Source organism: Aestuariivivens sediminis (assembly GCF_022662105.1).
Taxonomy (GTDB): domain Bacteria; phylum Bacteroidota; class Bacteroidia; order Flavobacteriales; family Flavobacteriaceae; genus Aestuariivivens; species Aestuariivivens sediminis.
This window is the reverse complement of sequence record NZ_JAKMCP010000004.1, coordinates 115,343-173,013: the sequence shown is the minus strand read 5'-3', so window position 1 is coordinate 173,013 and position 57,671 is coordinate 115,343. Positions and strand designations below refer to the sequence as shown.

The window sequence follows — 57,671 nt, the reverse complement described above, 5'->3', positions numbered from 1 at the left end:
TGCCATTTTTCAAATTATGAATTATGAATTACGAATTATGAGTTCCTAATAATTGAAACTAAAAGCTTAATCAAAACCTCACATTCTTCTCTTAATTTAGAAGGAACTTCATATATATTCGTTTCTTCAATGACGTCCAACCAAAAGGATGTTTCATCAGCTTCTTTAAGAGCAATTCCCAATTTATTTTTAAAATCTTTTGTACTAACACCTCGTTGTGATTCTCTCACATTGGCACCTATACTTGTACCTGATTTTAGTAACTGATTTGCTATTTCAAAAAAACGTTTTTCTTTGAGTTCTTCAGCATAAGTTACAATATCGCAAGCAAAATAAAAGCTTTTATCGACAATTGCATTTCCACTCGCTTTATAACCCATAATCCTGAATTCTTAATTCAGAATTAATATTTCCCTGCTAAATCTTTACAAACACTGGTTAACGTATCCGTAACCTCATCTGTCAGTTTTCCTGCTTTAAGGGTGTCCAAAACATCTCTATGCTTGGCATTTAAAAACTCAATAAAATCTCTTTCAAATTCCTTTATTTTTTCAACAGGAACATTTCTTAATAAGTTCTTCGACCCCGCATAAATAATTGCAATTTGATCTTCGACCTTATACGGATCATTTTGTGCCTGCTTTAAGATTTCCACGTTACGCTTACCTTTCTCAATTACATTGAGTGTAGAGGCATCCAAATCCGAACCGAACTTGGCAAAAGCTTCCAATTCACGGTATTGTGCTTGATCCAGTTTTAAGGTCCCTGCCACTTTTTTCATGGATTTAATCTGGGCATTACCCCCAACACGGGATACGGAAATACCCACATTAATTGCCGGACGTACTCCAGAGTTGAATAAATCGCCATCCAAGAATATCTGTCCGTCCGTAATCGATATCACGTTGGTCGGAATATAGGCCGATACGTCTCCCGCCTGTGTTTCAATAATAGGTAAAGCGGTTAATGACCCTCCTCCTTTAACCATTGGTTTTAAGGAATCGGGAAGATCGTTCATGTTCTTCGCAATGGCATCATCATTGATCACTTTAGCCGAACGCTCCAACAAACGTGAGTGTAAGTAAAATACATCTCCAGGGTACGCCTCACGTCCCGGAGGGCGACGTAATAATAACGATACCTCACGATAGGCCACCGCTTGTTTGGACAAATCGTCATAGATAATCAATGCCGGACGTCCTGTGTCTCTAAAATACTCTCCAATAGCAGCACCGGCCATAGGCGCATAAACCTGCATGGGTGCCGGGTCTGATGCATTGGCCGCGACAATAGTCGTGTAAGCTAAAGCCCCTCTATCCTCTAAGATTTTAGCAATGTTGGCTACGGTCGATGCCTTTTGACCTACGGCAACATAAATACAATATACCGGTTTACCGGCATCATAAAATTCCTTTTGGTTCAGGATGGTATCGATACAAACGGTAGTCTTACCAGTTTGACGGTCCCCAATAACCAACTCACGCTGGCCACGGCCTACAGGTATCATCGCATCGATAGATTTAATTCCTGTTTGTAAGGGCTCGGTTACGGGCTCACGGAAAATTACCCCCGGGGCCTTACGCTCTAAGGGCATTTGATAGGTATCGCCAGCTATGGGTCCTTTCCCGTCAATGGGGGTCCCTAAGGTATCAACCACGCGACCTACTATACCTTCGCCGACATTTATAGAGGCAATTTTATTCGTACGTTTTACGGTAGAGCCTTCCTTAATATCTTTTGAATGTCCTAATAATACAATCCCAACGTTGTCTTCTTCAAGGTTAAGTACAATCCCTTCCAGGCCGCCTTCAAACTCTACTAACTCCCCGTATTGCGCATTGGATAATCCATATGCACGCACAATACCATCACCTACAGTAAGTACTGTCCCTACTTCATTTAACGAAGCCGATGCCTCAAATCCCGCAAGTTGTTGTTTTAAGATTGCTGATACTTCAGCTGGTTTTACTTCTGCCATCTTATTTTAATTTAATGTAAATTCTCTTTTTAATTTGTTAAGCTTGTTAGAAACACTGGCATCGTATTGTTGGTCTCCTATTCTTAAAATAAACCCTCCTAAAATGCTTTCATCTACTATATTTTCTAACGCTACTGCCTTATTTGTTAATTCTTTAATTTTCGCCAATACTTTTATCTCTAAATCACTGGTCATAGGAAAGGCTGTGGTCACCCTGGCAATTTCCTTACCCATTAACTGGTCATACAATGCACTGTATTTTTGGGCTATGTTACCCAGAATTTCCATTCTTTTATTCGAAATTAATACCTCGAACAATCCTGTGGTAATGGAGTTAAGCTTTGGAAAAACAGCTAATAGGGCTGCCTTTTTGGTTTCGGACTTAGCCACCGGATTTTTTAATAAATCGCTAAGTTCGGCACTTTGGCTTAGCGTATTCGCAATCAATTTCATATCGCCATTGACCACATCGGCTTTCTTTTGTTCTGTTGCCAATGCCAAAACTGCTTTTGCGTAACGTATTGCTGCTCTGCTTCCTGCCATAGTTTTACCCGCAAATGGGTGCGTTTAATTTTACGTTATATTCCAATCGTTTAAGAGGGGGGCCCGACAAACCTTGCCTTTCACCTCAACGACCGTATTCCATTTAATTCAAGGTTGCTTCACCCAACATGGATTCTACCAATTTAACCTGCTTGTCCTTGTTGGATAATTCGTCACGAACCACCTTTTCTGCAATCTCTATAGATAAGCTGGCCACCTGTGCTTTTAAATCGGCAATAGCCGCTTTCTTTTCGGTTTCAATAGTGGCCTGGGCCTGAGCGATCAATTTGGCAGAAGCTTCTTTAGCCTCTTCCTTAGCATCTTCAATCATCTTGTTCTTCATGTCCCGAGCGTCCTTCAACATAGCTTCACGCTCCGCTCTCGCCTCTTTTAACAACTTTTGGTTATCTGCCTGAAGATTTTCCATCTCCAGTTTCGCATTTTCAGCCGCATCCAGGGCCTCTTTTATCCCTTCCTCTCTACTATTCACTGAATCCAATATCGGTTTCCAGGCAAACTTCTTAAGCAGTAATACCAAAGCAATAAATAATACAGCCTGCCATACAAACAACCCTAACGAAAAGTGTTCAAATAATTTTTCCATAATACTTTATATTTCTAAACAACGCTTAATTTTAAAAATAACAGCTATAACCAACCGTTATAGCTGTTATTTATTTACATTTAAACTGCGAATAACGCAGCAAATCCAATACCTTCAATTAACGCTGCTGCAATAAGCATAGCGGTTTGAATTTTTCCTGTAGCTTCAGGTTGACGAGCGATTGCTTCCATAGCAGAACCACCGATTCTACCAATACCAATACCTGCTCCTATAACTACTAAACCTGCACCTACGATAGCTGGAATCTCCATAAAATATATATAATTAAAAATTAAACATTCAATTTAATGATGGTCGTGTTCTTCAACGGCCATGCCAAAATACAGGGCTGAAAGCACTGTAAAAATATAGGCCTGTAACGCCGCTACCAACAACTCCAATATGGCCAGTACAAAGGCCAACAAAAACGATAGCGAACTGCCTAACCAATTTTCTAACAAAAATACCATTCCTATAATGCTCATCAGTACGACGTGACCCGCCGTAATGTTGGCATAGAGACGAATCATTAAGGCAAATGGCTTAATGAAAGTTCCCAGTAATTCAATGGGCGCCAAAATTATCTTCATTGGAACGGGTACGCCCGGCATCCAAAAAATATGCTTCCAATAGTTTTTGTTTCCGGAAAAGGTGGTTATTACATAGGTAATAAGCGCCAAACATAAGGTAACTGCAATATTATTGGTCAGGTTCATACCTATGGGGGTTAACCCAAACAAATTTACAATCCACACAAAGAAAAATACGGTCAGTAAATAACTCATATATCTCTTATAGTGCTTTTCACCAATATTGGGAATTGCAATCTCATCGCGAATATACAATACAATAGGCTCAAGAAAACGTCCCATGCCCCTGGGCATTCTTCCATTTAGTTTATAGCCCATGGCCATTCTTCTAAACATAAATAACATCAGTGCAAACATCATAAAAATCATAACCACATTTTTCGTGATCGAAAAATCCAGCGGTCTTTCATTTATGGGATGCTGATGCTCGTCTTCAATAATTTCGCCTTCGGGAGATTCAACCCTGTAAATTTTGGAGTGATGCAATTTATAAAAGTTGCCATCCACCTCAGCCACCGCTTCTCCATGATGGAATCTTGAAGATGAAAACACCTTAAGCCCATTATCCCAAAGGATTACAGGCAGGGGAAACCCGATGTGCTTTTCTTCGCCCGCATCGGTTTTATATGAAAATAAATTAAAATCGTAAGAATCTTTTAAGTGGTGCTGGATATATTCCTTGACCTCAGCTTCAGTGGTTTTTCCGGTATTTGGTTCCTCATGACCGTGTTGATCTTTTCCGTAAGAAACCATGGATAGTAAAAACAATACTAAGGCTATTGGTTTTAAAGCTATTTTTCTGTGCATATCACTTTCTCTAATAGTGGCTTAAAAATCGCTGCAAAGGTAGTTTTTTATCTCAAAAACAAAAACAATTTTTTCTTTTATTTCTTATCTCAAAATCTCATAGGATGTTTAATGAAAAGTACCGCTAAAGCAAATTATTTTTTGAAGTTAGAAATCTAATTATCAATGGAATTAAAATCAATAAGGATCCTATTCCTCATCTATTCTATTCAGCCATTTCCCCAGACTGAAGGTCTCTAAAACCAGGCCGACCAGATAGGGCACAAAAAATGAGGCAAATTCCAGTTCCGAAATGACCTGATCTTGTTTATAAAAGGGATAAAATAGGATAAAAAAGACTGCAAATTTTAACACACTTCCCGCCAAAAACAAAAACCCAAGCTGACTTTTGTATTTTTTTCTAAGGACATAAAGAAATCCAAAAACACCAATGACCAAAAGGAGATTAACGCTGTAGGACAGGACAATTCTGTCTGCAAATAGCGGATAGCCCAAATAATTTAAAAGTGCCAAATGGATGCCAAAGACGATAGCCAGAAGAAGAGTCGTTTTTATAACGAAGCTATAAAACGGATGCTGCATTACTTATTGATTCTGTTAACCTGCTGAAGAACAACGTACAGCGAAATCCCGACACCCAGTAGGGTCATGATGATGACGAACAGCTTATCGCCATCGTTATATTTGGTGTCCAGCCATTTTCCCAAAAGCACAAAGACATAAATGGTAACACCCATTTGAATGGCAATGCCAGATAGCTGGGCAACATTTTTAAGCTGTTTTTTCGGATCCTGATTCTTGTGTTCGTTGCGATTTGCCATTATTCATCTCTTTTACGGCGCCCTTCATCATACAGGTTACATTAAACGTAGCACCAGGCTCTACAGCCAATTTGCCCACAACAACTTCACCTTGAATGTATGCAGAGGCCTTAAGGGTTAAGGTTCCGGAAAGGGCCAGTTTGCCATCAAACTTACCCTCAAAATGGGCATCAGTGCCTTGCAGGGTTCCTTTTATGGTTCCGTTTTTTCCTACTACTACTTTGCCCGTAGTTTTAATATTACCTTCAATAAAGCCATCTATTCGTAAATCGCCTTCACTATTTAAATCCCCGACAATCTTGGTTCCCTGGGCAATAATGTTTTGATTGGATGTTCCTTCTGCCATGTTTTTATCTTTTTTGTTATCAGAAAACATAATACTATTAACTTAGTTATTATTTATATTTAGGTAGCTGTTTAAATTTTTATGGATTTGGACAATTTGGTAATTATCCGATGAAATAATAAAATAGGGTTTCGATAGTTTTCGCTTGTCCTCTTTACTCAATAATTGATCGAATGTTTGTGCGACTTGCCTGTTCTTTAACCCATGGACCAACACCAATGTTGTTGTGGGATTATACACATCTACGGAGGATTTTAAATCGTAGTACTTTATGGTATGAAGTACGGTATCCAGTTCTTGTTTAAAGCCTTGTATGGTTTCTTTATCGGCCTTATTAAATTGGAAAACCACCTTATAATGGTTGGAAATACTGTCATTGGTTTCGATAAAATCGGTTCCCGATATCTGGGGGATCACATTGGACTGTATCTCCTGGGCCTTAATCCCCTCAGGGGTATTGGCATAGGTTACGGCTACATAATTAATGGCTTCCTTATAGGCTTCATATCCGTATAAACGTCCTGTCGCAGACGCTTTTAATAATTCCAATTTAGAAACAATGGGGTCCCCATCAAAGGCGTTTATGTAATCTTCACATTGGGTTATCACAGATTCATATTCTTGATTTTGGTAGCGCTTATACAGGTTCTCGTATAAACTTTCCGGACTGTTATCATCTGCAAAACTCGCCAGCTCCGGATGGGTTAAAATCGTCGCATATCGCGAATCCGGATACTGGGTAATAATATCGTTCTTAGCAATTTCGGCTTCACTCTGTGCCCCTAAAAGTTCATAGAGCTTATACAAATTGTATTTAGAAGGTAATATGAATCGCTCCTCCGGGTTGCTTTTCAAAAGCTCCTGAAATTTATGTTTTGCCAGTTCAAATTCCTTGAATTTTTCCTTATAAATAAGCCCCAATTGGTAATATGCATAATTTCGTTCTTTCCATATACTGTCTATGTCCTTTTCTTCAGCAGGAATTTTGGAGATATAGAATTGGGGGTCATAACGCTCTTCTTCGTTGGCCGAGGCCAGCAGTTGATCCGTCGATAGGGTTCCGGTATTTTTAGCCCCCGATTGACTCGACCAACGCCAATTATCCTCAAGGGTTCTATTGCCCCAAATTTTAGCAAATTCGTTTTTGCCATAAGCTACCGTGGTAGGGTTGTAAAAGTAAAAGGTTGTTCCCTGTCCCGGTAAACCACTTATGCCGGTATTTGTGCGTTGCCCGGGAAGATTATTATTAACCGTAATAATACCCGCTTTATTACGTTCAGCCGCCTCACGACGTTCTTTGTCTTTTTTTGCCTTTTGTTCGAGGCTATCCGTAAAGGCCTCAAAAAACGCCAATCGTTCAGCTTCAGGCATATGGATTAACAGCAACAGACTGTCATTGACCTGAGCCACCGCTTCGTAATATATCACATCGTCTAAATTATCTCTTTTCTTTTTAATAATGCGGTAGGGTTTGGAATCAACGACCAGATTAAACATGGTGCTGTCGTAATACTGACCGGCTTCAACATACCTGGAGGCATCAAAACTCATGTCTCCCAGAATTTGATAATTTTTAGCCTTTAAAACCTGATCTGATGAATTGGTCCGCAACGATTTATTGTAATACGCCTTGGCTAAGGAATCCGATCCATTGGTAGCATGATATACCGCTATTTGATGATATATTTTATCCAGATAGGGTCTGTTTTCTCTGTTTTCCTCCAATTCCGTAAGCAATTCTCTTAGTGCGACTTTATCGCCGCTGGAATAATCAAAATTTTTAATTTTTTCAATGAACGCGCTAATCATATAGATTCTGGGCGTTTTTCTATGGAGCTCAATGACCCGGTCGAAGGCAATATTGGCACTGTCCTTATATCCCAAGGTATTGTAGAGTTGCCCTTGGATAAAGCGATAACGCCCGCGTTCGTCATTGCTTTTTGTAGCCATCGAAGCCGTCTCCAGATGTATTATGGCACTGTCCAGAATCTTTAGGTTAAAATAAGCCTGAGCCATGGTCGCGGTCGCATCAGCCAAATCCTGACCTTCCAGATCTTCCTGTCTTAACAGGCGTTTTAGATTTTTTAGGGCCAACTCGTCATTCTCTAAGCGTAAATTGGTTTTTTCCCTCCAAATTTTGGCCTGATTGATTTTATCGCTGGCCGGATATTTGTATAAGATATAATTGAACGCCTCAATGGCCGGAACAAAACGCTGATCGAAATACCGCGCCTTTCCGAGAAGCAGATAGGCTTCATCCATTTGCGGATTTTTTTCCTTTCCATCGATGTTCATACTGTGCTTCTGAATGGCCTTCACCGCCTTTTCTTCGGCTCTGGAAAAATTCTCACTTTTAGATTGCCCGGGAAGCATCACCTCATCTACCACTTCCATACGCTCAATGGGGAGGATCTCCCAGTAGTTGTCCTGATAACTCTCATTAAGGCTATTCCGCCCCTGGTCCAAAGCTAAATGCCCATTATAAAGGGTGTTAAATTCAGTGGTGACCGCGTGGTAGTTTTTACTAATAAAGTTGTCCTTCTTTCTTGAACAACTCCCCAGAACAATCATAGAGACCACTAGTGTGAGTATACCGATGAAAAATGCTTTCAATACCTTGATTATTTCGTATTATAGTTAACTGTAATCTCCTGCATATAGTATACAGGTAGGTAAAAATAAGCATCTTTTTTGATTAACCTAAACATTTAAAAGCCTTTTAGCCCTAACCCCAATTTGCCGCCTTCACGTTAAAGCCCCTTATACGGCTGCATTGACAGAAAAGGCATTACTAATTCCCCGCCTGGCCCGGACAGGCTATTAGCTTCAGGAATGGATGGCGCGAACAACTTCCATCTTGGACCACAGAGGCATTGAACTCCTCTTTTCAGCAGGATTGATTCGTAAGAATGCAAGCCTCCAGGAAGGTTTCATGCCATAATCAAGACAGCCTTAAGGGGGTCATTATTTAAGGGCTATACATTTTCTAATGAAAAAATTCCTGTACTTTTGTCAAAAAAAATTCGGATGTCATCATTTTATACGCTTTCCATTAAATCCATACAAAGAGAAACCCATAAATCCGTGAGCATTGCTTTTAATGTTCCGCAAAACCTCAAGGAGGTGTTTACTTTTAAAGCGGGACAGTACATCACACTTAAAGCGACCATCGACGGTAAAGAGGTACGGCGTGATTATTCCTTATGTGTTTCTCCGAAGAGTGGTGAGCTTAAGGTAGCGGTTAAAGAGGTTAAAGATGGTACATTTTCGGCCTATGCCAACAGGGAATTAAAAGTGGGAGACACCCTGGAGGTCGCGCCCCCAAAAGGACGATTTACGTTCGAACCGAACGATTCCAAAACCAAAAATATTGCCGCCTTTGCTGCCGGTAGTGGCATTACACCCATTTTAAGTATTATAAAATGTGCCTTGGAAGAGGAAGTTTACAGTAAGGTTATTTTGGTCTATGGGAACAAGACCACCGAGGATACCATGTTTTTAAATGAGCTTTTAGCGCTTCAGCATGCTTACAAAAATCGCTTTGCCATCCAATTTGTATTTAGCCAACAGGATCACGAGGACTCCATTTTTGGGCGCATAGAAAAAAGCACGGTAAATTATGTCATGAAAAACAAGCATAAGCACATTGAGGTGGATGCCTATTACCTCTGTGGTCCTGAATTGATGATTCATGCCGTTAAAGATGTGTTGACGGGACACGGCATTGACAGCAACCGTATTCATTTTGAATTGTTCAAGGCTGCAAAATCGGATGAGATTGAAACTCAGGAGGAGGCGTCTTCCGGGAAAACTCAAATTACGGTTATTGTCGACGATGAAGAGACGACCTTCGAAATGTCCCCCAGTCAAACCATTCTCGAGGCTGCGCTGGATGAGGATTTAGATGCCCCCTATTCTTGTCAGGGTGGTATTTGCAGCAGCTGTTTGGCCCGAATTAAAGCGGGCGAGGCCACCATGAGGCAGAACAACATCCTGAATGAAAGTGAAGTTGCAGAAGGCTTGATACTAACCTGTCAGGCACAACCCACCACCCCTACCATTGTTGTGGATTACGATGATGTCTAAGCGCCAAACATGAGCTTAAACCATCTGTATTATAATTAGCACTCCCTAGCCATGGACCGTCTAAATCACGGATCTGATTTTCTTAACGATCGTTTCCGGTGGAATGCTTCCGGCGGCCAGTTCGTATCCTTCGGGATAGGTATTTCCGTAAACCGATGTCGGGATTCGGGGATATTGGTCTCTATCCGGAAGTAAGGCATGATGCTCGGGCTGATGAAATGGTGCAAACCCGGCATACGGATGGGTAACGCCCCAAACCGTCAAGGTTTTTATGCCTAACATGGCCGCAATATGGCCGTTCCCGGAGTCCATCGACACCATAAGTTCCAGATTAGAAATGACATCCATCTCCTCCTCCAGGGTGAGTTTACCGGCTACAGACACCACATTTTGGTGCCTGGACTCCATCCTGTTCAGCGCGGCAATTTCTTCCTTTCCACCTCCGAATAGAAGGATCTTGTACTCTTTAGCAAGGGCATCAATCACCACTTCCATGGATTCCAATGGATACTGTTTCCCCTTATGGGCGGCAAATGGTGCAATGCCAATTCGTTTTTGTGGCCCCTCACCAATGACCCCTAGGATCTGATCGCTTAATTCCGCTTTGGGAGGAAAGTTAGGATGTGATAAGTCCACCGGGCACCCCAGGGCTTTAAAAACATCGGCATAACGCTGGTGGGTGGTGGCCAGCGGTTTAAAAACCTCCCCTTTCACTAAGGCTCTTTTTTCGCGTCGTCCCTTATTGATGGTAACAAAACGTCTACACTTTAAGAAGGGTTTTAAAATTTGGCTTCTTAACACATTGTGCAAATCGGCTACTGCATGAAACCGATTCGCTTTATTAAGCTGTTGTGCCAATAGGTACAATCCGAAGAGGCCCTTATGCTTTCCTTTCAGGTCTGCAGGAAAAACAGTGAGGTTATTCATGTTTCTGAAAAACGGGGTGAACAATGCTTTGGTCAATACCGTTATGTTAAGTTCGGGATATTGGGTGGTTAAGGCACGCAAAACAGGAACGGTCATAGCCACATCACCCATGGCCGACAGACGAATAACAAGAATATGTTTTGTTTTTTGAGACATCGGTAATCGATACTAATTAGGTCCTGTGGCACATGGATTGAAACGACCACCCTGGTTCTTTGAAAGCCTCTTGCTAAGCAAGTCGAAGCCTCATCCATTCCAGATGCTCCTCCCTCCCCCCTGTATTCGGGATGGGCTTGAGCACGGCAAAACGCCCTTATTTCTGAGAACGCAAAACCGGGTTCAGTTCGTCATCGTTATACATCTTCATCTGTTTGTATACTTTCATGTACTTATCCCCATTCTCGATATCCTTTAAAAGGGTGTCTATGGCCGTTGAAAGGTCTACCCGCTGTTCCAGCAACACACTCAATTTTTTCTGACAGGCCGCCCGATGTTCTGCAGAAGCATCTTCACGTGTGGCTTCTTCGTTCATATGGTAGATCTTCAAAGCTAATATGGACAACCGGTCTATACCCCAGGCCGGACTTTCCGTATTTATGGTGGCATTTGCCTTAGAGGTAACGTCCTTATATTTCTCTAAAAAATAGCTGTCGATATATTCCACCATATCCGTTCTGTCCTGATTGGAGGCATCGATCTGGCGCTTTAATTTTAAGGCGGCTACAGGATCTATTTTCGGGTCCCGAATAATATCCTCGAAATGCCATTGGACGGTATCGATCCAACATTTTCTGTATAACAAATGTTCAATTAACGCATCCTTGGGATAGGCATTTTCAAAGGGTTGATCAACAGTGTTTAAAATATGGTATTTTTCAATAACCTCTTGAAAAATCCTGTTCGCTTTATTGGTAAACATGGTCTATTATTATTTTGTAGGGCAAAAGTACATGAATTTTTTCATTTAAAAATTCACAACAGCCAAATGAAAAGATGAGCCGCCTTATTTATAGGATTACTGAAAGACCCCTCTGTTTTGAATCTTTACAGTACAAAATTTGAGGTTGTCAGGAGACACCTATCCTATAATTAATTACATTTACCTGTCATAATTCCTTTTTAAGCCATGCATATCCATAACCTCTCTCAAGAAAACTCGATTTTAAACACCTATATTTCTGAAATCAGGGCCCTGGATATTCAATCGGACCGCATGCGCTTCAGAATGAATATTGAACGCATTGGCGGGATCTTAGGATATGAACTGAGTAAAGTGTTAAACTATACCTCCTCCACCTTTAAAACCCCCCTGGGGACTTCACAAATATCTATCCCTGATAACGATTTGGTCTTGTGCTCGGTTTTAAGGGCGGGTATTCCATTACATCAGGGGCTTTTAAATTGTTTTGATATGGCCGATAGTGCTTTTATTTCGGCCTACAGGCATCATAAAAAGGACTCCGACGACTTTACCATTAAAGTGGAATATTTGGCGTCTCCTTCCATTGAAGGTAAAACACTGGTGCTGGCAGATCCCATGCTCGCTACCGGAAAATCACTTCAGGCCACTTTTGACGCGCTTAAGCGCTATGGCTCGCCCAAAACCATTCATTTGGTCTGTGTGATAGGAGCTCGGGACGGTGTGAATTATATTAATGACACCTTCCCCAAGGACACGCATTTATGGATTGCTACCATTGATGAAACCTTAAATGCCAAGGGATATATCGTGCCGGGCTTAGGAGATGCCGGTGATCTGATTTTTGGAGAAAAATTACAACAGTAACAGCAAAAAGGGAACGACGAAAAAGACCATCAGAAATAGTTCCTTGAACCATTTTTCCTCAATAACTTCTATATAATTGGTCATGATAATCGCCAGGGGGGCAAACATGAACAAAAATTCGGCACTGTTTTTTTTCGGAGCTAAAACAACGATAAGGAAACTTATTAAAAAAGTGATTAGAATGAGATGAAAGGAGGGCCTTAAGGCCTTTTTTTTCATTTTAATGCTCTTGATATAAAATAGGGTAGACCAAATACCAAAGGAAAACAACAGGGTTATGGCCACCCACAGCTCGGGCAAATTATAATGGTCGAACGCGTAGCTTATGGAGGGGGTATTTATAAAGGCTTCAAAATAATTCCCAAAACAAATAATAGAATAGCAAACCGTAAAAATAAATACGGTCAAAACCCCCGAAAACGGGATAAGCCAATGATTTAACTTGTTATCGGTATACAGCACTAAGGCCAATATAATGAGCACAAAAAACAGAATGGCCCAAAAATAGAACAATGAGGCTATGGCAATCCAAAATGCCGCATCAAACAGTTTTTTATTCAGTTTTAACTGGGTGCGAATACTCAAAATACGCCTTAGGCCAAGCAGCACAAAAAAATTGGCGATTACAATATTGGTGTCCTGTGTGGTCTCCAGCAGGGCCAAAAGAAATAAGCTATAAAGCAATATTTCATAATTGTTGTTTTTGGTTAATCCGTTTTTACTAACCATAAAATTGAGCAATAAAATGGAACTATAGCATACAAAAAATAAAACGAGTTGTTTTAAGAGCAGGGCAATGGTAAAGGGTTCTTTTACAAGCTTTAGGGCAGCCATGACAAAAGCTATGGCCGTAATAAAAAATACCAGAATGAAATTAATTGGTTTAGATTTGCTAAAAATGCTTGTTATCATTAACGGTTTTTGTATTTTTGCCTTGTAAATATACTAACTATAACCGGTTGGAAAATAATAAAATTTCAAGATGAAAGATTTCTTTTACGCCATTGAAGATTTGTTCGTAAATGTCCTTTTTGCACCCTATGATGCTTTGAGAGCTTTGGAACTTGAAAATTGGTTTGCGGCAAATACGGTATCCTGGCTGTTTCTAATAACTGGATTTGCGGCTATGCTGTATTGGTTAAATCAACTTAAAATGTTCAATGATAATAATGAGGAAGATAAAAGTGTGTCTTCCCATTCATTCCTATAAATCGAAACCAATATCCTTACGATAGTACATCTTATCAAAATGTAATTTCTCTATACTTTGGTAAGATTTTTTTATGGCCTCCCGGTAGGTGTTCCCATAGGAGGTAATGGCCATAACCCGCCCTCCGGAGGTTACTATTTTTCCATGGTTTAGTTGTGCCCCGGCATGAAAGGGAATAGAATCCTGTATCGTCTCCACACCGGTTATCACCTTGCCTTTTTCATAGGCTTCCGGATAGCCTCCGGACACCACCATGACGGTGGTTGCCGCTCGTTCATCGATTTCCAGTTGAATCTTATCCAGGGTTCCGTTGGCCATAGCCAAAAGAATATCGACCAAATCGTTCTTGAGTCTCGGAAACACCACTTCAGTCTCAGGATCCCCCATACGCACATTGTACTCAATGACCTTTGGGTCGTCCCCTACTTTGATGAGTCCTATAAAAACAAACCCGACATAGGGTAAATTATCCTTTTTTAAGCCTTCAATAGTAGGTTTTACGATGCGTTCTTCAATTTTGTTCAAAAAGGAATCCGTAGCAAAAGGGACCGGAGAGATGGCTCCCATGCCACCGGTATTCAAGCCTGTATCCCCCTCGCCAATGCGCTTGTAGTCCTTGGCCGTAGGTAAAATTTTATAGCTCTGCCCATCGGTCAGTACGAAACAGCTCAGTTCGATACCATCCAAAAATTCTTCAATGACAACTTTGGTGCTGGCTTCTCCAAATTTGGCATCGACGAGCATGGTTTTTAATTCGGCTTTGGCCTGATTTAGATCTTTCACAATAACAACGCCCTTGCCTGCAGCCAATCCGTCCGCTTTTAATACGTAAGGCGGATTTAAGGTTTCTAAAAAAGCGTAGCCTTGTGCAACGGTATCTTTGGTAAAGCTCTCATAAGCTGCCGTTGGAATATGGTGCCTGTATAAAAATTCCTTGGCGAATTCCTTGCTGCCTTCCAATAAGGCCGCTTCTTGTCGTGGCCCAATAACCTTGACGTCCTTGAGGGCCTCCTCCTTTAAAAAATAATCGTGTATTCCATTCACCAGGGGATCTTCCGGTCCCACTACTACCATATCAATGGCTTTATCCAAAACCAGCGTTTTAATGGCTTCAAAATCATTAACCCCAATAGGGACATTCGTTGCTATTTGTGCGGTGCCCGAATTCCCGGGGGCAACAAATACCTTTTTGCACTTTGGACTTTGGGCTATTTTCCATGCAAAGGTGTGTTCTCTTCCGCCGGATCCTAAAATTAAGATGTTCATAGTAACAGGTGTTAAACCTCCTGTTGATCATAAGCACTGATGCCCTGCCCTGTAGCGGGACGATCCATGACCAACACGAATTACAGATTGCTGTTTTTATCGTATTATTTACGTTTTCCTTGGGTGCAAAAATAAAATTAATACTAGCATTTCACGACTATTTTTTGTTTACTTTACAAAAATTTTTGTCATGTTGAACCTGTTCAACCTTGCTTTAAAACTCAATGGCTATCCAATAGGAAAAGCAAGGCAGGTGCTGAAAAACATTCAAAATAAGAATGAATCCGATTTCAAGGCCTATGTTGAAGCCAAAAAACAGGATATTGTAGCCTTTCACTTAACCCGTAATGCCTTTTATAAATCCTTTGCCAAAAATGCCAATCCCTTGGCTTGGGATACGGTTCCTGTGATGACCAAATCGGATTTACAACACCCCCCGGACACCCTTTGGTCTGATGGTTTCTCGAAACACAAGGTCTATATCGATAAAACTTCAGGGGCTTCTGGACATCCCTTTACCTTTTCAAAAGACAAATTTTGTCATGCCATGACCTGGGCGGTCATCCAGGACCGGTTTGGTTGGTATGATATTGATTTTAATGCCTCCAGACAGGCCCGCCTCTATGGCATTCCCCTGGATGCCCAGGGGTATTTTAAAGAAAAATTCAAAGATATGATGAGCCACAGAACCCGGTTTAATGTTTTCGATTTAAGGGATGCGGCCTTTGAAGATTGGTTAAGGGTTTTCCGGAACAAACAACCGGATTACATCAATGGTTATACGAGTCCCATGGTCCTGTTTGCAAAATATTTACAGCAAAAGAACATCGTACTTAAAACGGAATGCCCCCCCTTAAAGGTGTGCATCCCAACTTCCGAAATGCTCTTCAAAGAAGACCGCACCCTTATGGAAAAGCAGTTTGGGGTCCCGGTGATTAATGAGTACGGGGCATCCGAACTGGATTTGATTGCGTTTGAAAACCCTGAAGGCCAGTGGCAGGTAACCAGTGAGACCCTATATGTTGAAATTCTGGATGAACACGACCAGATGGTCCCTTACGGGGAAGCGGGCCGATTGGTTATAACCGCACTCTATAACAAGGCGCAGCCTTTCATCAGGTACGATATTGGCGATGAAGGCATCCTTTCCCGGCAAAGTACCCTCAAAATCCCTATCCTTGAAAAACTGACGGGACGGACTAACGATATTGCCGTGCTCCCCAGTGGCAAAAAAGCGGCCGGTTTAACCTTTTACTACATCACCAAACGCATTATTGACAAGGACTGTACCGTCAAAGAATTTGTTGTCGAACAACTGACACCGGATACGTTCAAGATCATTTATGTGAGTTCGGAAGCACTTTCCAAAAACGACAGAACCAGGATAACTGCCGAAATGGAAACCTATCTTGAGAAAGGGCTCCGGATCAATTTTGAACGACAGGATCAATTGGTTCGATTAAAAAGTGGTAAATTAAAACAGTTTAGATCCTATTTAAATACAAACCCATGAACATCACCCTTGTTGCCGGTGCCAGACCGAATTTTATAAAAGTGGCCCCTATTATTGAGGCCATTACACGGCAAAAGGCCCGGGGTATGGCCATAAATTACAGGTTGATACATACCGGACAACATTATGATACGAACTTGAGTGCCCGATTTTTTGAAGAGCTGAACATTCCCACTCCGGATCTGAATTTGGAGGTGGGCAGTGGTACTCAGGCCGAACAGACCGCAGCCATAATGATTGGTTTTGAAAGAGAATTACACCAAAACCCGTGTGATCTGGTGATCGTGGTTGGCGATGTGACCTCTACCATGGCCTGTGCCATTGTCGCCAAAAAAGCCCATATACAGGTGGCCCATGTTGAAGCCGGTATCCGTTCCGGAGACCTGAACATGCCTGAAGAAATCAATCGTATGGTAACCGACAGCATCACCGATTATTTCTTTACCACGTCCACTTATGCCAATGCTCATTTAAAACGTCTGGGTGTCCCCGAATCCAAGATCTTTTTTGTGGGCAATGTTATGATTGACACCCTAATGAAGCATGCCCCTCGGTTTAAAAGGCCACCCTTGTGGGAAGCTTTGGGGCTATCGGCAAAACAGTATTTCGTGTTAACCCTTCACCGACCGCATAATGTGGATCATCCGCAGGAGCTCGACCAATTGATCGCTCGAATCGTATCCCACAGTCAGGGCCTTCCCCTTATTTTCCCGGTACACCCCAGAACCCAAACCCTTTTAGGGGGTTTGCAGGTGTCTTATGACAACCTCCATCTCATAGCGCCCCTGGGGTATTTGGAGTTCAACTATTTGGTTAAACATGCCTTGGCCGTTATCACCGATTCGGGAGGCATTACCGAGGAAGCCACGGTGATGCATGTGCCCTGCATAACTTTAAGGGATACTACGGAACGCCCGGAAACCTGCGCCATGGGAACCAATATCCTGGTAGGTAATGATCCAAAACTCATGGAAACCGCCTTCAACCGGTTATATTCGGGCCAATGGCAAGAAGGCGTCATCCCTGAATTGTGGGATGGCCAAACCGCAACAAGAATCGTTGATCATCTCATAGCCCTATTTAAGTCATCATGAAAGAACTCCTCATCATAACCCACTATTTCCCCCCGGAAATAGGCGCCGCTTCCAACCGCATTTTCCAATTGGCCAGAGGTTTGCACAACCGGGGGTTTAAGGTTTCGGTCCTCACCCCTTTACCCAATTACCCCAATGGAAAGGTGTTTAAGGCGTATCAGGGCCGATACCGTAATACCTCCTGGGAAGAGGGTCTCCTGGTCCATCGGTTATGGTTGTATGCCAGTAATTCCAAAAACACGCTATTGCGATTAGGGTCCATGCTGTCTTACAGTATCAGTTTGATCTGGTATGTTCTTTGGCATCGCCTCCCCGACACCGTTATTATCCAGTCGCCCCCCTTAGTGGTGGCCTTTACCTCGGTAGTGTTTTTAAGGTCAAAAAAGCGAAGGCTCATCCTGAATGTAAGCGATCTGTGGCCGCTGGCCGGCCTGGAACTAGGCGCGTTTAAAAAAGGTCTATCGTATCGCCTTTTAAAAACTCTGGAACGCTATAACTACAAGCAGGCGGATCTCATATTGGGGCAAAGTCAGGAAATCCTGAGCCATATCCATTCCATTTTTCCGGAGAAGGCCACGATCCTGTATCGGAATTTTCCGGATTTCCAGCCCCCTAAGCCCGTGGTCCGCCCCATGGACAACGCCAAAATAAAACTGGTTTATGCCGGACTTCTGGGTGTGGCCCAGGGGATTTATACCCTGTGCCAGGCATTGGATTATACCAAAATTGAATTTCACATTTACGGGGCCGGCAGTGAGCAGGCCAGGATAATATCCTTTATTGAAAACCACCCGGATAAGGATCTTGTCTATCACGGTGAGCTTACGCGCGTTGAATTGCATAAGGTCCTCGGGAGCTATGACTTGGGGATCATCCCATTACGCCATAGGATTTACGGTTCGGTACCCTCCAAACTCTTTGAATATGCGCGTCTGGGGTTACCTGTGCTCTATTTTGGCGGGGGTGAAGGGGAGACCCTGGTGCATCGCCATAAATTGGGTTGGGTGGCCAAAGCAGGAGACTATGCCCATTTGAACCGGGTCATTGCCAATATAGACCCTGCCGAACTCGATATACGCCATAAAAGGACTCTGCAGGGTCGGGCGTTGGACCATTTTGATTTTACCCAACAATTACAAGGACTGCTCACAGCACTTTAGTAGGCCTTATCCTCGCCTTTAATGGCATTGGTAAAAGTTTGAAAAATAATTTTCAGATCTAACAGCAAGGACCAGTTTTCGATATAGAAGATATCGTATTTCACGCGATTGATGATGTCTTTTTCCTTTTCAATCTCACCCCGAAAGCCACTCACCTGGGCCAACCCGGTAATACCCGGTTTCACAAAGTGTCTCACCATAAACTTGTCAATGCGCTGGGCATACATATCGGTATGACTCACCATATGGGGCCGAGGTCCCACCACAGACATCTCCCCAAACAACACATTAAAAAACTGAGGCAATTCATCAATACTCGTTTTTCGGATAAACCCGCCAACTTTAGTGACGCGTTGATCCCCTCGCGTGGCCTGGTACAGATGCGCGTCTTCATTAGGCGTCATGGATCTAAACTTATAACAATCAAATTCCTCATAATTAAATCCGTTTCTGGATTGTTTAAAGAATACAGGGCCTTTAGATTCCAATTTAATGATTATCGCTAAAATTGGAGTTAACCAGGATAAAATGAAAAGGATAATGAATAGGGAGAACCCAATGTCAAACAGGCGTTTTAAAAACTTGTTGATAGGCTCTTGTAATGGAATGGCCCTAATGGACAATACCGGAATATAATCGTAATATTCATATTTCAATCGCTTGGAAAATATGTCCTTATTATCGGGGATGAACTTTAATTCCCTGAGGTTATTATCGGCAAAATCTACTAAGCTATTTATTTGCTTATTCGACAATTCGGCCACCGAAAAATAAATTTCATCTATATTATTTTCAATAACATAATTAAAGCATTCCTTTAAAGACGTATTGTCCTCAATAGTAAACTGGTGTTTGAAGTTATACCCATAATCCAATCGCGTTCTAATGGTCTTTATGAGTTGCCGGGTTTTTTCATTATTCCCTATTACAATAACGTTTCTCGAATTTCCTTTCAGTACAGCTCTATATTTTCGCATTAATAAAAACACAACCATTTTGAAGGTAAAAATCAATACAAAGACCAGTATGAGGTATTTGGCCAAGGCCAAGCGACTTATGTTTGGCTGCCTAAAAACCCCGATATAGGCATACAGGATAATCCCAAAAACCAAAAACTGACGAAATAATAAGGGAATGACCTGGATGATTCGCGTATGCCGTTGAATTTCGTAAAAATTGTTTTTTATTGCAATTATGAACCATCCAATGGCTAAATAAGTAATGAATACATAAGGGGAGGTTAAATTGATTTCAAAAAGAAATACACTGGCAATGAGAATGCAAAAATCCACCAATCCCGTTAAGGGTTTGATTAAACTCGAATATCTGCTTTTTTTATAACTCACCTTACAGCTTTATATGCCTTTTAAAATCTTTGTGCTCTGTTTTGTATAATTCTTCTTTGGGGAGATTTCTGAAATAATTAAACGTTATTTTCAAGCCTTTGGCTCTATCTGTAACCGGTTCCCAGTTTAAAAGGCGTTTGGCTAAAGTAATATCCGGTTGTCTTTGCATCGGATCATTAACCGGTAAGTCCTTATAGATCACCTTTTGTTTGGTTCCCGTTAATTTGATTATTTCGTCGGCAAAAGACCGAATCGATATCTCATTGGGGTTGCCTATATTCACCGGTTCAGAATAATTACTAAACAGGAGGCGATAAATGCCCTCAACCTGGTCATCGACATAGCAGAACGAACGGGTTTGGGACCCATCTCCAAAAACGGTTAAATCCTCGCCTCGCAAAGCTTGTCCCATAAACGCCGGGATGACGCGTCCGTCATTCAGGCGCATCCGGGGGCCATAGGTGTTAAAAATACGGACAATGCGTGTTTCCAGTCCGTGCACGCGATGATAGGCCATCGTAATCGCTTCCTGGAAACGTTTCGCCTCATCGTAAACACCCCGTGGGCCAATGCAATTCACGTTTCCGTAATAGGCTTCCGTTTGGGGATGTACCAATGGATCGCCGTATACCTCCGAAGTGGACGCGATGAGTATCCGCGCCTTTTTGGCCTTGGCTAATCCCAGGAGATTATGGGTCCCTAAGGACCCTACTTTTAAGGTTTGAATGGGAATCTTTAAATAGTCTATGGGACTGGCCGGAGAGGCAAAATGTAAAATATAATCCAGAGGCCCTTCAACGGACACAAACTCCGTCACATCATGCCGGATGCATTCAAAATGGGGATGATTTTCGAGATGTTGCAGGTTTTTTTGATCTCCCGTAATGAAATTATCCATACCAATGACGTCATAACCCTCATGTACAAATCGATCGCAAAGGTGGGATCCTAAGAATCCGGCCGCTCCTGTTATAAGAATCCGTTTCAATATACTTGGTTCTTTTGGGATTTCTTTAAAAAACAAATGTAAAGGATTAACTTAAAATATTATACGAATAATGTATAATTTCCAAGTTCATCTTTGGTGGCGAAGTCCATTTAAATGGCCTACAAGGCCTTACTACAGCACGTCTAATGACGTGTAAAATGACGGTCATACGATTAACGGAAGCTTCCAATCCCAGGGTAAATCCCTTGAAACTGGTCATAAACTTTCCCGTTTACTGCGAAAACAAAAATTAGGATCCCTTACCTATGGTGTAACAGACAAATCCAATTGCCCTTAAGGCCGTTGTATCCAGTATGCCACGACCGTCGAACACAAAAGCGGGTTTTGGCATGCTCTCATAAATACGTTGCCAATCGTAGGATTTAAACTCTTCCCATTCGGTTAATACAGCTATGGCATGGGCCCCATGGCAGGCGTCATAAGGGGACGTATATACCTGTACGGCGGCTCTGTTCTCCTGTTCACTTCTTGTATTTAAATGATCCAAATCGGTATACATGCGTTCTGGAGAAACTTTAGGGTCATAGACCCCCAATTTGGCCTGTTCACTAATCAGGTTATCAGCCACCTGGATGGCTGGGGATTCCCGGGTATCGTTAGTATCCCTTTTAAAGGCCCATCCTAAAAAGGTGATTTTCTTTCCGGAAACCGTATTGTATAAGGTATTGACGATCTTTTCCGAAAATCGATTTTTTTGATAATCGTTTATTTTGATGACCTGTTCCCAATATTGGGCCACTTCATGGAGGCCATAGGTTTTGGCAATATACACTAGGTTTAAGATGTCCTTTTGAAAACAGGAGCCTCCAAATCCTACTGAGGCTTTCAAGAATTTAGGTCCAATACGACTATCCATCCCAATAGCTTGTGCCACCTCATCAATATCAGCGCCTGTTTTTTCGCAAATTTCAGACATGGCATTGATAGAGGAGACGCGTTGTGCCAAAAAGGCATTAGCGGTGAGTTTTGATAGCTCCGAGGACCACACGTTCGTGGTTAATATGCGCTCCCGGGGTACCCAATGGGCATAGATGGCGACCAAGGCCTGAATGGCTTGCTTTCCTTCTTCGGAAGATTCCCCGCCAATGAGTACCCGATCCGGGAATAATAAGTCCTGGACTGCCGTCCCCTCGGCCAAAAACTCCGGATTGGATAGGATTTGAAACTGAGGGCCATTGCCGGTGTTATCGAGAATACTTTTTATGGCCTCTGCGGTTCGTACCGGTAAGGTGGATTTCTCCACAATAATTTTATCCTGTTTAGCCACCCTGGCAATTTGGCGTGCACAGCGTTCAATGTATTTTAGATCCGCTGCCATGCCTTTACCCTTACCATACGTTTTTGTAGGCGTATTGACGGAAATAAAGATCATGTCCGCCTCATGGATGGCTTCATCGATGTCGGTTGAGAAAAAAAGATTCCTACCCCTGGCCTCAGCCACAACCTTGTCCAAACCGGGTTCAAAAACGGGTAACTTACTCAAGTCGGCCGCATTCCAGGCGTCTATTCTCGAAGCATTCACATCGACCACGGTGACCTTTATCTGTGGGCATTTTTGGGCAATGACCGCCATGGTTGGCCCGCCTACATAACCGGCACCGATACAACATATGGATGAGATTTTCATTTTTGTTCTATTTTCCATCTTTTTATGGTTCTGTCTGAACTACTGGTGTAAAAATAATCATCATTTACCACAATTTTTACAATTCTTTGTTTGTTGTGCCACTGCTTAACCGGGGACAACGTTTGCAAATCAATAAGTTTTATGATTCCCTTCCAATCTCCTGTCAAGATATACTTATCCTTATACATAGCTATAGCCTCTACAATATCCTTTCCTATACCTATGGTCTGAGCTGGAAAATCTCCATCAATATTAACCTTTATTAATTTACCATCAAATGTGGTTACATATATATTTTTATATTTGTTGTCCGATGTAAAGTTAACTAATAGGGACTCGCCTTTGTATATTCTTTTATTTCTACGCGTCTTCAAATTATAATTACATACTTCTCCATAATCGGTTATATAATACAAATTCCCCTTGCTATAATTTATCTTTCTGGAATAACGGTTCAACTTTAACGAATCAATCTTATGGTATCTGGGGACACCTCCATATTTAAACATATCTATCTGTTTGTCTTTTTTGCTTAAAAAAAAGAGACTGTCCTGAGGGTCTAAAAAAAAATCCATTAATTCGGTCGTGTAATAGACATGGTATAGATTTATTTCCTTTTTTGGAACATCATAAAACCGAATAGAACCGATATCCCTAATCAGTTCATTGGATGCCGTTATGATGTTTTGATTTTTATAGTCACAAAATAATTTCAGACCGTATCCTCCAATAAAATACCCATTGGTATCGATAAGGGTGTCATGGGTTTTTGTGATTAGATTATAATTTTTAATGTCCCTTTTTTCAATATACAATAACGTGTTATCAATAATGTCAAAATCTCTGACGGTAAAACCGGTATTTAAGATGACCTCCTGACAGGCGACTTTCGTAAAGACCAAAATGATGGATATGTATAGGGCGACTTTCATTAATTTTTTTGTGCCTTCATGGACAAATTATGGTAATAATATAATGTTAAACAAATAAACACGATGCCATGGTGTCTATTATACAAGCTCTCAATAAAGGACATACAAAACAATAGTATTAAAAATCCAAGATACTCTTGCCTTAATGGTTTATTGACTTTCATTACTATGTAAACAAATGGAGATAGCACTAAAACAAATCCAACAAGGCCAAACTTTAATAAAAAGGTTAAGAATTGGTTGTGGGTATTTAAATTAGAATCTAAAAAATCATAATTCCCAATTAAAAAATGGCCTCGATTCAAAATAGCATGCTCATTATTACTACCATACCCAAATATGGGATTATGTAAGATGTATTCTATAGCGACAGCCCAAATTCTAGATCTAAAATCGAGAGCGTCTGTGAATAGCTTATGGAAATACGTATTAAAGATTACAATTAATATTACAGCTGCAACCCCTAAACCAACCCATTTCGTCTTGTTTAGCTTAAGTCGTATTGCAGCATGATATAACAGTAGGATAACAGTGGCGACAATTGCTGCCTTACTTTTAAAAAAAATCAAAAAGCAAACCAATATGAAAATCAAAATAACTTTACTTTTCACCTTAAATTGTGTCTCTGTACTTAAGAGAAAATTTATTAAAAATAATATGTATAAGGAAATGTATAAATGATGCATGTCAAAAACTTCCAAAACCATTTCTCTTGTATAGAACGCTCCGTCAAGGAAAGAATTAACTAATATCAAAAAGCATAACGTACATACTCCAATCAATAAAGCCAGTGGAACATGTTTCGTGATTTGGCATTTATTATAAAAGATAGGCATGAGCAAGAATACGAGATACGGCGCATAAGCCCTATCAAAGGTCTTAAAAAAATCTGTAGGGCCGTCCAATATCAACCCCTGAATGATGATATAGATTACGAATAATGCATTTAAGACAATGACCGGTTTTTGATATAGAAACCAGCTAAATGCTCTGGTGTATATCGATTGTATCACTCCTAATAAAATAGCGATGAATAGCAGCTTAGAGCTTAGTTTTATAGAAAGCGGTAAAAGAATTATCGAGAGTATAAAACAAATGTAATCGGCTTGCTTCAGATAGTGTTTTACTAATCCCATATAATGCTTAAAATTTATTCCCCTTTAATTTGAGCTTAAAAACTTCCAATAGAAATAAAGGTGTCGAATACATATAACGTTTAGTTAATCGCCAAGCCGTAAAGCTTCTGTACAACCACTCCATTTTACATACAATGGTCCAACTGGGTGCCCTTTTTTTAGTTTCAGCCACAAAATCGAAAACCGCTCCTATAGAACAAATAATCTTAGCATCTATGTTTTCTTTATTTTGGTGTACCCACTTTTCCTGTTTAGGAGCCGTCATCCCTACAAATAATATATCAGGCATAAAAGAATTAATCCTAGCCAGCATTTTTTTATTATCCCCTCCATTAAATTCCTCTTTAAATGGAGGTGAAAAAAAACCAAATGTAATATTGGGATATTTAACTTCCTGTTTTATTTTTATACTATCTAAGGTGGTTTGACTTGCCCCCAGGTAAAAGCATTTTAAACTTTTGGAATTTGCAAGATCAAGTAAATGCGAATGGATATCTGCTCCGGCTATTTTTTTTATTTTCATGTTATATATCCATTTTGCTAATAAAACAATCCCTTCGCCATCAGGCAGTAAGATATTACTTTCCTCTAGAGCTTTTCTAAACGTCTTATCTGATTTGGCAACAATGTAGGAATGAGCATTAATTGTATTGATAATGGTCTTATTCTTTATATTTCCAATTAATTTAATATGGTCTCCATAAATCCGATAATTATTATGGGCAAACGTTTTCATAAGGAATCCTCATTTAATATTTTTACCAAATTTTTTTCAAAGCTCTCAACTGTATATTTACTTAAAAACAAATTCCTGCACTGGTAATAAGAACTTTCATTTAAGAATTTTTCCATTATACATTTGAAATCCTTAAATACATTGTCTTCATTGGAAATAATACCTACAGTAGGGTTAACAATATCTGCAACTGCTCCAGCATTAAACGCTAAAACGGGTAGCCCATATGACAAAGCCTCCAATACCGATAGAGGAAAGACCTCTTTTTTATATCGAGAAGGAAAAACAAAGACATTTGCTTGCCTAAATAGTTTCATTTTTTTACTTCCATCTACCAACCCATGGTATTCAACTCTACCCCACAAATCATGTTTGGCTCGAAAACTATTAAAAAATTCCATGTCCTTTTTTGAATGCCAGCTCCCTGCAAAGTGGAATTTAATGTTAGTTATATTCTGTTCATTTACCCATTTGGCTAAATTTAAGACTATGTCATATCCTTTGGATTTCATCATATTAGAAAGATATAACACATGAATTTGATCTGTTTGGCTTCTTTTTTTAACCAGTTCTTTAAAACTTTCTTCCTTTAAAGGATCTGGAACACCATTATTTAAAATAAAAATCTTTTTATAGCTATTTAACTTTTTTACTTCATTAAGCATTTTTTCATTAATAAAAATAAGACATGTGTTATTTATAAAAAAGTTAGTTAAATTTTTAGAGATTAAAGATTTAGATACAAATTCATCTATCCCCTTGGCATGATAATGATAAAAAACAGTACAACTCTTAAATATGCAAAAAACCTTGATTGGTATAGAAACTATAAGATCCCTATAAAAGGCAAAGCCCTGTGGTGATGCCGTCAAATAGATGCTCTGAGGCCTAAAAACGAACAATTGATAAACTACTTTAAATAACAAGGCTATTGTATACCAAAGCTTTTTGACTTTTAATGTCCCTATTTCCTGCAGATTATCCGATGACTTTATTTTTACAAATTTTGAGTTAAGGTTATTCTTGATTAATTGACTATTAACAATTGTATCTCCAACCTTGGAAGCACCATGAACCGGAGGTGAAAAATGTAAAACAAATAGGATTCTTTTTGATTTCAACATCAACTAAACATTTAATCTCTTTATAAGTCTAGCCGGGTTTCCAGCCACAACTGTATTAGGCTCTACATCTTTTACTACAACCGCTCCCGCACCGACTATAGCATTTTTTCCAACTACAATTGGTCCTATAATAATACTATGGGGTTCTATGATTACATTATCGTGAATGACCGGACAACCCAAATCCACACCACTCAGTGTTATTTTATTCCCAATAGTAGTATTATGTTTTAAGGTTACATTATTTCCAATAATAACATTCTTGTTTAAAACAGTACCTCTTCCATGATGTATAATCAATCCTCTCCCAATCTTTGTTGAAGCAGGGATTTCACATCCAAGTAAAATATCCGTTATAAGTTTGTAAAGTATTATAATAGGAGCACAAAGAAATAATGTAAATTTATTCTTTGCCTTTTCTCTGAAAAAACTGGTAAACGTAAAAAAGACAACAATAATTCTTCCTTTAAAATTATGATTCCGCTTTATGTCGTTCACAACGTCTTTAAATAAACCCATTTTTTAATTTATTTTTAATAAAGACCATGGGACTTAATACAACCTTTAGACAAAGGGCAAAAACAGATTCAATTAGAGACATTCCCGCTAATCTCCTTGCTAGAAATGCTTCTTTTATTTCTTCATAAAAACCCATTTGTGCACTTATGCCTCCCAATCTAAAATTAACTATTGGTGCAGGAATGTGTACTATTTTATTTTTCCTTCCTAAATATAATTTTAATATAAACTCATAATCGGAATATGATTTTAAATGGGTATTATAGACGTATTCTTGGTATATTTCACGTTTAATAAACATTGAAGGATGTGAAAATGTCATACTGAAATATTTAAATTTAAAAGATGATGATTTAAATCTATACTCTTTTTTATAATTGTTTGAATTTACGTCATACCGATTGGCATGAAATACTTTTGCTTCTTTGTTCTTCTGATAAGATTTTATAACAAGTTCAACTGCGTTCAATTCATACCAATCATCACTATTAATGGTTCCTATAAGTTCTCCATTTGCCATTCTAATCCCTTTATTCATAGCATCGTATAAACCATTATCAGGTTCACTAATCCATTTCGTGATTTTGGACTCGTTTCGTTTTATAATGTCTAAAGTCCCATCCGTTGACTTTCCATCAATAATAATATATTCAATGTTTTTATAGGTCTGTTGATTAACGCTATCTATAGTTTGTTGTAAATACTTTTCGCCATTATAAACAACCGTTATAATACTTACCAATGGATTATACTTCATCTTAATTGTTTTACTACTGAATATATTTCATCATCTTTCATTAACCTATACTTTTTTGGTAAAACGGTACCGATGGCCATCCATAAAAAAATAAAGGTTGGAGCAAATGTTGGTCTTAATGACACCAGACTTAGTAACGTTATAACTAAAATATAATACCCCAATCGTTTCACGAATTTATTGCTAGATTTAAAAAGCGCCAAATATATAGCATTGATGTATATCAATGTATTCAATAAAAATAGCAACATACCTCCTTTCAATATCATTTGTAGGTAACCAACTTCAATGGTGATTCGAACAGAAGAATCACCCCACCAGGGTTTTTTTAATATATTAATAGTATACCATTTAGTATGCTCAAAAAAATGACTGTAATAAGTGCCTAATGAACCCCTGCCAATCCATTTTTCGATTAGGTTTAACTCATTAAATAACTCATAAAAAAGGAATGTTCTAGAGTCCTGAAAATCTATAATACTGGAGATGGTATTTGAAACAAATTCATAGCCCACAGTAAACACAAGAATTAAAACCAAAATAAAAAAACTAATAATATACTTTAAAAAAACACGGCGTATTTTTATTCCAATTAATTTATCCATAATCAGAAAACCCATGGTTAATGACAAAAACAGTAGGTCCATTCGTTGTTTTACAGATATTGCTACCAGTATATATATACCAATAATTACTAAAACAATGCCCTTTTTTATCAATGAAATACGGCTAAGCCCTAGCAATAAAATTAGGTTAACCGACCGAAGTAACCAGGCCCATTGCAAATAACTAGTATTAAAAAGTAAGGAAATTCCAAAAACAGGAATCATTAGCTTAAAAACAAAGAAGATGACCTTGAAAACTATATTCCAATTTTCTAATTTGAGGCCCAAAACCATTGCCAATGGCGCTATCCAAGCTAAACCCATATACACATTTCCAAAATTTGTGACCCAATCTTGAATAGAGAAGGAAAAACTTCTAACTATAGTTATACCCCCCCAAATCAATAACATATAGAACAAAAATCTTGAAAATTGAGGAATTTCTTTGAGTCGATATATGTTTTTAATGGATAAGGAACAAATAATAAGTACAGAGAATAATAATAATGTGGTGATGGATATTTTTACAATATTTATACCATCAGGTCTTATTAAAAAGAATAATAAAACATAGATGGCATTCAATACCAATCCCCATTTTAATAATTTTTGCTCAGCTATAACCATGTGTTAAATGAGGTTTCTTGCATAATTTACAGGTGAAAAACGTTATTCTCATAAATTTGTTATTGTACAAATTTACTATTTAATTTAGGCTGGTTTTTCTTAAGAAACTTTTCAATTTACTTAAAACTAAAAACAAAAAAGGAAGTTTTTCCCTTATGGTTTCCCTAAATATAATGTAGGTGTTAAAATCTAGCGCTGCCACATCCCTTACAGGAATCTTCCAGTCTTTTCCATACAACTCCTTTAGAAATTTTTCGGCTTCAACAGGAATTTGAAAATCCTCTCCTAAGAACTTATAGCTTTTGGTGTTTTCTAAATAGGTGGATTTTGCCTTGAGCCCTAAGTCACATTTTCTGTAAGATGAGTGAGTCTTTCTAAAAAAATAAAAGTCAATATATTCATCGTTTCTTTCAATACTTAACAATTTGTCATTGTATCGAATGATTCTAAAGCCAATATCTATAATTTCTGGCAAAACGTCCAAAAGATCTTCTTTATGCTCATCTAACATGGATAAATCGATATCCTCATCATGCTTGATAAAGTTTCCTTCTCTAATGGCCCCTAACAACGTACCATAAATAAGTCCAAATTTTATCTTATGCTTATCTAGGAGGGCCTTTAACTCCAATAAATTTTGTTTTGCCACCTCTAAATTTAATCGCTTTGTTCCGGAAATTGGTGTAGCCTCAGTGTATGTTATAACTCCTTTTTTTGTAATTATCTCTTTTAGCATACCTCCTTTTAATTCATTAATTTCGTTTTAAACACATAATATATTCTAAATCCTAAACCCGTTACCATATATACTGGAATAGCAAAGACAACAATATAAATATCTTTCGTTACAAACACTGCAATCACAGTATATAACATATAAATAATGGAAGCGTAAATAAGGCTATTGTTTGCATACTTAATATGTCCATATGCTGCCAATAATGGATATCCTAAAATTGTACTTATCACGGCAAAAATAGCTCCGCTAAAAACAATTACAAAAAATAAGGATAACATCTCATTATATTCATCAAAAACAATTTGTAGTAATTCCTGATTAAAATAGAGTAAAGGAATTATAAGTATTAATGATATTCCAGTTATTGTAACCAACACCTTTTTTAAAAATGTAATGTTTCGGGTCCTAGACATATAAGGATAAATCGTTTGTGAAACCACAGAACCAAGGCTCATAAAGGCGTAAAATAGTTTTTCAACCATGGTATAGTAACCAACGATCAAATTTCCAAAATATAAGCCAATTATTGTTGTTGCGAAATATCTGCTACCATTATTGGCGACTCTTGACAAAAAAAATTGAAAACTATCTTTAAGTTCATAAGAGATGGTTGATGTTTTAGGGATGACCAACCTTAATGAAAATAACTTAAATGACAGCCAAAATGCATAACTCGCCCCTATAATAATTCCCAGGGCGTTTAAAACTGGTACATAAATGTAATCTGACGGGTTTTTTATAACAGCAAATATCAAAATGGTAAAAAAGATTTTTGAGAACACATTGACATAAGTAATATACTTCATCTTTTCCATGCCTTGGAATAACCATGTCGGGAAAATATAGTTACCTATAACCACACCAAAAGTCGCATAATATAACAAGGCATTACTTTGAAGAGTATCTATTGTCAAAATGAGAAAAGAGAGCGTTAAAAAAGACAAAAAAAGCAAACACAGTTTAATAAACATTACCGATGAAAAGATCTCAGAAATCTTCTTTGGGTCCTCTCTATGGATAGAAACTTCTCTTGTAGCAGATAATTCAAAACCAAAACTCACTATAATATTAAAATACATAATAATGGACAGCGCAAAATTCACCAGCCCAAATATTTCAACACCCAACACACGGACCAAATAGGGTAAGGTTACAAGTGGCAAAAGCATATTCATCCCCTGTAAAATGGATAATGAAAAAAAATTAGATAAAAGTGCTTTTTTATCTTTTGAAACTTTAGGCCTTTTTATTCCATATTTTGGCATAGATGAACAAATGGATAATTGAAAAAAAACTGGTTTGTATTATGGTGCAATTCTACCGAATTTGGATTTTGCCTTGATATAATCTTCCTCAAAGTCTACTTCGACAAAATTAGAATCTACAATATCCAACGCACAGATAGTATATTTATCTGTTTTGATAGCCTCAGAAATTACGGATTCCATGTAATGATTTAAATCACCCTTTTTAAACAACCTTTCTGCAGTGTATTTGAAAAATGGAATAGTTGATTTTTTGAATTTTGCAATCCCCAAGAACTCTCCATCTGCATGTTCTGATTTCATTTCCTTCGTAATTTGGATCACCTTTTTCTCTCTTAACTTTATTTTCATCTCCTCTTCGCCACATTGTTTACGTTCAAACGGAAGTACCATGTCTCCTTTAGATTTGACCAATTTTTCCCATATCGATTTTTCAGCCAAAGTATCTGCATGTAAAAATAAAAAATCATCATCTATTTTATTTAATGCCATATATAAGGACCCGAGTACATTACAATGGTTCCAAAAGGGATTATACACCAGCTCAATATTGTTGTAATTTGAAATATGATTCTCAATTTTATAACTTTTAAAACCCGTAACTACAATTATTTTTTTTAAATGTAATTGATTTAAGATATCAATGTTATAATCCAATAACGTGTACCCATCATCATCCAAGGGCAATAAACTTTTAGGGAGGTTGGTGGTATAATTTCCTAATCGACTTCCTTTTCCTGCGGCTAAAACAACTCCAATCATATTATAATGAATTAGTTAAAATCTTTTTAATAGTTCCGACATCTCGATAGGATGGATCTGCGCTGACATTACCAGTCACATTTTTTGAAATCTCATCAATTTGATTTTGATGGATACCCAAATCAGTAATTGTGTAGTTTATATCCAGACTGTCCTTTAGGGATTGAATCTTTTTTAGAAACTGGTTAATATTCATTCCTAGATCATTAACCAAGTCCTTTAACTCTGTTAATCTTGAGTCTGCCAAATGTTTTAGCCAACCTTTGTATAAGGCAATTAATCCTTGGGCATGACTTGTTCCTGTTAAAGGACCAATAACATATTGGATTCTATGTGGCAAACAAGTAGAGCTATAGGCTAAATTTATTCCCATTAAAGCAGATGAAATTGCTATTTTTTCCATGGCACATTCATCGTTATCTTTACATGCGAGGGTTAAATATTTAAAAATATTTTCAATACAACTAATTGATTGAATTTTTGCCAAAGGATTGGTCTTTTTAGATATATAAGTTTCTATGGCGTGTGTAAGACAATCAAATCCAACCTCAGCTTTAAGCTTGGGTGGACATGCATTGTGAAGTTTAGCATCAATTATTACACCATTGGGCTGAATAATTTCTCCTCTGAGACCTCCTTTAATTAAATTCTGATTATCATAAATTATTGCTCCAAAAGATAATTCTGCCCCAGTCCCTGCTGTTGTAGGAACAGCAATAACTTTAATTTTCTTGTTGGGCATGAGCGCTTTATTATAAAATACATCTTTATAGCTTACCCCCTCGAAGGCCACCGATAACGTTTTTGCGGCATCTATTACAGACCCTCCACCTATTGCTATAATACTTTCTATGTGCTTTCCATTAAGATCATCAATGACTTTATCTAAATCCTCAAACGGAGCATCGGGTCGAATATGAGAATAGATATAAAGGTTTTGCTTTCGTTTTAATTTATCAAAAATTATGGAAAATTCAAATGTTTCAAATACTGTTTTAGAAACTAAAATTAAAATATGATTCCCAAGTTTAAACTCATTAAGAACTTCGTAAGACAATGGTGCTACAATTACTTTAGGTTTTATAGAGTAATGTTTCATAAATTACTTATGGTTTCGGATGAGAATGATTGGATCTGCTTCCTTAGTATGAAGTGGTCATTATAAATTGGAAGTAATTGTTCATTTAATTTCTTATAGAACGTAAAAAATTCATTGTATATTTTATGATTTTCTTCAGAAGGATTTATGATTTTTCTAATTTTTATTACTTTCGAAGCCGCTTCTTCAATTGTTGAGAACTTATTTAGATTAACCATAAGAAGTATAAGAGCTCCAACAGAGGTACTTTCAAAATTTTCAATAACTTTAATTCTTTTATTCGTAACATCAGCTTTAATTTGATTAATTAAATCAAATCTCGCCAATCCACCACTTACAGTCATCGACTCAATATTTAAACCATTAGTCATAATTAAGTGTAACAAATCATTAGATACATATGCGGTAGATTCAAAAACAGCTCTGGTAAATTCTTTTATTGTACTGCTTCTATTTATTCCAAAAAAAGAACCTTTAGCATTAGCATTCTTAAAAGGTGCCCGTTCTCCAAGCATGTATGGAAGAAAAACGATTCCATGTGCACCCATAGAGATTTCATGTGCATTATTCTCCATAATGTAATAAACATTCTTATCAGCTTCATTATAAAATGCTTGCTTTAACCATTCGATTATCCCTCCGCCAAGATTGTTTGATGCTCCGATAAGAAATTTATTATAATTTCCTAATTTCTGTGATAATATCAAGCCTTCTCTAGAGTTTAGACCATTCTCAGAAAGCACTCTAACTGAAGTCACTGTTCCAGATACATCACAGGCTGTTTTATTATCTCCATCATAGGATCCCAAAACCGCACATATCGCATCATAGGTGGTTAAAACATATTTACAACGGGCAGCAAATTTAAACGTTCTATTAATTTTATTTAAGATTGGTAATTGATACCCAATGTCCTTAACTTTTGGAAGAGTATTGGTATCTAAACCTACTTCATTAATTATATGGTTAAGATATTCTCCATTTTCAAATAATGCTTTACTCGCATTTAGGGAATCTGTAAACACTTCACCAGTAAAATAATAATTTAAAAATTCTCCTGCCCCAATCCAATATTTAACCTTATCAAATACGTTTGGATTATTTCTTTTAAACCACAAAGCCTTTGGAATAACAGAGGATTCTGGACAACTTATACTTGATTGTTTTATATGAGGTTTTATAATGCCTTCAATCTCCTGAGCTTCCAGAAAAGCCCTTTTGTCTGAAACCATCATTACTTTTGTTAATGGTTTACCATTAGAATCTATCCCCAAAATACAAGAAGAGCTTGTTGTTGAAGTGATATATTCTATTTTGCTGTTTAGATAATCAATGGATGAAATCTCTGTTAAAATAGCATCAAGTTTTTCTTTCCATTCCCAAGAATCTTGTTCTACCCTGTGATCAATTAAGTTTGAGTATACTGCCCTGGATGTCGTATATAATTGTTTCCCTTCTTCATTAAAAACAATACCTCTTATAGATTTAAGCCCCAAATTTATTACTAAATACATTCTAAAATCATTTTGTATATTTAACTAGGTATTCTTCAAAAAGCTGAGACAACTGCTCCGTCATCAAATTATTAAAAGAGATTTCATTATAAAGTTTATTCTTGGTAGCATATAACTGTAATATGTCCATAGTGTGTTTTTTTACTTCCGTAGAGACATTAATTTTAACTACACCATAATCAATAGTTTCGTTTATAATATTTTCAGGAAGACCAGTTCCTCCATGCAATACATAAAACTGGTTGTCGTCTAACTTCTTACTCGCTTCCTTTAAAATAGTTGTTTTCAACCCATTCAGATTATTATAAAAACCATGAGCATTACCAATTCCAAGTGCCATTAAATGAATATTGGTTTCTTTTATATATTTTTCAATTTCTTCAATTTCTGCATAAGACGAGCCCGTGTCACCAAAACCATCTTCAACACCAGATACTTTTCCTAATTCTCCTTCAACAAGACATCCCACCTTTGAAGCATGTTTCATTATAATATTAGTGTTTTTAATGTTTGAATCGATATCAAAAGCTGAACCATCATACATCACCGAATCAAAGCCAGAATTAATACAATATTTAATAAACTCGATATCTATACAATGATCTAAATGGAAGTAAATAAATTGGTTCGAGTAAGTGCTCAATAAAAATTCTATTCCATATTTTTCATCTAAAAATCGGAGATATCTTTCTGAAAACTGAATCATTAAAGGAGTTTTTAATTTTTCGGCAATCGATTTTGCAGCTTCTAGATGATAAAGATTTTGGAGATTAAATGCCATTATAGCCCTTTTACGCAACCGAAAATCCATCAATACGTCTTTCAATATTCTTTTCATGGTCTATTTCTATATTATTAATAGAAATTATTTAATTTTTTGGAGCTATAATTTTAATATTTACTTTGGACATACCACTCATACACTTTATTGATACCTTCTACTAACTCCACCTGATGGCTCCACCCTAAAGCGTTTAATTTAGACACATCTGTTAGCTTACGCATGGTGCCGTCTGGTTTTTCCAAATTGAACACTAAATCTCCTTTAAAGCCAACGATTTTTTTAATGGTCTCGGCCAATTCTTTAATGGATATATCAACGCCGGTTCCTATATTAATATGCGTGTTTCTTATTTCAAGATCTTCACTATTATGCGTGTCTTCAAAATTTCGATGCTCCATAAGAAACACACAGGCCTCTGCCATGTCCTCACTCCATAAAAATTCACGCCTGGGAGTTCCGGTCCCCCATATTTCAACCTGGTCCGCACCCACACCAAACCGGGTTAAATACGCCCTGGCCTCATCCATGGTATGGACTCCCAAATCCTTTAAAACCTCCGCATCTCTGTGCTCTGACACTAATTTAGCGAGATGCATCTTTCGAATTAAGGCCGGCAATACGTGAGACTTTTCCAAATCGAAATTATCGTTAGGCCCGTACAAATTGGTGGGCATGACCGCTATAAAATTGGTCCCGTATTGTATATTGTAACTTTCACACAATTTAATACCAGCTATTTTGGCAATGGCATAAGGTTCATTGGTGTATTCCAAGGTATCGGTCAACAGATACTCTTCTTTCATGGGTTGTGGACAATGTTTAGGATAAATGCAGGTGCTCCCCAAAAACAATAACTTTTTTACCCCATGCACATGGCTTTGATGAATCACATTATTCTGAATCATCAAATTATCGTAAATAAAATCAGCTCTATACGTGTTATTGGCCACAATACCTCCTACTTTGGCTGCTGCTAAAAACACATAGTCCGGTTTTTCTGCATTAAAAAAATTTGCTACAGCTAATTGGTCGGTTAAATCTAATTCCTTATGGGTTTTTGTTATGAAGTTATGATACCCTTTTTGCTTTAAATTGTTTAGAATGGCACTCCCCACAAGACCTCTATGCCCTGCTATATAAATCTTTGAATCTTTTTTCATCGCCTATTCAAAGTAATTTTTAATTCTATAGCCCCCTTCTTGGAGATACTGTTGCTTTTGCATCAGTTTTAAATCGCTTTCCATCATATCTTGAACCAGTTCTTGTAGGGAATATTTAAGAACCCAACCCAATTTATGTTTGGCCTTTGAAGCATCTCCCACCAATAAATCGACTTCGGTGGGTCTAAAATAGGCAGGGTCCACACTTAACACTTCTTTTCCAATGGATAATTGATATTTCGGATTACTGCAGGATTTAACAAATGCCTTTTCGGCCACTCCTGTGCCTTTAAATTCCAATTCAATACCCACCTCATTAAAACTCATCCTTACAAAATCCCTAACAGAGGTGGTTTTACCGGTCGCTATGACCCAATCCTCGGCTTCGTCGGCTTGCAAGATCATCCACATCATCCTAACATAGTCCTTGGCATGTCCCCAGTCGCGTTGGGCATCCAAATTACCTAAATAAAATTTATCCTGTAATCCTAAAGCTATTCTTGAAACTGCTCTTGTTATTTTTCGGGTTACAAAGGTCTCTCCCCTTATGGGCGATTCATGGTTAAATAAAATGCCATTACAGGCATAAATGCCGTAGGCTTCACGATAATTCACCGTAATCCAATAGGCGTACATTTTTGCAACAGCATAAGGACTCCTCGGATAAAATGGTGTCGTTTCAGTCTGAGGTACTTCTTGGACCTTGCCATATAACTCGGATGTAGAGGCCTGATAAATACGTGTTTTCTTCTCCAAACCCAGGAAACGAATGGCTTCCAGCAATCTTAGGGTCCCAATACCATCTGCATTAGCGGTATATTCCGGCATCTCAAAGGACACATGTACATGGCTCATGGCTGCCAAATTATAAATTTCATCGGGCTGTACTTCTTGAATGATACGTGTAACATTGGTGCTGTCCGTCATGTCTCCATAATGCAGAAAAAAGTTTCTGTTCTCAACATGTGGGTCTTGATAAAGATGATCTATTCTGTCGGTGTTAAACAAAGAAGATCTCCGCTTAATCCCATGTACTTCATATCCCTTTTTCAACAAAAACTCACTCAAATAAGCGCCGTCTTGACCCGTAACCCCAGTAATTAAGGCTATCTTTTTTGACATCTTTAATTTAATTTTACTTTTGGTTTTTCATATTAAATCTAATCCCTGCAAAAGTAAGCTTTTTCCATACCTAACCACAAGGTTTTAATCCTTTTTAAACGCCTTTATTAATCCTTTCAAACTGTCAACGGTTTCCCATGCTGTATTCTCCCCGGAATTATAGCTGAACCCCGGAGGAACCTTTTTAGCTTTAAAGGCGGTTATAAAATCGTCCACGGGCCAGGGAGGGCTGGAGGGCAGGATCACGTAATACGCACCAAGATCGTAAGTGTAAAACGCATCGCTGGGGGAAATCATTTCTTCGTGTAATTTTTCGCCGGGACGGATGCCCACTATGGGTTTTTCACAGTCCGGTCCAATGGCATTGGCCACATCCATGATGCGATACGAGGGCAGTTTAGGCACAAAAACTTCGCCTCCCCAACTCGTTTCCAGGGCCAGTAATACCATCTTAACCCCATACGGTATGGTAATATTAAACCGGGTCATACGGGAATCGGTGATGGGCAGAACCCCATCTTCCCTTTTCTTTTTTAAAAAGAAGGGGACTACCGATCCGCTGGATCCCATCATATTCCCGTAACGGACTACCGAAAAGGTCGTCCCGGTCTCATTCCTGGTGGTATTGGCCGAAATGAACAGTTTATCCGACACCAGTTTTGTGGCCCCGTAAAGACTGTTGGGCGCACAGGCCTTATCTGTTGAAAGGGCCACCACACGCGCTACACCGGCCTCCATGGACGCTTCAATCACGTTCTGAGCCCCTCCAATATTGGTTTTAATACATTCATCGGGATTGCGCTCGGCAATATGAACATCCTTCATCGCTGCGGTATGGATCACATAGTCCACCCCATCAAACACCCGAATCAGGCGTGCTTTATCACGCACATCGCCAATAACAAACTGTAATTGGGGAAAATGACTTAGCGGCAGTTCTCGGGCCATTTGGGCCTGCTTTTGCTCGTCCCGGGATACCACCCGTATTTGTTTGATGTCCGGGTGTTCCTTTAAGATGTATCGGGTCAGGGCACTCCCTAAGGAGCCCGTGCCTCCGGTGATTAAGATGGTCTTCCCTCTGTAGTCAAGCATGTGTGTGTTTTCAAATCCGTTTGTAACCAATTGCGATTCGGCTAATTTAAGGGAATTATTGCTTTTTTAAGGGGGATGTCACAAATTCTTATTGCCATGGTATGGCATAGGGTGTTGATCAACCATCGCCTTTGGCAGGGCTAAGGACCTGTCGTTTTACATATTATTCCTGTAAATAGTTTAAGGCAGCCTGAGCAATAGTGTCTTTATCGTCTGTGGTTAAGCCGGACCCGGAGGGTAGGCAGAGTCCGTTTTCAAAAATAGAGGTCGCCACGGTGCCCCCATAAAACGGGGCCTCCCTAAAGACCGGTTGGATATGCATGGGCTTCCATATGGGTTTGGATTCAATGCCTTGTTCCTGAAAGGCAGCCGATAATCCCATGGGGCCTTTGCCTGCGGGATTCGTGGCAAACCGGATGCAGGTCAGCCAAAAATTCGCATGTTGGTCCGGTGAGGCTTCCTGTAAGACCTCAATATACCGGAAAGGCTTGAATAAGGTCCGGTAAAATTCATGGTTAGCCCTTCTCTTTTCCATATATCCGGGCAAGGCCTTCATTTGGCCCCGCCCTATCGCTGCCGCCACAGGACTCATCCGGTAATTGAACCCCACATGGCTGTGCTCATACCAGGGTGCCCGGTCCTTGGCCTGGGTGGCCAGGAAGATCGCTTTACGCTTGTGCCTGATGTCCTTACACATTAAGGCGCCTCCTCCCCATGTGGTGATGATCTTGTTCACATTAAACGACAGGATGCCAAATGTGCCGATAGTACCGCATTTTTGGCCTTTATATTCGCTTCCCAAAGCTTCTGCGGCATCTTCAATAATAGGGATGTCATAGGCCTTCGAGATCTCGACCAGCGCGTCCATTTTGGCCGGTATGCCAAACAGGTGAACAACGATCATGGCCCTGGGTTTTCTCCCCTTCTTTAGGCGATCGGTAATGGCCTCCTCCAAGCGTTTAGGACACAGATTCCAGGTATCCGGTTCGCTATCCACAAATAGGGGTCTTGCCCCCTGGTACAAAATCGGAAACGCCGATGCAGCAAAGGTTAAACTTTGGCAAATCACCTCATCCCCCGATTGTACCCCGGCCAAAATTAAGGCTAAATGTATGGCAGCCGTTCCCGAAGACAGTGCTGCGACATGGGTTTGACCACCCAGATAGGCTTCCAAATCCTTTTCCAGACCTTCTATGGACCCGCCGGCGGCAGTTCCCCGGTTGGACTCCAGGGCGTCCTGTATGTGTTTTAATTCGTTACCACTCAGGTGGGGTGGTGACAATGGTATTTTAAATTCCATGAATGCATGTCTTTACTGCCAGGGTTTAAAGATAGAAAAAAGGACCTATACAAATCCTGTTTTTAGGATGGTCCTGTTCTCGATACCCGTCTGCCGTCAGTTCCGGCTTCCCACAGGTCTGAAATCACCCCATCGGATCGTTCCCTGTGGCTGGTCCCCCTCATGGTGAAGGCTCCCTAAACCAAGCCTTCGGGGAACCCTAAAAAACCCTAACCATCCTGAAAGCAGCAGATGCTTCTACCCCTTTTTACCGTTTCCTGAATGACAGCCCTATGGTTTTAAGTATAATCACGATATCCTTATACAAGCTATATTGTGCAATATAGGCCTTATTCAATTCTACTTTTTTGGGCCAGAGTACCGTGTCATTATAGTGTTTGGGATTCGGTTGTGTGGACAGCAATGCTTCTTCATCTTTAAAATGCAAGGTGGCATATCCCGTAATACCGGGCTTTACCGATAATACCATGCGATCCTCACCTTCTAACCGATCGGCATACCCTTCCATATCGGGTCGGGGGCCGACAAAACTCATGTCCCCTTTCAACACATTCCACAATTGCGGCAGCTCATCCCACTTCATACGTCTTAAAAACCGGCCAAATGCCGTGGCCTTTGTGGAACCGCCCGGTGTTTGCCTTAGGGTCCTTATTTTATAAATGTGAAATGGTTTCCCAAACTGCCCGATTCTTTGTTGTTTGAATATCCCGTGTTGTCCGGTATCCAAAAACGCAAGCACCATGAGACCGACCATGGCCCCACCCAGTACCATCAAACCTAACAGGGATAATACGATATCAAAGCTTCTTTTTACGAGGACCTCTCTAGCGCTCAAACCCATAAATCTGTTGATTTCTCATCGTTACACTATGGCTAAACCCTACTATGTGCCCTTTAGGGTTGGTTTACCCCTGTTGTACAGGCATCATGGTAAAAGGTCTATAAAGGTATTGTTTTTAATTGTAAAGCCGCTGCCACCTAGAACAGGGTTTTTTGCTTCTTTTTACAAACCATGGTACTTCCGTCCTTCAAACACACTTTTTGACCCGGATTGGGTTACAAATTCAAGGCACAAAAAAGGGATGCCCAGGGGTTTAAATTCGCTGCCTAGAAAATTTTTTTTCTTGCCTAGAAAATGCGGATTTTATGCGGTGAAAATTTTTTTTTCTAAGCAGGGAATTTCATTTCCTGCGCAGGAAATGAGTCCTGCCTGCCCGGGAAATTTTTTTTCCTGCGCATCTTTCTTAAGCCCTATAAACACTGGTGTTTCGAGAGGGTATCTGAAGCGTTTCAGAGGGGTCTTTAAGAAGACCCCTGGAGGCCCTAAACTATAAGATGACAAGGCTCTCCGGTGATCCATCAATACCATTATACCCATAGGCATGCGTTTCTCCCGTATAGCACACCCGATCCAATTCGCCGGAGCCCGTCATCAGCGGTTGGTCTTAAAGTCTAGCCGTGACCAGCGCTTTGGGAAGCATACTTTTAACATCGTAGATCACGCAATCCTTAGTCGTTCTGAACTTCGTATAATCAATGGTTTTGAACTCGTCATGTCCCACCGCCAGTACTACGGCATCATAATCGTAACTGAGCTCCTCCTCCAGGGTGATGTTATAGGTTTCACGAACCTCCGTGCTCAGGGCATGCGGGTCAAAAACCGCTACCGATGCGCCAAACCCTTCTAATTCGCGGATCACGTCTATCACCCTTGAGTTTCTTATGTCGGGGCAATTTTCCTTGAAGGTCATTCCTAAAATTAATATTCTGGCCCCTTTGATGAGGCTTCCTTTTTCAACTAAAAGTTTAATCACCTTATTCGCCACATGAACCCCCATATGGTCATTTACCCGTCTTCCCGAAAGAATGACATCCGGATAATACCCCAGGCTTTCCGACTTATGCGTTAAATAGTAGGGATCCACACCAATACAGTGTCCTCCCACCAAACCGGGCCTAAAAGGCAGGAAATTCCATTTCGTCCCGGCCGCTTCGAGGACCTCCAGGGTATCAATCTCCAATTTATCGAACACCAGAGCCAATTCGTTAATCAGGGAGATATTCACATCCCTTTGTATGTTCTCTATAATTTTTCCCGCTTCCGCCACTTTGATACTCGAGGTTTTATGCGTGCCGACCGTGACAATGCTTTTGTAGAGATTATCGACTATGGTCGCGGTTTCAGGAGTACTCCCCGAGGTGATTTTTACAATATTATGGACTTTTCGAACCGTATCTCCTGGGTTAATGCGTTCCGGTGAATAGCCACAATAAAAATCGGTATTATACCGGAGACCGCTGCTCTTTTCAAGTTCAGGCACACACACCTCCTCCGTACAACCCGGATAAACCGTAGATTCATAGATCACCATATTGCCCTTTGATAAGTGTTTGCCTACCAATTGACTCGCCTGAACCAGATAGGACAGGTCCGGCCTGTTAAAGGCGTCTATTGGGGTTGGTACCGTCACAATATAAATGTCGGCCTCAGCAATATCCCTGGCACTTCCGGTAAATCTCAGGGTTTTAGCTTCGGCAAAGTCATCTGCAGTCACTTCCCGGGTCTTATCCATGCCTTGCTTCAAGTTTGCAATTCGGTTGGGATCAATATCAAATCCAATCACCTGAAATCCGTTCTTTGAGAATGCTATGGCCAGGGGAAGCCCGACATAACCCAATCCAATTACTGCTATTTTATACGATGTCATATCCATGGGTCTAAAAATAAGAAAATAAACATATACGTTTTATGTAGCTGCCAAAACACTGTATTTTGGGCGCCTTGCCAGGGTTTTATAAGTGTTTACGGGATGAAGTTCTACCTGATCCGTTAATTGCTGTTCCTCCAGAATGCGTTGTGCAAAATCGAACCAGGTCATGGGTTTGGAATGACTAAAATGATACAGTCCAAAAGGGGGTTTGGTCTCTATGATATGCGCCATTAAAAAGGATGCCAGGTCTTCCGTATCGGTAGGGCACCCTACCTGATCTGTGGTAATCGTTAAGGGTCGCCCCTGTTTTGCACTATCCAGAATAAACCTGTAAAAGTTTTGTCCATAGATTTTACTGTACAGCCAGGAGGTCCTAACGATGTAATAGGTTGTTAAATACTGCTGAATGTACTGCTCCCCCAATAGTTTTGACCTGCCATACGCATTTATCGGATTGGGCGTATCGTGAATGGTATAGGGCTGGTTCTTACGCCCGTCAAAAACGTAATCGGTGGAAATATGGATGAGTATAACGGCATGCGCCGCACAGTTCTGAGCCAGGTTTTTAACCCCCTCGGCATTCACCTTAAAGGCGATATCCGGTGTTCGTTCGGCCTGTTCCACATTGGTATAAGCCGCACAATTGATGCAGTAGTCAAACCTCTGTTGATTAAAAAAGGCGTTCAATTGTTTGGGGTCGGTAATGTCCAGTTCAGCCCTGGACACAAAAACAAAATCCATGGCCTTATGGCCCTTGTACAAGGCCTTAATGGTCTGTCCCAATTGCCCGTCAGCTCCCGTAACCAATACCCTAGTCATCATGGAACAAATCGTTAAAGGTGGGGAGACTTAAATCCTTCTCCGAAATAATTAATTCGCTGTCATGAACTTGCCAGTCTATATTCAAGGTCATGTCGTTGTAAATGATTCCGGCTTCAGACTCCTTATTATAGAAGTTATCACATTTATAGGTGAAAATCGTATCGTTTTCCAATACCAAAAACCCATGGGCAAATTGCTTGGGAATAAACAGCTGTTGTTTTTTAACAGCGTCCAGGATGATCGAAAAATGCGCTCCAAAGGTTTTTGAATCCTGACGTAGATCGACACACACGTCCAGCACCTTACCCCGGGTTACCCGTACCAATTTGGACTGGGCATGATCTCCCCTTTGAAAGTGCAATCCTCTTAAAACCCCTTTTTTGGATTGAGATTCGTTGTCCTGAACAAAATTGATGCTGCGCCCCGTTGCTTCCTCAAAATGATTCCTATTAAAGCTTTCAAAGAAATAGCCCCTCTCATCTTCAAATACCCGAGGTGTTAATACATAGCATCCTTGTATAAACGTTTCTTCAATACTCATTCTATCGTATTAATTGTTGAAGATAGGCCCCGTAACCGCTTTTCAGTAAAGGCTTTGCTAATTCGTGCAACTGGGCTTTAGTAATATAGCCCATTTTAAAGGCGATTTCTTCAATACAGCCAATCTTAAGCCCTTGACGTTCTTCAATCACTTCAACAAAGTGACTGGCTTGCATAAGCGATGTAAAGGTTCCGGTATCCAACCAGGCGGTCCCTTTATCTAAAATTTGAACATTAAGCTTGCCCTTGCCCAAATACGCCTTATTGATATCGGTTATTTCAAGTTCACCTCTGGGACTGGGTTGTATCTGTTTGGCTATGGCTACCACGTTTTTATCGTAAAAATAGATCCCCGGCACTGCAAAATTGGATTTTGGCTGACTCGGTTTTTCCTCAATGGATATGGCTTTACCCGTTTCGTCAAATTCAACAACCCCATAACGCTTAGGATCCTGGACATGGTAAGCAAAAATAACGCCGCCATCGGGGTCAATATGGTTTGCCAAGGTTTGTTGAAGTCCGGATCCATAAAATATATTATCCCCTAAAATCAGGGCTACACTCTCGTCTCCTATAAAGGTTTCTCCGATGATAAAGGCTTCCGCCAATCCGTTGGGTTGTTCCTGAACGGCATACTCAAACCGACACCCATAATCCGTTCCATCACCCAAAAGCCCCTTGAATAAAGGCGTATCCTTTGAGGTTGAAATGATTAAAATGTCCCTGATTCCGGCAGACATCAGGGTAGTAAGGGGGTAATAGATCATGGGTTTATCGTAAACCGGCATCAATTGCTTACTCACGACCTTAGTAAGTGGATGTAATCGTGTTCCTGAACCTCCTGCTAATATGATGCCTTTCATGTTATTCTGTATTATAATGGTGATTCTGTATACGGTGATACAGGTTCACCCCTGTTTTATTGCTTTGGTTTGGGTTGACCCCAACACGGACAGTACCATCACTCATCATCCCAAACCGATAGTCTTAATGATATTGTTTGTTGTAATACCCCTGATATGCCCCGCTGGTCACATGGTTTAACCAGGTTTCATTTTGCAAATACCAGTCTATGGTTTTCTCCAAACCCTCCTCAAAAGTCACCGATGGCTTCCAGTCGAGATCATTTTTAATTTTAGAAGCATCGATGGCATAGCGGAGGTCATGACCGGGCCTGTCTTTTACAAAAGTAATAAGTTGTTCGGAAGTCCCCGGTGCTCTGCCTAATTTTGAATCCATCAACCCGCAAAGCAGTTTTACCAAATCGATATTCTTCCACTCGTTAAAGCCCCCGATATTATAGGTGGCTTTAGATGCTCCCCGGTGAAATACCACATCGATGGCCTTAGCATGGTCTATCACATATAACCAATCCCTGGTGTAATGTCCATCACCGTACACCGGAAGAGGGTTATGGTGGATGATATTATTAATGCATAAGGGAATTAATTTTTCCGGAAATTGATTGGGTCCGTAATTATTGGAGCAATTGGATATGACGTAAGGTAAGCCATAGGTTTCTCCATAAGCCCGCACGAAATGATCGGAGCCGGCTTTGGATGCCGAGTACGGTGAATTGGGATCGTAAGCCGTCGTTTCAGTAAACAAGCCTTGCTCTCCTAAGGTCCCGTAGACTTCATCCGTACTAATATGATAAAACCGTTTGCCATAAAAATCCCCTCCCCATAAGGATTTAAAGGCCTCTAAAAGATGAATGGTTCCCAGTATATTGGTCTTGACAAAAGCTAAGGGGTCTGAAATGGATCGATCGACATGAGACTCGGCCGCTAAATGGATAACCGCCTCGAACCGGTGGGTCTTAAAAAGGGAATCCATGCCTTCCTTGTCCGTGATATCCGCTTTGATAAAGGTATAGTTTTTCTTGTCCTCAATATCCTTTAAATTTTCCAAATTACCCGCATAGGTCAGGGCATCCACATTAAAAATATGATACTGCGGATAGGAGTTTACTAACAACCTAACAACGTGAGACCCTATAAAACCGGCCCCTCCGGTAACGAGTATGTTCATGGTTTACAATTTACTTCTAAAACGCTCCAGGAACTTTAGAAATTCAACAACCAATAATAGCACAAAAATCACGAGGGATAAAAAGGCCCCATAGGCCAATGGCCGACTCACCTCTAATCCAAAAACATCTGCCTTGTCCTGTACTACCCCACGTTCCTTTTGAATGGACACGATTTCCAGGATGTTTTCCTTTTCCTCAAGTTCCCTTTGGATTTCCACCAGTTCCCGTCTTAAATTCAAATCACTCTGGTACAATTCAAATTCCTTGGTCACACTTTTGTTCTCCGTATTATCTATGGTGATGCTGGTTTGCCCGCCGGACTTGGCCTCCGCACTTTTTTTGAGAACCTCCTGATATACAGCTTGCAACGAATCGGACTTTACAAGGGTTTCCCGAATGGCGCTTTCCCGACCCTTTAATTCACTCAAATCCCGGTTTTGCACATTCTGAAAGTATGGGGAGGTTTCAATTTTATGGATTATTTCAACAATAACATCCTCAAAAGAGGCATTGGAGTAGGTGTTTACCGTCAATTCCTGCAGAGGAATGTCAAATTCCTCAGAAAAACTGAGGTAATCCTCGTAGGTTATGGTAGAAGCCACAACGGAGTCCAAGTCTTTAATATAAGCGTCATAGCTTTTTATTCTGTTGTTGTCATTGGTTACCGCTTCAATAGACAAGCCCTGAATGGATGCGGCCTTCGATCGGTCGATTTTCAGGTTGTTGGCCAGGGCCAGGGTATCTCTTTCGGTCACTAATTTATCATAGTATTCCACGGCTTCATACAGCACTTCGCCCGTATTGTAATTTTGATTAATGATGGCCGATGACCGATACACGGGCTTGGAGAACTTGGTTTTGAGCAGCCCGAGTCCAAAACCAATGATTGCGGCCACGACAATCTTTATGAGATGCTTTTTAATAAAGAATACCATCCAGACAAAGGCTAAGAACAGTCCGTTTAATAGGCTTCCAATAAACTTAAAGAACCGTTCGAAGACATTGCCAATCATTTTAAATAATTGACCTAAATCGATTTCCTCCGATTGCTGCGGTTGTGGCAACTCTTTACTCATAACTTGTTTTTATTAATTAAATATTTGTTCCAGAATTTTTCTTGTAATCACATAGGTGGGCTTGACACCGGAGGTCCCTAACCCTCCTGAAGCCAGGGTGCTTCCCGTTTCCAATGGGTTGTCACTGGCGTAATAGGCATAGCGCACCTTAACCTCAGGGCTAATATTCCCTCTGATCTTTGAAGCCGCCTGAATGGCCTTTTGGTAATGGGCGCCCTCCATCTCCAAACCAATGACATTCCAGGTGGAGTTATAAAAAAACTTCAGAATATCCTTGTTTTGCAATGAGGTCCCCAAAACGGTTATCATGGCACCTTCACAGACCTGAACGCCCTGACGGTCGAAATCTTCTTTTTTGAGTTCATTTTTAAAGGGATAATTGTCTGCCGTGCCTTCAAAGATATGTGCCGAAGGGATCATAATATCGCCTTTGCCGCCTTCCAAGATACCGGCCTTGCCCATAATGGAAATGGATTTCACGTTTAAATGGACTTTCTTTGATTTTAGGTGGTAGGGTTTCAACAATTCATCAATGGTCTCATAAGCCTGCTCCCCAAAAGCATAATCCATCACCATTAACAGGGGTTTTTGCTCCCGTATGACGGCTTCATTCAAATGGAGGTCTGCCTCAGAACAGTCCATTGCCGTAGCATCGAAAATTTGAACATCAATGTTGGTTCCCGAGGTATCTTTGATGTACAACATCCCACACTGCATGGCCGTTTTGCTTACTTTTTGTTCCAAATGGCTATTTTCTTTTTGACTGAGCATTTCATACACTTCAAAAATATCCTTTTTGGATACCATGGACTTCAAGGCCCTGGGCGCAAAAAGCGTATTCATCACACTGTGCATATTCGCACTTATAATATGGATTTCCCGGTCGAGAAGTTCGTTTTTGTGTAACACGTCCTTAATGGTATTGGCCCAAATTTCCCCGTGTATATGATGTCCTATCCGCTCCCTTAACACGGGGCTGAAGGTGATGGTTCTCTTATTGTGGTTTACCTGTTCTTCAATGGCCAGTTTGCCCAACCAATATACAATATGCAGCAAACGCTCCGGCCGCTGTGGCCTGGCAAAGGATGTATAGATCTCGGTCACTTCCTTAAAGGTCCTTCCCAAAATATAGGCCGTATGGGTAATGGCCACCTCCCGTTCCTCCTGGTTCAATTTCCTCTTAGACCGTACCGCTTTTTCCAGCTTTTCCCAATCCCGGGTTGTCGTACCATCTCCGCTGATCACCACACGCTTGCTTATTTTATGGGATTCTACGAACAAAAAGGTCAGGTGTGTTAAAATGTCATAGATCTCAGAGCGCCCACGCGTGATTTCAATATTCATCTGCTCATCATCAATTCTATAACAGTTCCGGCGGCGTTTTTCAGGGATTATCGGTTTAAAATGTGAGTTTGCGTAACCCTCATCACTGGTAAGGTTAATATAGGTGCATTCCTCGATACCCATGGGTAAACGATCCATAACATACAGCAACCCATTTAATTCTGCCTTTTCCTCCCCTATAGATCCATAAATTTCCGGTTTAAGCAACAGTAAGGATTCCCTTAAGGTTTCTCCCGAAATCCCCATAGGCTTATAAAACCCCCTGTTGAACAAATGCCGCATCGTCACGTACATGCGTTCGATGGCATTAGAGCTTTCCTGTGCTCGTGTTCTTCCCTGTGACTTTTTGTTGCTCATAAAAGGTATTGCTTGGGCAAAGATACTTTATTTCACTAAATTTAGGGTTTTAAAGGCTTCAACAATTTTTCGGTCGTTAGACAGTCGCGGGATTTTATTTTGACCTCCCAATTTACCCACCGATTTCATATAATCGTTAAACCCTCCTTTTAAAACCCGGGTTATTTTTAAAGGCTGCAGAACCTTGCCCTGAATCAAATCCAAATAGTAGGAATTCTGACTTTGAAGGGCGTCATCTATGGCTTTTGCAAATGCGGTAAGGTCTTCCGGTTCATTTTCGAATTCAATAAACCATTCATGGTACGGTAATCCCTGTTCCGGATTGATTTCCGGGGCAACGGTAAATTCCGATATGCGAACCGCCGTAGGTTTTACAGCTTGCTCCATAGCCTGTTCCACTTCCTTGCCTATAACGTGTTCTCCAAAAGCGGAAATAAAATGTTTGATACGCCCTGAGACGATTACCCGATACGGACGGGTGGACGTAAATTGAACGGTATCGCCAATATTATAAGCCCAAAGCCCGGCATTAGATGAAATAATCATCACATAGTTAACCCCCACCTCCACATCCTTTAGCGTCATCCGTTTAGGGCTTGAATTAAAAAATGCATCGGCCTCAATAAACTCATAGAACAGGCCTGAATTCAACTGCAGTAACATGCCCTTTTCACCCTGCTTGTCCTGAAAGGCAAAAAAGCCTTCACTGGCCGGATACAACTCAATACTATCGACTTTTCGACCGATAAGATTTTCAAATTTGCCTCGGTAAGGTTCATAATTTACCCCTCCGAAAATAAAAAGGTTAAAATTCTTAAAGAGCTCCCCCACCTTTTTCCCGGTTTTGTGCTGTAGCCTTTCAAAATACATTTGCACCCACGACGGAATCCCGGAAATTACCGTCATATCTTCGGGCAGGGTTTCTTCAACAATGGCATCCACTTTGGTTTCCCAGTCTTCAATACAATTGGTTTCCCAGGACGGTAACCTGTTTTTCTGAAGGTATTTCGGAACATAATGCGCCACAATTCCCGAAAGTCTTCCTATTTGTATGCCATGACGTTCCTGCAGTATGGGGCTGCCTTGCAAAAATATCATTTTGCCATTTACAAATGCACTGTTCCCGGTTTCATGGATATAATATAATATGGCATTTCGTGCAGCCTGGACATGGCTGGGCATGCTTTCCCGGGTTATTGGAATGTATTTTGACCCTGAAGTGGTTCCTGAGGTCTTGGCAAAATAAATGGGTTTGCCTTTCCAAAGGACGTGTTCCTCACCGGCCACCACCCGTTCCACATAGGGTTTGAGAGCCTCGTAATCTCTTATGGGAACATACTTAACGAAATCATCATGGGTCTGTATGTGCTCAAAATGATGATCTTTCCCAAAGGCTGTTTCTTTTCCTTCCTTGATTAATTCCTTAAAGACCTTTTGTTGCGCTTTAATGGGCTGTCTTACCCATTTTTGGTTTTGCTTATAGATGGCCAGGGCAAACAGCCTGGCCAAAATGGGTTTTAATGAAATCATTTAGTCGAAATCTATAAAATTTGAAGGATTAATGGGATACCCGTCGTTCCAAAGTTCAAAATGTAAATGAGGGCCGGTCGATAATTCTCCCGAGTTACCGGCAGTGGCAATGACTTCTCCGGCCTTAACCAAATCCCCCTGAGATTTTATGAGGGTCCCGTTGTGTTTGTATACCGATATTAAGCCATGGCTGTGTTCAACAATGATCACATTACCGGTAGTGGCCGTCCATTCTGCAAATATCACCGTGCCGTCTGCTACGGCCTTGACCGGCGAGTCTTTAGCCACAACAAGGTCGATGGCATAATGCTTTTCTTTTAAATCGTACGGATCACTAACCGTACCGCTTACCGGAGGAAAGAGCACAAAGCTTTTAGTGGATGTTGCCGATTCGAATAAATTATACTTGTCTTCCTTGTCCACCTTTTCCCGTAAAAGCGAATCCTCGGGAATGGGTTTTAAATCCACTTCACTGGCCTCCAGCTTTACCGCCTGAATGATGGAGTCCTTCCTTAAATCTTCAGCACTAATATCTCCTTTTAAAACATTTTTTATGGAATTGTAGTATTGTTCATTTATGGCAATAACCCGCTGTAATGAATCGGTTTTAAAATTCAGTTCAGTGGCTCGCTTTTTCAGGCTTGTGGATGAATACCCGGGTATGTACTCCCTCAGGGAGGTGTAGGCAATGGTAAAATAAGTAAACACCATTAAGATCATTATCCCTATGGAGAAAAAGACAAAGACGTTAAGGCGCGTTAATTTGAAGGCCAGACGTTCTTCAAAAGTATCTTCATTGAGAATCACCAACCGATATTTATCGAGTAGTTTTTTCTTAAGTTTTACAGATCCTTTTTTCTTTTTATTCATATTACAAACAAAATTAAATAAAATTATGCCATAACGTGTTTATAGAAATGCTAAAGTTATCCTGTAAACGGAATTATTGAACTTTAATTATTAACTTTGTACTATAAAATATTTTAGATATGTGTTTATACATTTTAGCCATAGGTCCCATGCAAATCGTATTAATTGTAGTTGTGGTGTTATTACTGTTTGGAGGGAAAAAAATTCCAGAATTAATGCGTGGTTTAGGAAGTGGGATCAAAGAATTTAAAGATGCCAGTAAAGAGGACGACAAACCAAAAGATAATACGAATAAAACAGAATAATCGTTCCTTGTTAATGACCAAAAGACCAACACCATGTGTTGGCTTTTCTTTTTAAGGGCTCAACACTCCATTAATTGATCTTGATAGACTTGATGATCGCCTCAAGTTCAAACATGTAATCTCTTTTTTCAACGGACGGCGCATAGGCGAATCCCTCTACAACAACCCATCTGTTGTTGCGCTTATCCTCAATGGCGTAATTTATATACGGTCCGGCCATAAAGGCCTTCTTGACTTCCCACATGCCTTTGGTTTCCAGGGCAGGGGTATCGTCCAATATGGTTTCTGTCTGAAAGGGGGTATAGGCATACTCCGTAATCATATAGGTGCCTTCCGTAGGACCTTCAATATAAGCCTTGCCGACCGAATCCCTGATGGCTACAATCTGATTAATCATATTATCATTCCGAATGATCCTGTTGTATGGCAACTCATATATCATTAAATTAAGGGTCCCCGTATTGACATCTTTGCGAATCCAAAAAAAGTGGTCCTCATCTTTGGCCACGCGATACGCGGTTGGGAAATTTATATCAACCCCTATCTTTTCCTTTAAAAAAGCAGTATTATACAAGGACTTCTTGATTAATCGCTGCTTTTCATAGATCTCCATCTTTTTGAAGGATTCCACTATTCTATCGCCATGTTCCTGAATCTGATCAATAATGGCATCCTGTGTTTTTCCCCTAACCACTATGACGCGTTGCGGTTGGGCATAAACATTATTTAAAAATTGAGTGTCGCTGTCCTTACCCGGTTCGATCTTCAAAATCGTTCTGTTCTTGGTGATAAAACCACTAAAGACATTGGAAGGGATTTGATTAATAGTGAAGAGGGGTTCGTCCTGGGGTAACCCATACACCGGTGCTGCTAACACATCTCGTATGGCTTCCCCGATACGTCCTTTCCATGATTCGTTGTCCAGGACCACGGAAACTTCATTAACAATACCGGATGAGTCCACCAGTAACCTTTCTTTGGGATTCGACTCTTTGCAAGCCACAACGAATATTAGGGTTACCAATACTAAAAGAATTTTTTGCATAATTAAAGTTAGGTTTTACAGAACTTAGCTTCTGGATATTTTTAGCTTCATTCCGGGTTTTAACTTTGTGCCACTAATATCGTTCCATTCTTTAATATTTTGAACAGAAACTCCGGGAAATTTTTGAGAAATGCTCCATAAGGAATCTCCACTTTTTACAACATACGTGACATGCGACCCTGTAAGTGACTTATTAACAGGGTTTTGAGATGCTGTTGATACGGGTCCGACATAGGGTTTTCGAGGATATATGGTTAAACGCTGCCCAATCCTCAAATCATTGCTGCGCAATCCATTCCATTGTTTAATTTGGCTCACCCTAACGCCATACTTTCTGGCAATTTTACCTAAATAATCGCCCGATATCACTTTATAGCGTATTCTGTCGTCTGCATTAAAAAATTGCGGTAAGGGTTTTTCTCTTTTGGCGAACTCCTCCTTGACAAAGGCATATATTTGGGCTTCGTTATTTACAAAAATGCCTGCTGCCTGCCGTGGTAAACGCAACACATAATCCTCCTCCTTTATGTATGGAATGATATCCAGTTTATAGGCGGGGTTTAAAAACTGAAGTTCTTCAACCGGTGTCCCCGTGACTTCCGAAACTTGATCCAGGGTAATCATATGCTTTACACGGATGGTATCTGTTTCTATCAGAGCGAATTCTGGTTTTATTTTTTTAAACCCATGCTGTTCTGCATATTCAAAAATGTACATATTGGCTAAAAAAGCAGGTAAATACCCGGCCGTTTCCCTGGGTAAATTATGCCTGATGTTCCAATAGTTTTTATATCCTCCCGATCTTCTGATGGCCTTGGTCACATTCCCCGGGCCGGAATTGTAAGAGGCCAATGCCAAGTCCCAATCTCCAAAAATCTCATACAGCTTGGACAAATACTTGGCTGCCGCTTCAGTAGATTTTACGGGATCACAGCGCTCGTCAACATAACTGCTTACATCCAGGCCATACATCTTTCCCGTAGCAAACATAAACTGCCAAAGTCCTGTGGCGCCAACCCTGGATTTTGCTCTTGGCTTTAACGCCGATTCCACAACAGCGAGATATTTAATTTCCAATGGCAGGTTGTACCGGTCCAATTCGTACTCGAACATCGGAAAATAAAAACTGCTCAGGGTTATTAATTTTTGGAGCAACGCCCTTCTGTCCTTTAAATACGACTTAATGACGCTTTCCAGGGACGGGTTGTATTCTACATTAAAGGGGGTTTTTGCATCTAATTCCTTCAATCGGGCTTTAAGGGTGTCCGTAGGGAGCTCCGGGTAGTCGACCTCCTCATCGAAATTCAGGTCGCTAATTGATTTGTAAATGCTGTCAAATAAATGATTGCTGTACAATTCCTCAAACCACTGTTCATCAAATTGCACCGCAAAAGCATTATCCTCCAATGGTTTACCATCAAGGCTGTCGGCTTGGACCAGGGTCGATTTCAAGGCAAGAGCATTGCGATCTACCAGAGTGTCCTTTACCAAAAATGATGTTGCCTGAACCGTATCCCGGGTTTGGGAGAAACACCAACCCATTTGAAATAATCCCAGTAATAGTAATACCCGTAATGCCATATCAGCAATTCATTTACCTTATTGAACGATTGAATGGCTAAATTCGTGTTTTTTCGGATATTTTTAAAACATAATTTAAATTATTCTAAAATGGCGGCTATTCCGGGAAGTGTTTTACCTTCCAAGCTTTCCAGCATAGCCCCTCCTCCGGTACTCACATAACTCACCTTATCCTGGAAGCCAAATTGCTTGACCGCCGCTACCGAGTCGCCACCACCCACCAGGGAGAAGGCTCCATTTTTGGTCGCTTCTGCAATGGCATTCCCCAAGGCAATGGTTCCCTTGGCAAAATTCTCCATTTCAAAGACCCCCAAAGGGCCGTTCCAAAGGATGGTCTTAGACGCCAAAACCACATCATAAAAGGCTTTTAAGGATTTCGGACCTGCATCAAGGCCTTCCCAACCTTCGGGTATTTTATCAATATCCACTATTTGAGTATGGGCCGTATTGCTAAAAGCATCGGCTGCAACCACATCAACGGGAATATGAACCTGAACCTGTTTGGCCTTGGCCTGAGTTAAAATATCCAGTGCCAAATCCATTTTATCGTCTTCGCAAATGGAATTTCCTACTTGTCCGCCTTGCGCCTTGATAAAGGTAAAGGACATGCCTCCGCCGATAATGAGATGATCTACCTTATCTAAAATATTTTCAATAATGGTAATCTTTGAGGACACTTTAGCGCCACCCAAAATGGCTAAAACGGGTTTTTCTCCGGTTTTCATCACCTTGTCGATACTCTCAATTTCCTGGGCCAACAAGGTCCCAAAACATTTATGATCTGAAAAAAATTGGGCGACTATGGTGGTTGAGGCATGGGCTCTATGCGCGGTGCCAAAAGCGTCATTCACATAAATATCCCCCAGTTTGGAAAGTTGCTCCGCAAAGTTGAGGTCCCCGGCGGTTTCTTCACTATGGAATCTAAGGTTTTCCAGCAATAACACCTCTCCCGGTTTTAGGTTTGCGGCCATCCCCTCAGCCTTTTCGCCCACACAGTCCTCTGCAAATTTAACTTCCACACCTAAAACATCTTCAACTTTGGATACAATGTGTCTTAAGGAGAATTCATCCTGTACGCCCTTTGGACGTCCCAAATGCGACATTAAAATGCAACTTCCGCCATCTTCCAAAATTTTTATTATGGTTGGTTTTGCCGAGACAATTCTTGTGGCATCGGTAACCTGAAAGTTCTCATTTAAAGGGACATTGAAATCTACTCTTATTAAAGCTTTTTTGTTTTCGAAATTAAAGTCATTTAGCGTTTTCATCTGTGTATGCATTTAAGTAATTGGTTCACAAATGTAACTAATTAAAAAGTGTCTAAACAGGTGTTTTTTAACGAAAACGTTTGAATTACGGAAGTTTTTAAAAAAACAGGTTCAAGATCCATGCCTTCTCCCTGATGCGAAGCGTTTTACATAAAAAAGCCCGAAAAATGTATCCTGATTTTTCGGGCTTTTCCTAAAGGGAGTCGTAAAAATACGGTTCTATTTTTTAATCAGTTTTACAGTCTGTACGATATCTCCAGACTTGATTTGTGCCAAATAAATGCCGCTTGGCAGGCCGGTTAAATCGACCGTCATGACATTCAGGCCACTTTCCTGTTTCAAGATTTCTTTGCCGAGAACATTATATATCGAAACCTCATCTAAAGTGGCATTGGCCTTAAAATTAACGGCATGGCTTGTAGGATTGGGCCCAAAAGAAAAGCCATCAATAACCCGGTATTTATTGGACAGGGTTGCCGTTTTAAGCTCAAAATCATCAAATCCCAGATATTCATTTCCATTCTGATAGATGACCAATCGCATTCGAATATAATTATGCCCGGATGGAACCATATAGGACACATCTTCCCAACCGGCTGAATTAAAATTACCCGATTGATCGGTTTTAAAAATATCCTTTCTGTAGTCCGAATAATTCCAATCCGTACCATTGTCGAACCGCAGTTCATAATAGATGTAATCTAACTTATTAAGTCCGACATAGTGCACTCTAAACGCAATTTCGGCAGATAATCCGTTTACGGCAAAAGGTGTAAAGGTGAGAATATGCTCCGGGGAGGCTAAGCCTGTTATTTGTTCGGAGTAAGGATTGTCCAAATCCCTGCCGGCCAAATAGCTCTTTCCCGCAAAAGGTCCGGGAATACGGCCATTGGCTCCGGGTTGATTCATCCAGACATCGGTACCGTTATTATTGGTGTAAAAGGGAATGTTGGAGGTGTAAGTCCAATTATCCTCCGGCTTATTTTCAAAGCCCTGTTTTGCTACCTGGGCATGCAAATACATGACACCGATAAGCAAAAAAACTAATGCAATAGAAGTAGTTTTATTCATGGTTTTAACTTTAGGGTATTAAAACGAATAGATTAACGAGCAATCCAAAGCTAAAACAAAAAGTTTGTCACCCCTATAAAACTCGATGATTCGCCTTTTATTTAGCCTTATTGCACTTTCATTTGCCATTTCTACTATATTTGTGGCATGTTATTCAAGGAGGTATTAGGACAGGACCATATCAAAAAGCATTTAACGCAAAGCGTTGACAATCATAGAATTCCGCATGCCCAATTGTTTGTTGGCCATGAGGGTTGTGGTACCCTTCCCATGGCTATTGCCTACGCGCAATATTTATTATGCCATAATGTAAACGGTGAAAATAATACAGGCCATGAGGCCTGTAATCTTAAATTCAGGACGTTTTCACACCCGGATTTGCATTTTGCTTTTCCTGTGGTGACGAGCGATAAAGCCAAAAGTCATCCCGTTTCTTCTCATTATTTGGAAGAATGGCGGCAATTATTACGGGAACAGCCGTATGGCAATCTGTTTGACTGGTATAAATTGATGGGGGTGGACAACAAACAGGGTCAGATCGGTGTTGATGAAGCCCATGACATTGTTAAATCCCTGGCCCTAAAATCCTATGAAGGGGGGTATAAGGTCATGATTATTTGGATGGCAGAGAAAATGAATGCCGCATGCGCCAATAAGCTTTTGAAGCTTATAGAAGAACCGCCAAACCAAACTATTTTTATACTTATTGCCGAAGACGAAGAACAGATTATGAGTACCATTCGATCTCGCTGTCAAATTTTACATTTTTCGCCATTGGCGGAGCATGTTATTATTGATGCACTGGTCGCACAGTATGATTTGGATATTGGTGAAGCCACTAAAATAGCGCATCAGTCTAATGGTAATTATAATAAGGCCTGTGATTTGGTATATCATGATTCTGAAGACCTTCAATTTGAAGAATGGTTTATTTTCTGGATTAGAAGTGCTTTTAAGGCTAAAGGCAATAAATCGGCCATTCATGACCTCATTACCTGGAGTGAGGATATTGCCAAAACGGGGCGTGAAACCCAAAAGCAATTTTTACATTTTTGCCTGAACTTTATAAGACAGGCCTTACTGTTGAACTATAATGCAAAAGAACTGGTCTATTTAGAACCTAAATCCAAAAA

The 57,671-nt window shown here is 40.1% G+C and carries 58 protein-coding genes (2 of these 58 running past the window's edge); 8 read left to right on the top strand and 50 right to left on the bottom strand.

Going from position 1 to position 57,671, the window contains the following annotated elements; all coding sequences use genetic code 11:
• The 11 genes from atpG to porW all read right to left on the bottom strand — a co-directional run.
• On the bottom strand, positions 1-6 hold the start of the coding sequence (atpG, locus tag MR054_RS12320; protein WP_242158130.1) for an ATP synthase F1 subunit gamma. Its footprint begins 855 nt before the window's first position; only the first 6 of its 861 coding nucleotides appear in the window; the start codon lies at positions 4-6; its stop codon lies beyond the left edge, outside the window.
• A 29-nt stretch (positions 7-35) separates the two neighbouring features.
• On the bottom strand, positions 36-380 hold the full coding sequence (locus MR054_RS12315) for a four helix bundle protein (RefSeq protein WP_242158129.1): 345 nt from the start codon (positions 378-380) through the stop codon (positions 36-38).
• 23 nt (positions 381-403) lie between these two features.
• Positions 404-1,978: a F0F1 ATP synthase subunit alpha gene (gene atpA / locus MR054_RS12310; RefSeq protein ID WP_242158128.1), complete on the bottom strand. Its 1,575-nt coding sequence runs from the start codon at positions 1,976-1,978 to the stop codon at positions 404-406.
• 6 nt (positions 1,979-1,984) lie between these two features.
• Positions 1,985-2,521 (bottom strand): ATP synthase F1 subunit delta, encoded by a 537-nt coding sequence (gene atpH / locus MR054_RS12305; RefSeq protein WP_242158127.1) that lies wholly within the window; start codon positions 2,519-2,521, stop codon positions 1,985-1,987.
• Between the two features lie 103 nt (positions 2,522-2,624).
• Positions 2,625-3,125 carry a F0F1 ATP synthase subunit B gene (locus MR054_RS12300; RefSeq protein WP_242083723.1) on the bottom strand — a complete coding sequence of 167 codons (501 nt, stop codon included), beginning with the start codon at positions 3,123-3,125 and terminating at the stop codon, positions 2,625-2,627.
• 80 nt (positions 3,126-3,205) lie between these two features.
• On the bottom strand, positions 3,206-3,397 hold the full coding sequence (atpE, locus tag MR054_RS12295) for an ATP synthase F0 subunit C (RefSeq protein WP_102756010.1): 192 nt from the start codon (positions 3,395-3,397) through the stop codon (positions 3,206-3,208).
• Between the two features lie 33 nt (positions 3,398-3,430).
• Complete coding sequence (gene atpB / locus MR054_RS12290; protein WP_242158126.1) at positions 3,431-4,522, bottom strand: F0F1 ATP synthase subunit A; 1,092 nt, start codon at positions 4,520-4,522, stop codon at positions 3,431-3,433.
• Between the two features lie 189 nt (positions 4,523-4,711).
• Positions 4,712-5,104 (bottom strand): hypothetical protein, encoded by a 393-nt coding sequence (locus MR054_RS12285; RefSeq protein ID WP_242158125.1) that lies wholly within the window; start codon positions 5,102-5,104, stop codon positions 4,712-4,714.
• On the bottom strand, positions 5,104-5,343 hold the full coding sequence (locus MR054_RS12280; RefSeq protein ID WP_242158123.1) for an AtpZ/AtpI family protein: 240 nt from the start codon (positions 5,341-5,343) through the stop codon (positions 5,104-5,106). The genes MR054_RS12285 and MR054_RS12280 overlap by 1 nt, the downstream gene beginning before the upstream one ends.
• Entirely contained in the window at positions 5,294-5,719 is a 426-nt protein-coding gene (locus MR054_RS12275) for a bactofilin family protein (RefSeq protein WP_242083718.1), read from the bottom strand. The genes MR054_RS12280 and MR054_RS12275 overlap by 50 nt, the downstream gene beginning before the upstream one ends.
• 12 nt (positions 5,720-5,731) lie before the next feature.
• Entirely contained in the window at positions 5,732-8,302 is a 2,571-nt protein-coding gene (porW, locus tag MR054_RS12270) for a type IX secretion system periplasmic lipoprotein PorW/SprE (RefSeq protein ID WP_338081523.1), read from the bottom strand.
• Between the two features lie 414 nt (positions 8,303-8,716).
• On the opposite strand from porW, the gene MR054_RS12265 reads away from it, so the two are divergent.
• A complete protein-coding gene (locus MR054_RS12265; RefSeq protein ID WP_242083717.1) occupies positions 8,717-9,775 on the top strand; it encodes a ferredoxin--NADP reductase in 1,059 nt (352 codons plus the stop codon).
• Between the two features lie 60 nt (positions 9,776-9,835).
• On the opposite strand, the gene MR054_RS12260 is transcribed toward MR054_RS12265, so the two are convergent.
• Both MR054_RS12260 and MR054_RS12255 read right to left on the bottom strand, forming a co-directional pair.
• Entirely contained in the window at positions 9,836-10,858 is a 1,023-nt protein-coding gene (locus MR054_RS12260) for a glycosyltransferase family 9 protein (RefSeq protein ID WP_242158121.1), read from the bottom strand.
• Positions 10,859-11,015: 157 nt separating this feature from the next.
• Positions 11,016-11,621 carry a DUF4254 domain-containing protein gene (locus MR054_RS12255; protein WP_242158120.1) on the bottom strand — a complete coding sequence of 202 codons (606 nt, stop codon included), beginning with the start codon at positions 11,619-11,621 and terminating at the stop codon, positions 11,016-11,018.
• Positions 11,622-11,828: 207 nt separating this feature from the next.
• On the opposite strand from MR054_RS12255, the gene upp reads away from it, so the two are divergent.
• A complete protein-coding gene (upp, locus tag MR054_RS12250) occupies positions 11,829-12,488 on the top strand; it encodes a uracil phosphoribosyltransferase (RefSeq protein WP_242158119.1) in 660 nt (219 codons plus the stop codon).
• Here upp and MR054_RS12245 read toward each other — a convergent pair.
• Positions 12,477-13,400, bottom strand: a complete 924-nt coding sequence (locus tag MR054_RS12245; RefSeq protein WP_242158118.1) for a DUF6427 family protein — start codon at positions 13,398-13,400, stop codon at positions 12,477-12,479. The two genes, upp and MR054_RS12245, sit on opposite strands and share 12 nt — an antisense overlap.
• Positions 13,401-13,470: 70 nt before the next feature.
• Between MR054_RS12245 and MR054_RS12240 the strand changes: the two genes are divergently transcribed.
• Positions 13,471-13,698: a DUF6341 family protein gene (locus MR054_RS12240; protein WP_242083712.1), complete on the top strand. Its 228-nt coding sequence runs from the start codon at positions 13,471-13,473 to the stop codon at positions 13,696-13,698.
• Here MR054_RS12240 and purD read toward each other — a convergent pair.
• Entirely contained in the window at positions 13,693-14,964 is a 1,272-nt protein-coding gene (purD, locus tag MR054_RS12235; protein ID WP_242158117.1) for a phosphoribosylamine--glycine ligase, read from the bottom strand. The genes MR054_RS12240 and purD overlap by 6 nt on opposite strands.
• Positions 14,965-15,154: 190 nt before the next feature.
• Between purD and MR054_RS12230 the strand changes: the two genes are divergently transcribed.
• The 3 genes from MR054_RS12230 to MR054_RS12220 are packed head-to-tail and all read left to right on the top strand — an operon-like array spanning position 15,155 to position 18,731.
• Positions 15,155-16,477 (top strand): phenylacetate--CoA ligase family protein, encoded by a 1,323-nt coding sequence (locus tag MR054_RS12230; RefSeq protein ID WP_242158116.1) that lies wholly within the window; start codon positions 15,155-15,157, stop codon positions 16,475-16,477.
• A complete protein-coding gene (gene wecB, locus MR054_RS12225) occupies positions 16,474-17,571 on the top strand; it encodes a non-hydrolyzing UDP-N-acetylglucosamine 2-epimerase (RefSeq protein WP_242158115.1) in 1,098 nt (365 codons plus the stop codon). Before MR054_RS12230 ends, wecB begins: the two co-directional genes overlap by 4 nt.
• Positions 17,568-18,731 (top strand): glycosyltransferase family 4 protein, encoded by a 1,164-nt coding sequence (locus MR054_RS12220; protein ID WP_242158114.1) that lies wholly within the window; start codon positions 17,568-17,570, stop codon positions 18,729-18,731. Before wecB ends, MR054_RS12220 begins: the two co-directional genes overlap by 4 nt.
• Here the strand turns inward: MR054_RS12220 and MR054_RS12215 are convergent.
• From MR054_RS12215 to MR054_RS12065, 31 genes are all read right to left on the bottom strand, one after another.
• Positions 18,728-20,077 carry an undecaprenyl-phosphate glucose phosphotransferase gene (locus MR054_RS12215; protein WP_242158113.1) on the bottom strand — a complete coding sequence of 450 codons (1,350 nt, stop codon included), beginning with the start codon at positions 20,075-20,077 and terminating at the stop codon, positions 18,728-18,730. The two genes, MR054_RS12220 and MR054_RS12215, sit on opposite strands and share 4 nt — an antisense overlap.
• Position 20,078: 1 nt before the next feature.
• Complete coding sequence (locus tag MR054_RS12210; protein WP_242158112.1) at positions 20,079-21,065, bottom strand: UDP-glucuronic acid decarboxylase family protein; 987 nt, start codon at positions 21,063-21,065, stop codon at positions 20,079-20,081.
• Positions 21,066-21,111: 46 nt separating this feature from the next.
• On the bottom strand, positions 21,112-21,285 hold the full coding sequence (locus MR054_RS12205) for a hypothetical protein (protein WP_242158111.1): 174 nt from the start codon (positions 21,283-21,285) through the stop codon (positions 21,112-21,114).
• Between the two features lie 30 nt (positions 21,286-21,315).
• Positions 21,316-22,713, bottom strand: coding sequence for a UDP-glucose 6-dehydrogenase (locus tag MR054_RS12200; protein ID WP_242158231.1), 1,398 nt, complete (start codon positions 22,711-22,713; stop codon positions 21,316-21,318).
• Positions 22,710-23,645, bottom strand: a complete 936-nt coding sequence (locus tag MR054_RS12195; RefSeq protein WP_242158110.1) for a WD40 repeat domain-containing protein — start codon at positions 23,643-23,645, stop codon at positions 22,710-22,712. Before MR054_RS12195 ends, MR054_RS12200 begins: the two co-directional genes overlap by 4 nt.
• Positions 23,645-24,781: an O-antigen ligase family protein gene (locus MR054_RS12190; protein ID WP_242158109.1), complete on the bottom strand. Its 1,137-nt coding sequence runs from the start codon at positions 24,779-24,781 to the stop codon at positions 23,645-23,647. Before MR054_RS12190 ends, MR054_RS12195 begins: the two co-directional genes overlap by 1 nt.
• A gap of 7 nt (positions 24,782-24,788) precedes the next feature.
• Positions 24,789-25,517: a WecB/TagA/CpsF family glycosyltransferase gene (locus tag MR054_RS12185; protein ID WP_242158108.1), complete on the bottom strand. Its 729-nt coding sequence runs from the start codon at positions 25,515-25,517 to the stop codon at positions 24,789-24,791.
• Complete coding sequence (locus MR054_RS12180; protein WP_242158107.1) at positions 25,514-26,641, bottom strand: glycosyltransferase family 4 protein; 1,128 nt, start codon at positions 26,639-26,641, stop codon at positions 25,514-25,516. The genes MR054_RS12185 and MR054_RS12180 overlap by 4 nt, the downstream gene beginning before the upstream one ends.
• A 3-nt stretch (positions 26,642-26,644) precedes the next feature.
• Positions 26,645-27,160 carry a serine O-acetyltransferase gene (locus MR054_RS12175; protein WP_242158106.1) on the bottom strand — a complete coding sequence of 172 codons (516 nt, stop codon included), beginning with the start codon at positions 27,158-27,160 and terminating at the stop codon, positions 26,645-26,647.
• Positions 27,147-27,917, bottom strand: a complete 771-nt coding sequence (locus MR054_RS12170) for a glycosyltransferase family 2 protein (protein WP_242158104.1) — start codon at positions 27,915-27,917, stop codon at positions 27,147-27,149. The genes MR054_RS12175 and MR054_RS12170 overlap by 14 nt, the downstream gene beginning before the upstream one ends.
• The gene (locus MR054_RS12165; RefSeq protein ID WP_242158103.1) at positions 27,914-29,149 is read right to left on the bottom strand and encodes a hypothetical protein; all 1,236 of its coding nucleotides are present in this window, start codon (positions 29,147-29,149) and stop codon (positions 27,914-27,916) included. Before MR054_RS12165 ends, MR054_RS12170 begins: the two co-directional genes overlap by 4 nt.
• A gap of 79 nt (positions 29,150-29,228) precedes the next feature.
• Positions 29,229-29,885, bottom strand: coding sequence for a LicD family protein (locus MR054_RS12160; RefSeq protein ID WP_242158101.1), 657 nt, complete (start codon positions 29,883-29,885; stop codon positions 29,229-29,231).
• An 8-nt stretch (positions 29,886-29,893) separates the two neighbouring features.
• A complete protein-coding gene (locus tag MR054_RS12155) occupies positions 29,894-31,153 on the bottom strand; it encodes an oligosaccharide flippase family protein (protein WP_276520178.1) in 1,260 nt (419 codons plus the stop codon).
• Positions 31,154-31,192: 39 nt separating this feature from the next.
• Entirely contained in the window at positions 31,193-31,915 is a 723-nt protein-coding gene (locus MR054_RS12150; protein WP_242158099.1) for a phosphocholine cytidylyltransferase family protein, read from the bottom strand.
• Between the two features lies 1 nt (position 31,916).
• Complete coding sequence (locus MR054_RS12145; RefSeq protein ID WP_242158098.1) at positions 31,917-33,014, bottom strand: iron-containing alcohol dehydrogenase; 1,098 nt, start codon at positions 33,012-33,014, stop codon at positions 31,917-31,919.
• Complete coding sequence (locus MR054_RS12140; protein WP_242158097.1) at positions 33,011-34,528, bottom strand: xylulokinase; 1,518 nt, start codon at positions 34,526-34,528, stop codon at positions 33,011-33,013. Before MR054_RS12140 ends, MR054_RS12145 begins: the two co-directional genes overlap by 4 nt.
• Before the next feature lie 7 nt (positions 34,529-34,535).
• The gene (locus tag MR054_RS12135) at positions 34,536-35,366 is read right to left on the bottom strand and encodes a class II fructose-bisphosphate aldolase (protein ID WP_242158096.1); all 831 of its coding nucleotides are present in this window, start codon (positions 35,364-35,366) and stop codon (positions 34,536-34,538) included.
• A gap of 53 nt (positions 35,367-35,419) precedes the next feature.
• Positions 35,420-36,472: a GDP-L-fucose synthase family protein gene (locus MR054_RS12130; RefSeq protein ID WP_242158094.1), complete on the bottom strand. Its 1,053-nt coding sequence runs from the start codon at positions 36,470-36,472 to the stop codon at positions 35,420-35,422.
• A 3-nt stretch (positions 36,473-36,475) separates the two neighbouring features.
• Positions 36,476-37,594 carry a GDP-mannose 4,6-dehydratase gene (gene gmd, locus MR054_RS12125; RefSeq protein ID WP_242158092.1) on the bottom strand — a complete coding sequence of 373 codons (1,119 nt, stop codon included), beginning with the start codon at positions 37,592-37,594 and terminating at the stop codon, positions 36,476-36,478.
• An 84-nt stretch (positions 37,595-37,678) separates the two neighbouring features.
• On the bottom strand, positions 37,679-38,686 hold the full coding sequence (gene pseB, locus MR054_RS12120) for a UDP-N-acetylglucosamine 4,6-dehydratase (inverting) (protein ID WP_242158090.1): 1,008 nt from the start codon (positions 38,684-38,686) through the stop codon (positions 37,679-37,681).
• A 163-nt stretch (positions 38,687-38,849) separates the two neighbouring features.
• Positions 38,850-39,986, bottom strand: a complete 1,137-nt coding sequence (locus MR054_RS12115; RefSeq protein WP_242158089.1) for a DegT/DnrJ/EryC1/StrS family aminotransferase — start codon at positions 39,984-39,986, stop codon at positions 38,850-38,852.
• 247 nt (positions 39,987-40,233) lie between these two features.
• Positions 40,234-40,821, bottom strand: a complete 588-nt coding sequence (locus MR054_RS12110) for a sugar transferase (RefSeq protein WP_242158088.1) — start codon at positions 40,819-40,821, stop codon at positions 40,234-40,236.
• Between the two features lie 610 nt (positions 40,822-41,431).
• Positions 41,432-42,694: a nucleotide sugar dehydrogenase gene (locus MR054_RS12105; protein ID WP_242158087.1), complete on the bottom strand. Its 1,263-nt coding sequence runs from the start codon at positions 42,692-42,694 to the stop codon at positions 41,432-41,434.
• A gap of 39 nt (positions 42,695-42,733) precedes the next feature.
• Positions 42,734-43,519 (bottom strand): dTDP-4-dehydrorhamnose reductase, encoded by a 786-nt coding sequence (rfbD, locus tag MR054_RS12100; RefSeq protein ID WP_242158086.1) that lies wholly within the window; start codon positions 43,517-43,519, stop codon positions 42,734-42,736.
• Entirely contained in the window at positions 43,509-44,060 is a 552-nt protein-coding gene (rfbC, locus tag MR054_RS12095; RefSeq protein ID WP_242158085.1) for a dTDP-4-dehydrorhamnose 3,5-epimerase, read from the bottom strand. Before rfbC ends, rfbD begins: the two co-directional genes overlap by 11 nt.
• 1 nt (position 44,061) lies before the next feature.
• Positions 44,062-44,922, bottom strand: coding sequence for a glucose-1-phosphate thymidylyltransferase RfbA (gene rfbA / locus MR054_RS12090; RefSeq protein ID WP_242158084.1), 861 nt, complete (start codon positions 44,920-44,922; stop codon positions 44,062-44,064).
• 124 nt (positions 44,923-45,046) lie between these two features.
• Entirely contained in the window at positions 45,047-46,090 is a 1,044-nt protein-coding gene (gene rfbB / locus MR054_RS12085) for a dTDP-glucose 4,6-dehydratase (RefSeq protein WP_242158083.1), read from the bottom strand.
• Between the two features lie 3 nt (positions 46,091-46,093).
• Positions 46,094-47,167 (bottom strand): YveK family protein, encoded by a 1,074-nt coding sequence (locus tag MR054_RS12080; protein ID WP_242158082.1) that lies wholly within the window; start codon positions 47,165-47,167, stop codon positions 46,094-46,096.
• 12 nt (positions 47,168-47,179) lie between these two features.
• On the bottom strand, positions 47,180-48,868 hold the full coding sequence (locus tag MR054_RS12075; RefSeq protein WP_242158081.1) for a DUF6909 family protein: 1,689 nt from the start codon (positions 48,866-48,868) through the stop codon (positions 47,180-47,182).
• Between the two features lie 27 nt (positions 48,869-48,895).
• Complete coding sequence (locus tag MR054_RS12070) at positions 48,896-50,398, bottom strand: GH3 auxin-responsive promoter family protein (RefSeq protein WP_242158080.1); 1,503 nt, start codon at positions 50,396-50,398, stop codon at positions 48,896-48,898.
• Complete coding sequence (locus MR054_RS12065) at positions 50,399-51,268, bottom strand: M23 family metallopeptidase (protein ID WP_242158079.1); 870 nt, start codon at positions 51,266-51,268, stop codon at positions 50,399-50,401.
• Positions 51,269-51,387: 119 nt separating this feature from the next.
• On the opposite strand from MR054_RS12065, the gene MR054_RS12060 reads away from it, so the two are divergent.
• A complete protein-coding gene (locus MR054_RS12060; protein WP_242083670.1) occupies positions 51,388-51,573 on the top strand; it encodes a twin-arginine translocase TatA/TatE family subunit in 186 nt (61 codons plus the stop codon).
• Between the two features lie 70 nt (positions 51,574-51,643).
• On the opposite strand, the gene MR054_RS12055 is transcribed toward MR054_RS12060, so the two are convergent.
• From MR054_RS12055 to MR054_RS12040, 4 genes are all read right to left on the bottom strand, one after another.
• Positions 51,644-52,618 carry a DUF4837 family protein gene (locus MR054_RS12055; protein ID WP_242158078.1) on the bottom strand — a complete coding sequence of 325 codons (975 nt, stop codon included), beginning with the start codon at positions 52,616-52,618 and terminating at the stop codon, positions 51,644-51,646.
• Between the two features lie 24 nt (positions 52,619-52,642).
• Positions 52,643-54,199, bottom strand: a complete 1,557-nt coding sequence (locus MR054_RS12050; RefSeq protein ID WP_242158077.1) for a lytic transglycosylase domain-containing protein — start codon at positions 54,197-54,199, stop codon at positions 52,643-52,645.
• An 80-nt stretch (positions 54,200-54,279) separates the two neighbouring features.
• Positions 54,280-55,467, bottom strand: coding sequence for a phosphoglycerate kinase (locus MR054_RS12045; RefSeq protein ID WP_242158076.1), 1,188 nt, complete (start codon positions 55,465-55,467; stop codon positions 54,280-54,282).
• A gap of 219 nt (positions 55,468-55,686) precedes the next feature.
• Positions 55,687-56,538, bottom strand: coding sequence for a T9SS type A sorting domain-containing protein (locus MR054_RS12040; protein ID WP_242158074.1), 852 nt, complete (start codon positions 56,536-56,538; stop codon positions 55,687-55,689).
• A gap of 147 nt (positions 56,539-56,685) precedes the next feature.
• Between MR054_RS12040 and MR054_RS12035 the strand changes: the two genes are divergently transcribed.
• On the top strand, positions 56,686-57,671 hold the 5' portion of the coding sequence (locus MR054_RS12035) for a DNA polymerase III subunit (RefSeq protein WP_242083658.1). It continues 169 nt past the right edge of the window; the window shows 986 of its 1,155 coding nt (coding positions 1-986); the start codon lies at positions 56,686-56,688; the stop codon falls past the right edge of the window.

Bases quoted from the DNA above. Each gene is read 5' to 3' on its own strand.
- atpH (WP_242158127.1), bottom strand. From the start codon at position 2,521: ATGGCAGGAAGCAGAGCAGCAATACGTTACGCAAAAGCAGTTTTGGCA.
- MR054_RS12285 (WP_242158125.1), bottom strand. From the start codon at position 5,104: ATGCAGCATCCGTTTTATAGCTTCGTTATAAAAACGACTCTTCTTCTG.
- MR054_RS12165 (WP_242158103.1), bottom strand. From the start codon at position 29,149: ATGGTTATAGCTGAGCAAAAATTATTAAAATGGGGATTGGTATTGAAT.
- MR054_RS12190 (WP_242158109.1), bottom strand. From the start codon at position 24,781: ATGGGATTAGTAAAACACTATCTGAAGCAAGCCGATTACATTTGTTTT.
- atpE (WP_102756010.1), bottom strand. From the start codon at position 3,397: ATGGAGATTCCAGCTATCGTAGGTGCAGGTTTAGTAGTTATAGGAGCA.
- MR054_RS12280 (WP_242158123.1), bottom strand. From the start codon at position 5,343: ATGGCAAATCGCAACGAACACAAGAATCAGGATCCGAAAAAACAGCTT.
- MR054_RS12220 (WP_242158114.1), top strand. From the start codon at position 17,568: ATGAAAGAACTCCTCATCATAACCCACTATTTCCCCCCGGAAATAGGC.
- MR054_RS12060 (WP_242083670.1), top strand. From the start codon at position 51,388: ATGTGTTTATACATTTTAGCCATAGGTCCCATGCAAATCGTATTAATT.
- MR054_RS12130 (WP_242158094.1), bottom strand. From the start codon at position 36,472: ATGAAAAAAGATTCAAAGATTTATATAGCAGGGCATAGAGGTCTTGTG.
- MR054_RS12230 (WP_242158116.1), top strand. From the start codon at position 15,155: ATGTTGAACCTGTTCAACCTTGCTTTAAAACTCAATGGCTATCCAATA.
- MR054_RS12150 (WP_242158099.1), bottom strand. From the start codon at position 31,915: ATGATTGGAGTTGTTTTAGCCGCAGGAAAAGGAAGTCGATTAGGAAAT.
- MR054_RS12240 (WP_242083712.1), top strand. From the start codon at position 13,471: ATGAAAGATTTCTTTTACGCCATTGAAGATTTGTTCGTAAATGTCCTT.
- MR054_RS12135 (WP_242158096.1), bottom strand. From the start codon at position 35,366: ATGAAAAGAATATTGAAAGACGTATTGATGGATTTTCGGTTGCGTAAA.
- MR054_RS12115 (WP_242158089.1), bottom strand. From the start codon at position 39,986: ATGGAATTTAAAATACCATTGTCACCACCCCACCTGAGTGGTAACGAA.
- rfbD (WP_242158086.1), bottom strand. From the start codon at position 43,519: ATGATGACTAGGGTATTGGTTACGGGAGCTGACGGGCAATTGGGACAG.
- MR054_RS12195 (WP_242158110.1), bottom strand. From the start codon at position 23,645: ATGAAAGTCGCCCTATACATATCCATCATTTTGGTCTTTACGAAAGTC.
- rfbC (WP_242158085.1), bottom strand. From the start codon at position 44,060: ATGAGTATTGAAGAAACGTTTATACAAGGATGCTATGTATTAACACCT.
- MR054_RS12065 (WP_242158079.1), bottom strand. From the start codon at position 51,268: ATGAATAAAAAGAAAAAAGGATCTGTAAAACTTAAGAAAAAACTACTC.
- MR054_RS12055 (WP_242158078.1), bottom strand. From the start codon at position 52,618: ATGCAAAAAATTCTTTTAGTATTGGTAACCCTAATATTCGTTGTGGCT.
- MR054_RS12300 (WP_242083723.1), bottom strand. From the start codon at position 3,125: ATGGAAAAATTATTTGAACACTTTTCGTTAGGGTTGTTTGTATGGCAG.
- wecB (WP_242158115.1), top strand. From the start codon at position 16,474: ATGAACATCACCCTTGTTGCCGGTGCCAGACCGAATTTTATAAAAGTG.
- MR054_RS12155 (WP_276520178.1), bottom strand. From the start codon at position 31,153: ATGCCAAAATATGGAATAAAAAGGCCTAAAGTTTCAAAAGATAAAAAA.
- MR054_RS12050 (WP_242158077.1), bottom strand. From the start codon at position 54,199: ATGGCATTACGGGTATTACTATTACTGGGATTATTTCAAATGGGTTGG.
- MR054_RS12175 (WP_242158106.1), bottom strand. From the start codon at position 27,160: ATGGGTTTATTTAAAGACGTTGTGAACGACATAAAGCGGAATCATAAT.
- atpB (WP_242158126.1), bottom strand. From the start codon at position 4,522: ATGCACAGAAAAATAGCTTTAAAACCAATAGCCTTAGTATTGTTTTTA.
- MR054_RS12260 (WP_242158121.1), bottom strand. From the start codon at position 10,858: ATGTCTCAAAAAACAAAACATATTCTTGTTATTCGTCTGTCGGCCATG.
- MR054_RS12075 (WP_242158081.1), bottom strand. From the start codon at position 48,868: ATGAGCAACAAAAAGTCACAGGGAAGAACACGAGCACAGGAAAGCTCT.
- purD (WP_242158117.1), bottom strand. From the start codon at position 14,964: ATGAACATCTTAATTTTAGGATCCGGCGGAAGAGAACACACCTTTGCA.
- MR054_RS12205 (WP_242158111.1), bottom strand. From the start codon at position 21,285: ATGACCAGTTTCAAGGGATTTACCCTGGGATTGGAAGCTTCCGTTAAT.
- MR054_RS12245 (WP_242158118.1), bottom strand. From the start codon at position 13,400: ATGATAACAAGCATTTTTAGCAAATCTAAACCAATTAATTTCATTCTG.
- MR054_RS12275 (WP_242083718.1), bottom strand. From the start codon at position 5,719: ATGTTTTCTGATAACAAAAAAGATAAAAACATGGCAGAAGGAACATCC.
- MR054_RS12180 (WP_242158107.1), bottom strand. From the start codon at position 26,641: ATGTTGAAATCAAAAAGAATCCTATTTGTTTTACATTTTTCACCTCCG.
- rfbB (WP_242158083.1), bottom strand. From the start codon at position 46,090: ATGAACATACTCGTTACCGGAGGGGCCGGTTTTATAGGGTCTCACGTT.
- MR054_RS12040 (WP_242158074.1), bottom strand. From the start codon at position 56,538: ATGAATAAAACTACTTCTATTGCATTAGTTTTTTTGCTTATCGGTGTC.
- MR054_RS12080 (WP_242158082.1), bottom strand. From the start codon at position 47,167: ATGAGTAAAGAGTTGCCACAACCGCAGCAATCGGAGGAAATCGATTTA.
- MR054_RS12140 (WP_242158097.1), bottom strand. From the start codon at position 34,528: ATGTATTTAGTAATAAATTTGGGGCTTAAATCTATAAGAGGTATTGTT.
- atpA (WP_242158128.1), bottom strand. From the start codon at position 1,978: ATGGCAGAAGTAAAACCAGCTGAAGTATCAGCAATCTTAAAACAACAA.
- upp (WP_242158119.1), top strand. From the start codon at position 11,829: ATGCATATCCATAACCTCTCTCAAGAAAACTCGATTTTAAACACCTAT.
- MR054_RS12145 (WP_242158098.1), bottom strand. From the start codon at position 33,014: ATGAAACATTACTCTATAAAACCTAAAGTAATTGTAGCACCATTGTCT.
- MR054_RS12255 (WP_242158120.1), bottom strand. From the start codon at position 11,621: ATGTTTACCAATAAAGCGAACAGGATTTTTCAAGAGGTTATTGAAAAA.
- MR054_RS12045 (WP_242158076.1), bottom strand. From the start codon at position 55,467: ATGAAAACGCTAAATGACTTTAATTTCGAAAACAAAAAAGCTTTAATA.
- MR054_RS12315 (WP_242158129.1), bottom strand. From the start codon at position 380: ATGGGTTATAAAGCGAGTGGAAATGCAATTGTCGATAAAAGCTTTTAT.
- MR054_RS12170 (WP_242158104.1), bottom strand. From the start codon at position 27,917: ATGAAGTATAATCCATTGGTAAGTATTATAACGGTTGTTTATAATGGC.
- MR054_RS12185 (WP_242158108.1), bottom strand. From the start codon at position 25,517: ATGAAAACGTTTGCCCATAATAATTATCGGATTTATGGAGACCATATT.
- gmd (WP_242158092.1), bottom strand. From the start codon at position 37,594: ATGTCAAAAAAGATAGCCTTAATTACTGGGGTTACGGGTCAAGACGGC.
- MR054_RS12105 (WP_242158087.1), bottom strand. From the start codon at position 42,694: ATGACATCGTATAAAATAGCAGTAATTGGATTGGGTTATGTCGGGCTT.
- MR054_RS12265 (WP_242083717.1), top strand. From the start codon at position 8,717: ATGTCATCATTTTATACGCTTTCCATTAAATCCATACAAAGAGAAACC.
- MR054_RS12200 (WP_242158231.1), bottom strand. From the start codon at position 22,713: ATGAAAATCTCATCCATATGTTGTATCGGTGCCGGTTATGTAGGCGGG.
- rfbA (WP_242158084.1), bottom strand. From the start codon at position 44,922: ATGAAAGGCATCATATTAGCAGGAGGTTCAGGAACACGATTACATCCA.
- MR054_RS12070 (WP_242158080.1), bottom strand. From the start codon at position 50,398: ATGATTTCATTAAAACCCATTTTGGCCAGGCTGTTTGCCCTGGCCATC.
- pseB (WP_242158090.1), bottom strand. From the start codon at position 38,686: ATGCTTGACTACAGAGGGAAGACCATCTTAATCACCGGAGGCACGGGC.
- MR054_RS12160 (WP_242158101.1), bottom strand. From the start codon at position 29,885: ATGCTAAAAGAGATAATTACAAAAAAAGGAGTTATAACATACACTGAG.